This window comes from Brevundimonas sp., from assembly GCF_003248455.1.
Lineage (GTDB): Bacteria > Pseudomonadota > Alphaproteobacteria > Caulobacterales > Caulobacteraceae > Brevundimonas.
Window position 1 is genome coordinate 1 of sequence record NZ_QFNM01000041.1, and the last position, 42,538, is coordinate 42,538.

Annotated in this window: 43 protein-coding genes and 1 pseudogene; 26 read left to right on the forward strand and 18 right to left on the reverse strand. The window is 67.7% G+C overall.

All coding sequences use genetic code 11. The features are described from left to right. From DI624_RS13850 to DI624_RS13875, 6 genes are all read left to right on the forward strand, one after another. A partial coding sequence (locus tag DI624_RS13850) for a cbb3-type cytochrome c oxidase subunit I (RefSeq protein WP_291539657.1) occupies positions 1–1,366 on the forward strand: 1,366 nt, incomplete at its 5' end. A gap of 3 nt (positions 1,367–1,369) precedes the next feature. Beyond that, positions 1,370–1,996 carry a cytochrome o ubiquinol oxidase subunit III gene (gene cyoC / locus DI624_RS13855; RefSeq protein ID WP_291539659.1) on the forward strand — a complete coding sequence of 209 codons (627 nt, stop codon included), beginning with the start codon at positions 1,370–1,372 and terminating at the stop codon, positions 1,994–1,996. Continuing rightward, entirely contained in the window at positions 1,993–2,388 is a 396-nt protein-coding gene (gene cyoD / locus DI624_RS13860) for a cytochrome o ubiquinol oxidase subunit IV (protein ID WP_291539661.1), read from the forward strand. Before cyoC ends, cyoD begins: the two co-directional genes overlap by 4 nt. A 46-nt stretch (positions 2,389–2,434) precedes the next feature. After that, a complete protein-coding gene (locus DI624_RS13865; RefSeq protein WP_291539662.1) occupies positions 2,435–3,151 on the forward strand; it encodes an SURF1 family protein in 717 nt (238 codons plus the stop codon). Further along, positions 3,148–4,473, forward strand: a complete 1,326-nt coding sequence (locus DI624_RS13870) for an ATP-binding protein (RefSeq protein WP_291539664.1) — start codon at positions 3,148–3,150, stop codon at positions 4,471–4,473. Before DI624_RS13865 ends, DI624_RS13870 begins: the two co-directional genes overlap by 4 nt. After that, a complete protein-coding gene (locus DI624_RS13875) occupies positions 4,470–5,012 on the forward strand; it encodes a response regulator transcription factor (RefSeq protein ID WP_291539666.1) in 543 nt (180 codons plus the stop codon). Before DI624_RS13870 ends, DI624_RS13875 begins: the two co-directional genes overlap by 4 nt. Before the next feature lie 6 nt (positions 5,013–5,018). Here DI624_RS13875 and DI624_RS13880 read toward each other — a convergent pair whose 3' ends face one another. Then, on the reverse strand, positions 5,019–5,456 hold the full coding sequence (locus DI624_RS13880; RefSeq protein ID WP_291539669.1) for an HIT family protein: 438 nt from the start codon (positions 5,454–5,456) through the stop codon (positions 5,019–5,021). Positions 5,457–5,565: 109 nt separating this feature from the next. On the opposite strand from DI624_RS13880, the gene DI624_RS13885 reads away from it, so the two are divergent. Then, positions 5,566–5,922 (forward strand): phage holin family protein, encoded by a 357-nt coding sequence (locus DI624_RS13885; protein ID WP_291539670.1) that lies wholly within the window; start codon positions 5,566–5,568, stop codon positions 5,920–5,922. A gap of 28 nt (positions 5,923–5,950) precedes the next feature. On the opposite strand, the gene cobS is transcribed toward DI624_RS13885, so the two are convergent. Continuing rightward, positions 5,951–6,955 carry a cobaltochelatase subunit CobS gene (cobS, locus tag DI624_RS13890; RefSeq protein WP_291539673.1) on the reverse strand — a complete coding sequence of 335 codons (1,005 nt, stop codon included), beginning with the start codon at positions 6,953–6,955 and terminating at the stop codon, positions 5,951–5,953. A gap of 175 nt (positions 6,956–7,130) precedes the next feature. Further along, positions 7,131–7,559 carry an organic hydroperoxide resistance protein gene (locus tag DI624_RS13895; protein ID WP_291539676.1) on the reverse strand — a complete coding sequence of 143 codons (429 nt, stop codon included), beginning with the start codon at positions 7,557–7,559 and terminating at the stop codon, positions 7,131–7,133. A gap of 136 nt (positions 7,560–7,695) precedes the next feature. Between DI624_RS13895 and DI624_RS13900 the strand changes: the two genes are divergently transcribed. Together DI624_RS13900 and prfB are read left to right on the forward strand one after the other, a co-directional pair. Then, on the forward strand, positions 7,696–10,107 hold the full coding sequence (locus tag DI624_RS13900) for a penicillin-binding protein 1A (protein ID WP_291539678.1): 2,412 nt from the start codon (positions 7,696–7,698) through the stop codon (positions 10,105–10,107). Between the two features lie 119 nt (positions 10,108–10,226). Beyond that, positions 10,227–11,349 (forward strand): peptide chain release factor 2 gene (prfB, locus tag DI624_RS13905; protein ID WP_291539680.1). Its coding sequence is split into 2 segments (ribosomal slippage): positions 10,227–10,295 and positions 10,297–11,349, totalling 1,122 coding nucleotides; the frame shifts between segments, so codons are not numbered across the junction. A 54-nt stretch (positions 11,350–11,403) separates the two neighbouring features. On the opposite strand, the gene DI624_RS13910 is transcribed toward prfB, so the two are convergent. From DI624_RS13910 to tyrS, 4 genes are all read right to left on the reverse strand, one after another. After that, entirely contained in the window at positions 11,404–11,937 is a 534-nt protein-coding gene (locus DI624_RS13910; protein ID WP_291539682.1) for a polymer-forming cytoskeletal protein, read from the reverse strand. Positions 11,938–12,054: 117 nt separating this feature from the next. Continuing rightward, a complete protein-coding gene (locus tag DI624_RS13915) occupies positions 12,055–12,516 on the reverse strand; it encodes a peroxiredoxin (protein WP_291539685.1) in 462 nt (153 codons plus the stop codon). Further along, positions 12,509–12,871, reverse strand: coding sequence for a GIY-YIG nuclease family protein (locus DI624_RS13920; protein ID WP_291539686.1), 363 nt, complete (start codon positions 12,869–12,871; stop codon positions 12,509–12,511). The genes DI624_RS13915 and DI624_RS13920 overlap by 8 nt, the downstream gene beginning before the upstream one ends. Before the next feature lie 71 nt (positions 12,872–12,942). Continuing rightward, the gene (tyrS, locus tag DI624_RS13925; RefSeq protein WP_291539689.1) at positions 12,943–14,196 is read right to left on the reverse strand and encodes a tyrosine--tRNA ligase; all 1,254 of its coding nucleotides are present in this window, start codon (positions 14,194–14,196) and stop codon (positions 12,943–12,945) included. A gap of 335 nt (positions 14,197–14,531) precedes the next feature. Between tyrS and DI624_RS13930 the strand changes: the two genes are divergently transcribed. From DI624_RS13930 to ahpF, 4 genes are all read left to right on the forward strand, one after another. Next, positions 14,532–15,038 carry a DOMON-like domain-containing protein gene (locus DI624_RS13930; protein WP_291539691.1) on the forward strand — a complete coding sequence of 169 codons (507 nt, stop codon included), beginning with the start codon at positions 14,532–14,534 and terminating at the stop codon, positions 15,036–15,038. Continuing rightward, complete coding sequence (locus DI624_RS13935; RefSeq protein WP_291539693.1) at positions 15,035–16,237, forward strand: DUF1343 domain-containing protein; 1,203 nt, start codon at positions 15,035–15,037, stop codon at positions 16,235–16,237. The genes DI624_RS13930 and DI624_RS13935 overlap by 4 nt, the downstream gene beginning before the upstream one ends. 117 nt (positions 16,238–16,354) lie before the next feature. Beyond that, positions 16,355–16,918 carry an alkyl hydroperoxide reductase subunit C gene (gene ahpC, locus DI624_RS13940; RefSeq protein WP_291539695.1) on the forward strand — a complete coding sequence of 188 codons (564 nt, stop codon included), beginning with the start codon at positions 16,355–16,357 and terminating at the stop codon, positions 16,916–16,918. 144 nt (positions 16,919–17,062) lie between these two features. Then, positions 17,063–18,649, forward strand: coding sequence for an alkyl hydroperoxide reductase subunit F (gene ahpF / locus DI624_RS13945; RefSeq protein WP_291539697.1), 1,587 nt, complete (start codon positions 17,063–17,065; stop codon positions 18,647–18,649). A gap of 10 nt (positions 18,650–18,659) precedes the next feature. Here the strand turns inward: ahpF and DI624_RS13950 are convergent, their stop codons facing one another. The 3 genes from DI624_RS13950 to DI624_RS13960 all read right to left on the reverse strand — a co-directional run bounded on the left by DI624_RS13950 (position 18,660) and on the right by DI624_RS13960 (position 21,243). Continuing rightward, the gene (locus tag DI624_RS13950; protein ID WP_291539699.1) at positions 18,660–19,169 is read right to left on the reverse strand and encodes a GNAT family N-acetyltransferase; all 510 of its coding nucleotides are present in this window, start codon (positions 19,167–19,169) and stop codon (positions 18,660–18,662) included. A 116-nt stretch (positions 19,170–19,285) separates the two neighbouring features. After that, a complete protein-coding gene (locus DI624_RS13955) occupies positions 19,286–20,560 on the reverse strand; it encodes an FAD-dependent oxidoreductase (protein WP_291539700.1) in 1,275 nt (424 codons plus the stop codon). A 32-nt stretch (positions 20,561–20,592) separates the two neighbouring features. Then, positions 20,593–21,243, reverse strand: a complete 651-nt coding sequence (locus tag DI624_RS13960; protein WP_291539702.1) for an alpha/beta hydrolase — start codon at positions 21,241–21,243, stop codon at positions 20,593–20,595. 158 nt (positions 21,244–21,401) lie between these two features. Here DI624_RS13960 and DI624_RS13965 point away from each other — a divergent pair. From DI624_RS13965 to DI624_RS14000, 8 genes and pseudogenes are all read left to right on the forward strand, one after another. Continuing rightward, positions 21,402–21,817, forward strand: a pseudogene (locus tag DI624_RS13965) (Rrf2 family transcriptional regulator). Then, a complete protein-coding gene (locus DI624_RS13970) occupies positions 21,814–22,953 on the forward strand; it encodes a cysteine desulfurase family protein (RefSeq protein WP_291539704.1) in 1,140 nt (379 codons plus the stop codon). The pseudogene DI624_RS13965 and the gene DI624_RS13970 overlap by 4 nt, the downstream one beginning before the upstream one ends. Next, on the forward strand, positions 22,953–24,419 hold the full coding sequence (sufB, locus tag DI624_RS13975; RefSeq protein ID WP_291539705.1) for a Fe-S cluster assembly protein SufB: 1,467 nt from the start codon (positions 22,953–22,955) through the stop codon (positions 24,417–24,419). Before DI624_RS13970 ends, sufB begins: the two co-directional genes overlap by 1 nt. Positions 24,420–24,428: 9 nt before the next feature. Further along, a complete protein-coding gene (sufC, locus tag DI624_RS13980) occupies positions 24,429–25,178 on the forward strand; it encodes a Fe-S cluster assembly ATPase SufC (protein WP_291539707.1) in 750 nt (249 codons plus the stop codon). After that, positions 25,175–26,197 (forward strand): Fe-S cluster assembly protein SufD, encoded by a 1,023-nt coding sequence (gene sufD / locus DI624_RS13985; protein ID WP_291539709.1) that lies wholly within the window; start codon positions 25,175–25,177, stop codon positions 26,195–26,197. The genes sufC and sufD overlap by 4 nt, the downstream gene beginning before the upstream one ends. A 164-nt stretch (positions 26,198–26,361) precedes the next feature. Further along, the gene (locus DI624_RS13990) at positions 26,362–27,558 is read left to right on the forward strand and encodes a cysteine desulfurase (RefSeq protein WP_291539739.1); all 1,197 of its coding nucleotides are present in this window, start codon (positions 26,362–26,364) and stop codon (positions 27,556–27,558) included. A gap of 4 nt (positions 27,559–27,562) precedes the next feature. Then, the gene (locus DI624_RS13995; RefSeq protein WP_291539710.1) at positions 27,563–27,952 is read left to right on the forward strand and encodes an SUF system Fe-S cluster assembly protein; all 390 of its coding nucleotides are present in this window, start codon (positions 27,563–27,565) and stop codon (positions 27,950–27,952) included. Next, positions 27,952–28,347, forward strand: a complete 396-nt coding sequence (locus DI624_RS14000; protein WP_291539712.1) for an iron-sulfur cluster assembly accessory protein — start codon at positions 27,952–27,954, stop codon at positions 28,345–28,347. The genes DI624_RS13995 and DI624_RS14000 overlap by 1 nt, the downstream gene beginning before the upstream one ends. A 63-nt stretch (positions 28,348–28,410) precedes the next feature. Here DI624_RS14000 and DI624_RS14005 read toward each other — a convergent pair whose 3' ends face one another. The 5 genes from DI624_RS14005 to DI624_RS14025 form a co-directional block, all read right to left on the reverse strand. After that, positions 28,411–29,160 carry a 1-acyl-sn-glycerol-3-phosphate acyltransferase gene (locus DI624_RS14005; RefSeq protein ID WP_291539714.1) on the reverse strand — a complete coding sequence of 250 codons (750 nt, stop codon included), beginning with the start codon at positions 29,158–29,160 and terminating at the stop codon, positions 28,411–28,413. 30 nt (positions 29,161–29,190) lie between these two features. Next, positions 29,191–30,249 carry a GGDEF domain-containing protein gene (locus DI624_RS14010; protein ID WP_291539716.1) on the reverse strand — a complete coding sequence of 353 codons (1,059 nt, stop codon included), beginning with the start codon at positions 30,247–30,249 and terminating at the stop codon, positions 29,191–29,193. Positions 30,250–30,359: 110 nt separating this feature from the next. Further along, positions 30,360–31,907: a DEAD/DEAH box helicase gene (locus DI624_RS14015; protein ID WP_291539718.1), complete on the reverse strand. Its 1,548-nt coding sequence runs from the start codon at positions 31,905–31,907 to the stop codon at positions 30,360–30,362. A 194-nt stretch (positions 31,908–32,101) separates the two neighbouring features. Beyond that, the gene (locus tag DI624_RS14020; protein WP_291539720.1) at positions 32,102–33,271 is read right to left on the reverse strand and encodes an MFS transporter; all 1,170 of its coding nucleotides are present in this window, start codon (positions 33,269–33,271) and stop codon (positions 32,102–32,104) included. 45 nt (positions 33,272–33,316) lie between these two features. Next, entirely contained in the window at positions 33,317–34,354 is a 1,038-nt protein-coding gene (locus DI624_RS14025) for an aldo/keto reductase (protein WP_291539722.1), read from the reverse strand. An 88-nt stretch (positions 34,355–34,442) separates the two neighbouring features. Here DI624_RS14025 and DI624_RS14030 point away from each other — a divergent pair, with 88 nt between their 5' ends. After that, complete coding sequence (locus DI624_RS14030) at positions 34,443–35,351, forward strand: LysR substrate-binding domain-containing protein (RefSeq protein ID WP_291539724.1); 909 nt, start codon at positions 34,443–34,445, stop codon at positions 35,349–35,351. Between the two features lie 56 nt (positions 35,352–35,407). On the opposite strand, the gene DI624_RS14035 is transcribed toward DI624_RS14030, so the two are convergent. Further along, positions 35,408–35,869: a hypothetical protein gene (locus DI624_RS14035; RefSeq protein ID WP_291539726.1), complete on the reverse strand. Its 462-nt coding sequence runs from the start codon at positions 35,867–35,869 to the stop codon at positions 35,408–35,410. Between the two features lie 94 nt (positions 35,870–35,963). Here DI624_RS14035 and DI624_RS14040 point away from each other — a divergent pair, with 94 nt between their 5' ends. Then, positions 35,964–36,827, forward strand: coding sequence for a 50S ribosomal protein L11 methyltransferase (locus DI624_RS14040; protein ID WP_291539728.1), 864 nt, complete (start codon positions 35,964–35,966; stop codon positions 36,825–36,827). Positions 36,828–36,829: 2 nt separating this feature from the next. Here DI624_RS14040 and DI624_RS14045 read toward each other — a convergent pair whose 3' ends face one another. After that, a complete protein-coding gene (locus DI624_RS14045; protein WP_291539730.1) occupies positions 36,830–37,603 on the reverse strand; it encodes an SDR family NAD(P)-dependent oxidoreductase in 774 nt (257 codons plus the stop codon). Between the two features lie 126 nt (positions 37,604–37,729). On the opposite strand from DI624_RS14045, the gene DI624_RS14050 reads away from it, so the two are divergent. Genes DI624_RS14050 through DI624_RS14060 form a run of 3 tightly spaced genes read left to right on the forward strand, consistent with a single transcriptional unit; the run spans position 37,730 to position 40,632 of the window. Continuing rightward, complete coding sequence (locus DI624_RS14050) at positions 37,730–39,535, forward strand: aminopeptidase P family protein (RefSeq protein WP_291539732.1); 1,806 nt, start codon at positions 37,730–37,732, stop codon at positions 39,533–39,535. Between the two features lie 18 nt (positions 39,536–39,553). Then, positions 39,554–39,943 carry a CidA/LrgA family protein gene (locus DI624_RS14055; RefSeq protein WP_291539734.1) on the forward strand — a complete coding sequence of 130 codons (390 nt, stop codon included), beginning with the start codon at positions 39,554–39,556 and terminating at the stop codon, positions 39,941–39,943. Next, the gene (locus DI624_RS14060) at positions 39,940–40,632 is read left to right on the forward strand and encodes an LrgB family protein (RefSeq protein ID WP_291539735.1); all 693 of its coding nucleotides are present in this window, start codon (positions 39,940–39,942) and stop codon (positions 40,630–40,632) included. Before DI624_RS14055 ends, DI624_RS14060 begins: the two co-directional genes overlap by 4 nt. Here DI624_RS14060 and DI624_RS14065 read toward each other — a convergent pair. Next, positions 40,598–42,361, reverse strand: a complete 1,764-nt coding sequence (locus tag DI624_RS14065; protein ID WP_291539737.1) for a patatin-like phospholipase family protein — start codon at positions 42,359–42,361, stop codon at positions 40,598–40,600. The two genes, DI624_RS14060 and DI624_RS14065, sit on opposite strands and share 35 nt — an antisense overlap. Between the last annotated feature and the right edge of the window lie 177 nt (positions 42,362–42,538).

Below are 42,538 nucleotides of genomic sequence, written 5' to 3' on the forward strand. Positions count from 1 at the left end.
CGGCATCAACCTGATCGCGACCATCGTGAAGATGCGCGCGCCCGGCATGGGCATGATGAAGATGCCGGTCTTCACCTGGACCTCGCTGTGCACCAACGTCCTGATCGTGGCGTCCTTCCCGGTCCTGACCGCCGTCCTGGCCCTGCTGACGCTGGACCGCTACGTCGGCACCAACTTCTTCACGAACGACTTCGGCGGCAACCCGATGATGTACGTGAACCTGATCTGGATCTGGGGCCACCCGGAGGTCTACATCCTGATCCTGCCGCTGTTCGGCGTCTTCTCGGAGATCGCCTCGACCTTCTCGGGCAAGAAACTGTTCGGCTATACGTCGATGGTCTACGCCACGGTCGTCATCACGATCCTGTCCTACCTCGTGTGGCTGCACCACTTCTTCACCATGGGCTCGGGCGCCTCGGTGAACAGCTTCTTCGGCATCACGACGATGATCATCTCGATCCCGACGGGGGCCAAGATCTTCAACTGGCTGTTCACGATGTATCGCGGACGCATCCGGTTCGAACTGCCGATGATGTGGCTGGTCGCCTTCATGCTGACCTTCGTGATCGGCGGGATGACGGGCGTTCTGCTGGCGGTGCCGCCGGCCGACTTCGTGCTGCACAACTCGCTCTTCCTGGTCGCCCACTTCCACAACGTCATCATCGGCGGCGTGTTGTTCGGCCTGTTCGCGGCCATCAACTTCTGGTGGCCCAAGGCCTTCGGCTTCAAGCTGGACAAGAAATGGGGCCTGGTCAGCTTCTGGTGCTGGGTGCCCGGCTTCTGGCTGGCCTTCCTGCCGCTGTACGTGCTGGGCCTGATGGGCGTGACGCGCCGGATGCGGGTGTTCGACGATCCGTCGCTGCAGATCTGGTTCGTGATCGCCGCCATCGGCGCGGGCGTGATCGCCCTGGGCATCGCGGCCATGTTCATCCAGTTCGCCGTGTCGATCATCAACCGCGACAAGCTGCGCGACGTCACGGGCGATCCGTGGGGCGGGCGCACCCTGGAATGGGCCACGTCCTCGCCGCCGCCGGACTACAACTTCGCCTCGACGCCGGTCGTCCATGACGCCGACGCCTGGTGGGACATGAAGAACAAGAAGTATCAGCGTCCGCTGAGCGGCTACAAGGCGATCCACATGCCGTCGAACACGGGGGCGGGGGTCATCATCTCGGGCCTGTGCCTGGTGATGGGACTGGCGCTGGTCTGGTACATCTGGTGGCTGGCGGCCTTGTGCTTCGTCGGCGTGCTGGCGGTCGCGATCGGCCACACCTTCAACTACAAGCGCGACTACTACATCCCCGCAGATGAGGTGCGCGCGACCGAAGAGGCGCGCACGCGCGCCCTGGCCGGAACGGAGGCCTGATCCATGAGCGCGACCGCGATCAAGCTGGACGATCCCACCGTCTTCCACCTGGAAGAGGAGCCGCACCACGAGGAAGGCTCCAGCACCATGCTGGGCTTCTGGCTCTATCTGATGAGCGACTGCCTCATCTTCGCGATGCTGTTCGCCGTGTTCGGCGTGCTGGGCGGCAACTACGCCGCCGGGCCGGGGCCCAAGGAGCTGTTCGACCTGGAGCTGGTGGCGGTCAACACCGCCATGCTGCTGTTCTCGTCGATCACCTACGGCTTCGCCATGCTGGCGATGGACAGGAACAACACTCGCCAGACCCTGGTCTGGCTGGCGGTCACGGGCCTGTTCGGACTGGCCTTCCTGGGCATCGAACTCTACGAATTCGCCCATCTGATCCATGAAGGCGCCACGCCGCAACGCAGCGCCTTCCTGTCGGCCTTCTTCACCCTGGTCGGCACCCACGGCCTGCACGTCACCTTCGGCATCATCTGGCTGGTGACGCTGATGGTTCAGGTCGGGATGAAGGGGCTGATCCCCGCCAACAAGCGCCGGCTGATGTGCCTGTCGATGTTCTGGCACTTCCTGGACGTCATCTGGATCGGCGTCTTCACCTTCGTCTATCTGCTGGGGATGGTGCGATGAGCGCTGACAAGAACGACCACAGCCCGGACTCCAACGAGACCGACCACCTGGGCCACGAGGCGCACAATCACGGCTCGTTCAGGAGCTATATGATCGGTTTCGTGCTGTCGGTGATCCTGACGGCCATTCCGTTCGCCCTGGTCATGACCGGCGCCCTGCCGGCCCAGGCGACGGCCCTGATCGTCATGGCCTTCGCCGTGGTGCAGATCGTGGTCCACATGATCTACTTCCTGCACATGAACTCCAAGTCCGAGGGCGGCTGGACCATGCTGGCCCTGATCTTCACCATCATCGTGGTGGTCATCGCCCTGGCGGGATCGCTGTGGGTCATGTACCACCTGAACACCAACATGATGCCCGCGACCCACGACATGTCGCAGATCATGGGCTGACGAGGGCGCGATCAGTCGGATTTCGCCAGCCAGGATTCGCCGACCGATGCGCCTTGTCGTATCGGTCGGCGCCCTGATCCTGTTCGCCGGCTTTGTCGCCCTGGGCGTCTGGCAGGTGCAGCGACTGGCCTGGAAGACCCAGCTGATCGCCCAGGTGGACGCACGGGTCCACGCCGCGCCTGTCCCGGCGCCTGGCCCGGCGCACTGGCCCGGCGTGACGCGCGAGAAGGACCAGTATCGCCGGGTCGTCCTGCACGGGACCTATCGCCACGACAGAGAAACCCTGGTCCAGGCCGTCACCGACGCGGGCGGCGGTTTCTGGGTCATGACGCCGCTGGACGATGCGCGCGGCTTCACCGTCCTGGTCAATCGCGGCTTCGTGCCGCCGGGACGCAGCGACCCCGCCGCACGCGCCGACGGCCAGGCGTCGGGGCCGCAGACCGTGGTGGGCCTGCTCAGGATCACCGAGCCCAGGGGCGGCTTCCTGCGGGCCAACGATCCCGAGCATGACCGCTGGCGCTCGCGCGACGTGGCGGCCATCGCGGCGCGGCGCGGCCTGGATCGGCCGGCGCCCTATTTCGTCGATGCGGATGCGACGCCCAATCCCGGCGGCTGGCCGCTGGGCGGACTGACGGTCATTCGGTTCCCCAACAGCCACCTGATCTACGCTCTGACCTGGTTCGGAATGGCGTTGCTGACCCTGGTCGGCTTCGCCCTGTTCCGACGCGAGTGGCGGCGCGCGGATGGGCGGGGCGGGACGTGACCCCGACGCTTCAGCGCCTGCTGGGCCTGGGCGGGCTCAGCGGCGAGGTGGCGACACACGGCGCGGCCAACCGCCGCAACATGCTGCTGCTGATCCAGCTGCGCTGGCTGGCCGTGGCGGGCCAGATCGCCACCATACTGATGGTCGAATATGTCATGGGCATACCGCTGCCCATCGTTTGGCTGCTGGCCGCGCCGGCGGGGCTGGTCCTGGTCAATCTGGTCAGCGCGCCGCTGGCAGCGCGCCAGGCCGAGGTCGAGGATCGGTCGCTGATGATCGCCCTGCTGACCGACGTGGCAGCCCTGACCTGGCTGCTGTTCCTGACGGGCGGGGCGGCCAATCCGTTCGCGGCGCTTTATCTCTTGCAGGTCGTTCTGGGGGCGGTGCTGCTGGCCCCGATCTACGCCTGGGCGCTGATCGCCGTCACCACCCTGTGTTTCGCCGGCCTGGGGCTGCACTCCCGGCCCCTGAACCTGCCGCCGGCGCGCGAGGGATCGCTGCTCGGCCTGTATCTTCAGGGCAGTCTGATCTGTTTCGTGCTGATGGCGGTGCTGTTGGTGCTGTTCGTCACGCGGATCAGCCAGAACCTGCGCGAGCGCGACGCCGCCGTCGCCGCCATGCGCCAGCAGACGGCCGAGCACGATCATATCGTCCGCCTGGGTCTGTTGGCGTCGGGCGCCGCGCACGAACTGGGCACGCCCCTGGCGTCCCTCTCGGTGATCCTCAGCGACTGGAAGCGGATGCCGGCCCTGACCCAGGACGCCGACCTGGCCCAGGATATGGCGACGATGCAAGCCGAGGTCGAACGTTGCAAGGCCATCGTCACCGGGATTCTGTTGTCGGCGGGCGAGGCGAGGGGCCTGGCGCCCCAGCGCACCACCCTGCGGGCCTTCGTCGCCGATGTGGTCGCCAGTTGGAGCGGCGACGGGGTGGCGGTCGAAATCCATGACGAACTGAGCCAGAACCCCGCGATCATCGCCGATCCGGCCCTGCGCCAGGTGCTGGGGGTGCTGTTCGACAATGCGGTGGAGGCGGGCGCGCGCCGGATCGCGGTCACGATCGCCCAGGCCGACGAGGTGCTGAGCATCGCCGTGCGCGACGACGGTCCGGGCTTCGCCGCGAGCGTGCTGCAGGCCTGGGGCAAACCCTATAATTCGACCAAGCCGCGGGCGGGGGCGGGGCTGGGTCTGTTCCTGCTGATGAATGTGGTGCGCTCGCTGGGCGGGCGCGTCGACGCTTCCAATCCGCCCGCAGGCGGCGCAGAGGTGCGGCTGAGCCTGCCGCTGTCGGCGCTGTCGCCCAAGGATACGATCACTCCATGACCGATGACAATCAAACCAGGCTGCTGCTGATGGTGGAGGACGACGAGTCGTTCTCGGCGACGCTGCGCCGGTCGTTCGAACGTCGCGGCTACACGGTCGTCAGCGCCGCCAGCCCCGACCAGATGGCCGAGGTATTGAAGGTGCATCGTCCGGGCTATGCGGTCGTGGACCTGAAGCTGGGCGGGGCGTCTGGCCTGACGTGCGTGGAGGCGCTGCACGCCTTCGATCCAGCGATGAACATCGTGGTCCTGACCGGTTTCGCCAGCATCGCGACCGCCGTGGAGGCCATCAAGCTGGGCGCGCGACACTATCTGGCCAAGCCCGCCGGCACCGACGACATCGAGGCGGCCTTCGCTCGGGCCGACGGCGACGCCGAAACGCCGCTGGGCGCCCGGCCGACCTCGATCAAGACCCTGGAGTGGGAGCGGATCCACGAGACCCTGGTGGAGACCGACTTCAACATCTCCGAGGCTGCGCGGCGCCTCGGGATGCACCGCCGCACCTTGGCGCGAAAGCTGGAAAAGCGCCGCGTGAACTGAGGGCCTTCAGTCCAGTTCGGCCGCGATCCGTTCGGCCAGCGCCTCGAGGACGGCCGGGTCGGCCATCGGCGCATGGCCGTGGCCCTTCATCTCCCGGTCGGCCCAGCGGGGCACGATGTGGAAATGCAGGTGAAAGACCGTCTGGCCGCCGGCGTCGCCGTTGAACTGCATGATGGCCAGCCCCTCGGGCCGCAGCGCCTTTTCGACCGCCTTGGCCGTGCGTTGCAGGGCGGCGGTCAGGCGCGCCAGCACCTCTGGCTCGACCTCCAGCAGGTTGCGGGCCTGGGACTGTTTGGCGATGATCAGGACGTGGCCTTCGGACTGGGGAAAGACGTCCATGAAGGCCAGGACGTGGTCGTCCTCCCACACCCGCACCGAGGGGATTTCGCCGCGCAGAATCCTGGCGAAGATGTTGTTCGGGTCATAGGCGCCGTGCAGGCTCATGGGCGGTCTCCGTTCGGTCTGAACTTTCGATTAGCAGCGCGCGCGTGAAAGCGGGAGCCTTCGCCCGCCTCATGCATTATGGTGACGCTTGAACCCTTGGAGGTCCCCTATGATCCGTTTCATCATCCAGGCCGTGGTCACGATGGCCGGCCTTTGGCTGTCGGCGCGGATCGTGCCGGGCGTCGATTTCACCAACAACGGATCGCTGGTCGCGGCGGCCGTCATCCTGGGGCTGGTCAACGCCGTGGTCAGGCCGATCATGGTGGTGCTGACCTTCCCGATCACGGTCGTCACCCTGGGCCTTTTCCTCTTGGTCGTGAACGCGGCCATGATCGGCCTGACCGCCATGTTCCTGGGCGGCTTCGTGGTCGACGGCCTGTGGGCCGGAATCGGCGCGGCCATCGTGACCGGCGTGGTCAGCTGGATCGCCGGGGCCTTCATCGGCGGGGACGAGGTTCGCCGCTAGGGCGAGCGCCGCCGGAGCGGGGGGTGGGTCAGCCGACCTTCACCCGCGTCGCCGCCTCGGGCAAATCCTCGCCGAAGGCGCGCTGATAAAATTCGGCGATGGTCGGGCGTTCCAGCTCGTCGCACTTGTTCAGGAAGGTCAGGCGGAAGCTGAGGGCCAGATCGCCGCCGAAGATGATGGCGTTCTGGGCCCAGGTGATGACCGTGCGGGGCGACATGACGGTGGAGATGTCGCCGTTCATGAAGGCGTTGCGGGTCATGTCGGCGACGCGGACCATGGCGGCGATTCGGCGGCGGCCCTCGGCGTCCTTCCATTCCGGCACCTTGGCGGCGACGATCTCGGCCTCCACGTCGTGGTCGAGGTAGTTCAGCGTGGTGACGATGTTCCAGCGGTCCAGCTGGGCCTGATTGATCTGCTGCGCGCCGTGATACAGGCCCGTGGTGTCGCCCAGGCCGATGGTGTTGGTGGTGGCGAACAGTCGGAAGAAGCGGTTGGGCCGGATGACGCGGTTCTGATCCAGCAGGGTCAGGCGGCCTTGCGCCTCCAGCACGCGCTGGATCACGAACATCACGTCCGGGCGGCCGGCGTCGTATTCGTCGAACACCAGGGCGATGGGGCGTTGCAGCGACCAGGGCAGGATGCCTTCGCGGAACTCGGTGATCTGCTTGCCGTCCTTCAGGACGATGGCGTCCTTGCCGATCAGGTCGATGCGGCTGACGTGGCTGTCCAGATTGACGCGAACCAGGGGCCAGTTCAGGCGGGCGGCGACCTGTTCGATGTGGGTCGACTTGCCGGTGCCGTGATAGCCCTGGACCATGACGCGGCGGTCGAAGGCGAAGCCCGCGCAGATGGCGAGGGTCGTCTGCGGGTCGAAGCGATAGGCCTCGTCGATCTCGGGCACATGGCTGTCGCGCTCGGCGAAGGCGGGCACGGTCATGTCGCTGTCCACGCCGAAGGCCTCGCGCAGGGTCACGCGGCGGGCGGGTTCGAGCGTCAGCAGGGGATCGGGAGAGGCGTCGAGCGGGGAGGTCATGGAAAAGCGATTAGCGCAGGTTCGGGATCACTAAAACCCCGCTCATCCCCGCGAAAGCGGGGACCCAGTTCTTTCGCTCGGCACGGCGTGGGATCGAGAGCAGAGACAGCCTCGAACGATCATCGCCCAAAGCACTGGGTCCCCGCTTTCGCGGGGATGAGCGGAGAGGAAGAAGTCAGGCGGCGGAGAGCTTCACGTCCACATTGCCGCGCGTGGCGTTGGAGTAGGGACAAACGTGGTGGGCTTTGTGGATCAGATCCTCGATCATGGCCTGATCCAGGCCATGATCCGCGACCGTCAGGTCCACGTCGAGGTTGAAGCCGTCGCCCACCGGATTCTTGCCGAAGCCGACGCCGGCGGTGATCTTGGTGTCCGGGCCGACCGGGGTTCCGGCCTTGCCGCTGACCAGGCGAAGGGCGCCCAGGAAGCAGGCGGCGTAGCCGGTGGCGAACAACTGCTCGGGATTGGTCCCGTCGCCCCCCTTGCCGCCCATTTCCGTAGGGGTGGACAGCTTGACGTCGATCTTGCCGTCGTCGGTGGTCGACCGGCCGTCTTCGCGGCCGCCGCCGGACGCCGTGGCCTGGGCGCGATACAGAACTTCCATGGTGGGCTCCTGGGGATTGGAAAGCTGGAGATGGGGGCTTAACGGGAGACGGGAAGGGGACGTTGCATCGGCGCTCTAGCAATCGACCGGCGACGCGGGCTAAAGCTCGCCTTCGGGGCGCGTCGTGGAGTACGCAGTGAAGATTGCCGAACGCTGGTTCGTGTGGGCGGGCATGGTTCTGCTGGGCGCCATCGCCCTGGCGGGGTTGGTGGTCGCCGTCTATGCGGCGTGGCTGTTCCACGACCTGCCGGATGCGTCCGAGCTGGCCGATTATCGTCCGCCCACGGCGACGCGCGTCTATGCCGGCGACGGCACCCTGATCGGCGAGTTCTCGGACGAGCGTCGCATCTATGTGTCCTACGACCAGATCCCGACGACGGTCGTCCACGCCTTCCTGGCGGCCGAGGATCGCAACTTCTTCCAGCACGGCGGCATCGACGTGGGCGGCATCGGCCGGGCCTCGATCAAGAACGTCTTCAACCTGGCGCAGGGCCGCCGGCTGGAGGGCGGTTCGACCATCACCCAGCAGGTGGCCAAGAACGTCCTGCTCACCAACGAATCCAGCCTGAACCGCAAGGTGAAGGAAGCCATCCTGGCCAATCGGCTGGAGGCGACCCTGTCCAAGCAGCAGATTCTGGAACTGTATCTGAACGAGATATTCCTGGGGTATCGCTCGTTCGGCATCGCCTCGGCGGCCTACAACTATTTCGGCAAGTCGCTGGCGCAGCTGACGCCGGACGAGGCGGCCTTCCTGGCGTCCCTGCCCAAGGGGCCGAACAACTATCACCCCAAGCGCCACCCCGGCGCGGCTAAGGGCCGGCGCGACTGGGTGCTGGGCGAAATGGAGCAAAGCGGCTGGCTGACGCCGGCCGAGCTGGTCGCCGCCCGCGCCAAGCCGCTGGTGACGCGCGATGCGCCCCAGCGCTCGGACTACAAGGACGCGGACTTCTTCGTGGAGGAGGCGCGGCGCCAGGCGGCGGCCAACCCCCAGTTCGGCGAACAGCTTCGCGCCGGCGGCTTCTATATGCGCACCACGCTGGATCCCACCTTGCAGACGGCGGCGCGGCGCGCCCTGATGCAGGGGCTGGAGAACTATGACCGGCGTCATGGCTGGCGCGGCGGCTGGGGCGCGACGGAGTTCGAACCGGGCTGGCAGGCCGAGGCCCTGCGCGGCCGGATTCCGCCAGAGCGGCGCAGTTGGGAGGCCGCCGCCATCGAGAGCGTCAGCGGCGACACGGTGCGCATCCGCACCGCCAAGACCGACAAGACCGGCACCCTGCTGGCCGCAGACGCCGCCTGGGCCAACGCCAACCGCCAGCTGCGGCGCGGCGAACTGATCTTCGTGGAGCCGCGGGGCGGGCAGTACGCCCTGAAACAGGTGCCGCGTGTCAACGGCGCCCTGGTGGCGATCGAGCCGCAGTCGGGCCGGGTGCTGGCCATGGTCGGCGGCTATTCCTATGCGCTGTCGAGCTTCAACCGGGCGACCCAGGCCAAGCGCCAGCCCGGATCGGCCTTCAAGCCGTTCGTCTATGCGACCGCGCTGGAGGGGGACTTCACCCCGGCCTCCATCGTGCTGGATGCGCCGATCAGCTTCGCCGGCGGGCCGAATGGCCAACGCTGGACGCCCGAGAACTACAGCCGCCAATACTATGGTCCGCAGACGCTGCGGCGCGGGCTGGAACTGTCGCGCAACGTCATGACGGTGCGCCTGGCCCAGGCCGTCGGCATGAAGAGGATCGTGGATCAATCGGCCAGGATGGGGCTGCCGGGTTTGACGCCGAACCTGTCGGTGTCTCTGGGCGCCGGCGAAGTCACGCCGCTGGACATCACGGCCGCCTATTCCGCCTTCGCCAACGGCGGACGGCGGGTGACGCCCTATCTGATCGACTATGTCCAGGACCGTGACGGCGAGACCATCTTCCGCGCCGACAACCGCACCTGCCGCGAATGCGGACGAGGCTTCTCAGGTCAGGAATCGCCGCGTCTTCAGCCACGCGGAACCCAGGTGATCGATCAGATCACCGCCTATCAGATGAGCTCCATGCTGGAAGGCGTGGTCCAGCGCGGCACCGCCGCCAGCGCGCGCGGCCTGGGGCCGTGGGTCGCCGGCAAGACCGGCACGACCAACGAATACCGCTCGGCCTGGTTCGTGGGCTTCACCACCGACATCGTGGTCGGCGTCTTCATCGGCTTCGACGACAACCGTTCGCTGGGGTCGGGCGAGGCAGGCGCCTCGGCGGCCGTGCCGGTCTTCACCGACTTCATGCAGACGGCGCTGAAGGAGCGGCCGGCGCGTCCGTTCGTGCGGCCCAAGAACGCCGTCTTCCGCAACGTGAACGGCATCGAGGAAGCCTTCCGTCCCGGCACCGAGCGTCAGGCCCCGCCGCCCGTCCGGGCCCCCGCCGCGCCGGTCGGGCCCCAGAACTACTATGACGTGATCCGCCGCGAACAGGAGGCCGCCTCGGGCGCCCCGGCCGCCGTTCCGGCCCCGACCGCGCCGCCGCCGCCGAAGAAGGCGCCGGCCGAGGACTTGAGCGGATTGTACTGAGGCTCTAGGTAGGCCGTTCGAACGGCGTGTCCTCGTGGCGCGCCGTTTTCATTAATCTTGCCCTATCGCACGGCCCGCGGGCCGTGCTGCCTGAGGGCCTTGTGTCGCTGGAGATTGCGATGAGACCGGATGTCGAGGCCATGAAGGCCGACATCGAGCAGAGCGTCGCTCTGCTCAGGAGGCGTCTTTGACTGGGATGCCGCTCTAAGGAAGCTCGACGAGCTGAACGCGCGGGTCGAGGACCCGACCCTCTGGGACAAGCCCGACGATGCCCAGGCCGTCAGCCGCGAACGTTCGCAGCTGGAAGCCAAGATCAACACCGTCAAGGCGATGGAGCAGGACCTGGAAGACGGGGTGATGCTGGCCGAGATGGCGGACGAGGAGGGCGACGAGGGCGCGCTGGAAGAGGCGCGTGCGTCGCTGCGCGGCATCAAGGACCGCGCCGCCCGCGCCGAACTGGAGGCCTTGCTGTCGGGCGAGGCCGACGGCAACGACGCCTATCTGGAAGTGAATTCGGGCGCCGGGGGCACAGAATCGAACGACTGGGCCGGGATGCTGCTGCGGATGTATTCCCGCTGGGCCAAGGCGCACGGCTATGAGGTCACGGTCGAGGCGTATGAAGATGGCGAACAGGCGGGGGTCAAGTCGGCCACCATCCTGGTCGAAGGCCCGAACGCCTATGGCTGGCTGAAGTCGGAATCGGGCGTGCACCGCCTGGTGCGCATCAGCCCCTATGACGCGGCGGCCAAGCGGCACACCAGCTTCGCCTCGGTCGGCGTGTCGCCGGTCGTGGACGATGCGATCGAGATCGACATCAACCCCTCGGACGTGCGCACCGACACCTATCGCGCCTCGGGCGCCGGCGGCCAGCACATCAACAAGACCGATTCGGCCGTGCGCCTGACCCACATCCCGACCAATACGGTCGTCGCCTGCCAGGCCGGCCGGTCCCAGCACCAGAACCGGGAAATGGCCTGGAAGATGCTGCGCGCGCGCCTGTACGAGCTTGAGCTTCAGAAGCGCGAGGCCGCAGCCCAGGCGCTGGCCGACGCCAAGACCGACATCGGCTGGGGACACCAGATCCGATCCTATGTGCTGCAGCCGTACCAGATGGTGAAGGACCTGCGGACCGAGGTCGAAACCTCGGACACCCAAGGGGTTCTGGACGGCGACCTGGACGCCTTCATGGGCGCGGCCCTGGCGGCGCGGGTCGGCGAAACGCGCGGATCCAGCGTGGACTAATGGAAAAGGGGCGGCCTGCTAGGCTGCCCCTTCTTCTATTCAAAGATGCGCGATTCAGGCCGGCGACTTGGCTTCGGCCTTGTCCGCCTTCTCGGGTTTCGGCGCGGGGGCTTCCAGCATGGCGGCGCCGGGGGTGTCGCGCTTGGCCTGGTTGCAGCGGCCTTGGAACCAGGCGCCCTGGTCGATGGCCAGCTGCTCCTGGGTGATGTCGCCCTCGACACGGGCGGTGGCGTAGAGCTTGACCTGTTTGGCCACGATGGCGCCCGAGACGCGGCCGCGCACGTCCAGAACGTCGGCATGGACCGTGCCCTCGACCGAGCCGCCCTCGCCGATGACGACGCGGGAGACGCGCACGTCGCCCTTCAGAGAGCCGTCGATCTGAAGCTCGCCGGCGCCGGAGATGTTGCCTTCGTATTTCACGCCCGCCGACAGGGTGGACAGGTTGCTGGACCGCGCGGGGCGGCTCGGCTCGGGCGCGCGGGGGGCGGGCGCCGCCGTGGGAAGGGCCGGCGTCGGGGCCGGTTCCGGCGCCGGGGGGATGCCCAGCCCCTGTGATCCGTTGTCGTAGGATTTGCTCTTGGTGAACATGGTGCGCTCCGCATCCGCCAGCCAAGGCCGGCCAAAGCCCCTATTAGCCCTCGAACCCCACTAGGCCGTGGGCGGGCGGGCCAGGTCAAGCGCCAGCTTGCGAACCGCGCTCGTCGATCACAGGGTTCTGGCGGCCTGGAGGACGGCAGCGGCGTGGCCGGCCACCTTGACGTTGCGCCAGGCCTGGGCGATCCGGCCGTCGGAGGCGATCAGGAAGGTGGCGCGCTCGATCCCCATATAGTCGCGGCCATAGAGTTTTTTCTGAACCCAGACGCCCCATGCCTCGCAGGCCGCGCCGTCCTCGTCCGAGGCCAGGACGACGGCCAGGCCGTGTTTGGCCTTGAAGCGGTCGTGCTTCCTCACCGTATCCTTGGACACGCCAATCACTGTGACGCCCAGAGCGGCGAAGTCGGGCGCCAGCGCGGTGAAGTCCTGAGCCTCGCGGGTGCAGCCGGTCGTGTCGTCCTTGGGGTAGAAATAGACGATGACGGGCCGGCCCTTGAGGGCGGCGAGGGAGATGCGGCCGCCGCCGTCCGTGGGCAGGTCGAGGGCGGGGGCGGGATCGTTGACTTCATGCATCAGGCATCTCCTCGTTTCCGCTCATCCCCGCGAAGGCGGGGACCCAGTCCTTTGCGTCCTTCAGATCGCCAAGGCGAACAGAGTCGAAGAGATCGCGCCATTCCGGGTTCTGTTTCTCGATCAGTTGGAGTTTCCAACTGCGGTTCCATTTCTTGATCTGCCGTTCCCGGCGGAATGCGGCCTCCCGCGTCTCGTGAACCTCGAACCAGACCAACATATGAACGTCGTACTTGGCCGTGAATCCTGCGAAGGTCTTGTCTCTGTGCTGGGCCACGCGCTTGAGCAGATCGTCGGTAGAACCTGTGTAGAGGGTTCCGTTTCGACGGCTGGCCACGATGTAGGTGAAGAAGGCCATGGTTTGACACAGATCTGGGTCCCCGCTTTCGCGGGGATGAGCGGAATGAAATTCTTTTCGGATCAAGTGGGTCAGACGGGCCTCACCAGAACGATTTTCTTCTTGCCGGCCGCCAGCTTGATGACGCCGTCCTTCACGTCGGCTTCGGTCAGCGCCTGGGCGCCGTCGGACACGGCGATGTCGTTCAGGCGCAGGCCGCCGCCCTGAGCCAGGCGGCGGGCCTCGCCGTTGGAAGCGGTCAGGCCGGTCTTGGTGACGACGGCGGCGATCATGGCGCCGTAAACCTCGGCGGTCGGCAGTTCGACGGTCGGCAGATCGGCCGAGACCTGGCCCTTTTCGAAGGCGGTTTCGGCGGCGGCGCGGGCGGTCGCGGCCGCCTCGGCGCCGTGCAGCATGGTGGTGGCGGCGTCGGCCAGGGCCTTTTTGGCGTCGTTTATGGCGGCGCCTTCCAGCGCCTCGAAGCCGGCGATCTCTTCGTCCGACAGGTCGGTGAACAGGCGCATGAAGCGGCCCACGTCGCCGTCCTCGGTGTTGCGCCAGTATTGCCAGTAGTCATAGGGCGATAGGGCGTCGGCGTTCAGCCACACGGCGCCGCCCACGGTCTTGCCCATCTTCTGGCCCGAGGCGGTCGACAGCAGCGGCGTGGTCAGGCCGAAGGCGGCCTTGTGGTCCACCTTGCGGGTCAGTTCGACGCCGTTGATGATATTGCCCCACTGGTCCGACCCCCCCATCTGGAGCGTGCAGCCATATCGGCGGTTCAACTCCAGGAAGTCGGTCGCCTGCATCAACATATAGTTGAATTCCAGGAAGGTCAGAGGCTGCTCGCGCTCCAGGCGCAGCTTGACGGAATCGAAGCTGAGCATCCGGTTGATGGTGAAATGGGTTCCGTATTCGCGCAGGAACTCCAGATAGCCGAGTTTCGACAGCCACTCGTCGTTGTCGAGCATGATGGCGTCGGACGGGCCGTCGCCGAAGGTCAGGAACTTTTCGAACACGCCCTTGATGCCGGCGATGTTCTCGGCGATCCGCTCTTCGGTCAGCAGGGGGCGCTGGGTGTCCTTGAAGGAGGGGTCGCCGACCTTGGTCGTGCCGCCGCCCATCAGGACGATGGGCTTGTGCCCGGCCTGCTGAAGACGGCGAAGCAGCATGATCTGGATCAAGTGGCCGACATGCAGCGACGGCGCCGTGGCGTCGAAGCCGATATAGCCCGTGACCACGCCCTCGGCGGCGGCGGCGTCCAGTTCGGCCGGATGGGTGATCTGATGGATATAGCCCCGCGCCTGCATGGTGCGGAGGAAGTCGGATTTGAAAGCGTGTTCGGTCATGGCGGGCTGGGTTAGCAGGGATGACGAGGGGCGTCTTCCCTTTGCTGGCGGGACGGTCCGGCGAAAACACCGTCTGAATAGTGTGAATAGTGTGAAATCGAAGCCGCGCGATATTGCCCTGGGCCCCGAAAAACAATGCAATGTGCAAGAAAGTGCAATTTGCGCGGCCCCCGCCCGAGATTGGAGGGAACATAATAAGACAGCCCGAGGGCATGGGCGCCAAATCGCGCTGGGCGGATCGCAAAGCCTTGTCGCGCAAGGGTTTGTCGCCCGGCGATAGGAAGGGCGGGCGCCGATCGCGTTGACCGCAGGGCGACATGGGCTACGAAGACGAAATGCGTCTGCCCCTGATCCCCCATCCGACTTCGCGCGCCGACGGGCTGGCGCTGGAGGTGGAGACGCGACGCGCCGGCGACGTGCTGAGCCTGGAGTACACGCTGACGGGGCCGGTCGAGACGGTGCTGTGGCCGCAAGGGGCGGCGAGGACGCGGTCCGACGACCTGTGGCGGGCGACCTGTTTCGAGGCGTTCGCGGCCACGGCGGACGGCTATGTCGAATACAATCTGTCGCCGTCGGGGGCGTGGGCGGCCTATCGGTTCAACGGTTATCGGCAGGGGATGCGGCCCTTCGACATGGCGGCGCCCTTCATCGTGACGCGCCGCGCGCCGGGCCTGTTCGTGCTGACGGCAGACGTCGCCTTGCCCGCAGGCGCGACGGGGGCGACGGGGCTGACGGCTGTGATCCAGCGGATGGACGGATCGGTCGGATACTGGGCCTCTAGCCATTCGTCCGATAAGCCGGACTTCCACCACCCCGACACGTTCGCCTTGGAGCTAAAATGAACTTCGGTCTCGACCGCCTGTTGTCCGACGCCGCGCTGCGGGCGCCATTGAAGGGGCGGCGCGTGGCCTTGCTGGCGCATCCGGCGTCGGTGACGAAGGACCTGGCCCATGCGGTGGACGCCCTGGCCGCCTGTCCCGAGATCGCGCTGAGCGCCGCCTTCGGCCCGCAGCACGGGATGAAGGGCGACCTGCAGGACAATATGATGGAGAGCCCGGACTATCGCGATCCGGTGCACGGCATTCCGGTGTTCAGCCTGTACGGCGAGGTGCGCCGACCCAGGGACGAATGGATGGAGACGTTCGACGTCGTCCTGATCGACCTTCAGGACCTGGGATGCCGCATCTACACCTATGTCACCACGCTGCTCTATGTGCTGGAGGCGGCGGCGAAACACGGCAAGGCGGTGTGGGTGCTGGACCGGCCCAATCCGGCGGGCCGGCCGGTGGAGGGCGCGACGCTGAGGCCCGGATACGAGAGCTTCGTCGGCGCGGGGCCGATGCCGATGCGGCATGGGATGACGCTGGGCGAACTGGGCCTGTGGTTCATCGAACACTTCCATCTGGACGTCGAATACCGAGTGATCGAGATGCAGGGCTGGGCGCCGGAACAGGGGCCGGGCTTCGGCTGGCCGCTGGGCGAACGGTCGTGGGTCAACCCCAGCCCCAATGCGCCGAATCTGAGCATGGCCCGCGCCTATGCCGGCACGGTGATGCTGGAGGGGGCGACCCTGTCGGAGGGGCGCGGCACGACCCGGCCGCTGGAATTGTTCGGCGCGCCCGACATCGACGCGCGGGCGGTGATCGTGGAAATGCACGCCCTGTCGCCCGATTGGCTGAAGGGATGCGTGCTGCGGCCCATGTGGTTCGAGCCGACCTTTCACAAACACGTCGGAACACTGTGCAGCGGGGTTCAGATTCACGTCGACGATCCCGCCTACGATCACGCCGCCTTCAGGCCCTGGCGGGTGCAAGCGGCGGGGTTCAAGGCCATCCGGCGGCTCTATCCCGATTACGATCTGTGGCGGGATTTTCCGTACGAGTATGCGTTCGGAAAACGGCCCATCGACGTGATCAACGGCGGACCGGCGCTCCGCGAATGGGTGGACGATCCCGACGCGACGCCCGCAGACCTGGACGCCCTGGCCACGTCCGACGAGGCCGCATGGGAAGCGACGCGCCAGCCGTATCTGTTGTACTGACGCCTGACGCGGTCCATAATTTAAATCTATCCAATATCAGAAAATAAGTGATTGGGCTTATTGGGCGCGGTGCGGTAGGAAAGGGCCTCCCAACCACCCTTGCATTGGATTTTCCGCATGGCTCTCATCAACACGACCCTCAAGCCGTTCACCGCCGAAGCCTATAAGGACGGCAAGTTCGTGACGGTCACGGAAGCCGACGTGGCGGGCAAGTGGGCGGTCTTCTTCTTCTATCCTGCCGACTTCACCTTCGTCTGCCCGACCGAGCTGGAAGACCTGGCCGACAACTACGCCGAGTTCCAGAAGCTGGGCGTCGAAATCTATTCGGTGTCGACCGACACCCATTTCTCACACAAGGCCTGGCATGATTCCTCGCCGGCCATCGGCAAGATCACCTACACCATGCTGGGCGACCCTTCGGGCGTCGTGACCAACAACTTCGACGCCATGCGCCCGGGCGTGGGCCTGGCCGACCGCGCGACCTTCCTGGTCGACCCGGACGGCGTGATCCAGTTCACCGAGACCACCTCGGAAGGCATCGGCCGCAACGCCGCCGAACTGCTGCGCAAGGTCAAGGCCGCGCAATATGTGCGCTCGCACCCCGGCGAAGTCTGCCCGGCCAAGTGGGAAGAAGGCGAAGCCACCCTGGCGCCGTCGCTCGACCTCGTCGGCAAGATCTAAGACCCGTTCCGCCTATCGGATCCGGCCGGGAGCGAGGCTCCTGGCCGGGCCCAACCGGCCCGCGCGCCGGACCTGCCCGCGATCGCCTCGCCGCCACGGCTGGAAGGCGACGCCCCCGATCCACATCATTCCGAGGAGCCCGCCATGCTGGACGCCAATCTGAAATCTCAGCTCGAGGGCTATCTCAAGAACATCGTCCATCCGGTGGAGCTGGTCGCCTCGCTGGGCGCCGGTCCCAAGTCGCAGGAGTTGAAGAGCCTGCTGGACGACATCGTCTCGGTGTCGCACGGCAAAGTGGAGATGGGCCGCGACTTCGACGATGCGCGCCAGCCCAGCTTCCTGATTCGCCGCAAAGGCACGGACATCGGCGTACGCTTCGCCGGCATTCCGCTGGGCCACGAGTTCACCTCGCTGGTCCTGGCCCTGTTGCACGTCGGCGGCCATCCATCCAAGGCGGCGCAGGAGGTGATCCAGCAGGTCAAGGACCTGGACGGCGACTATCTGTTCGAAACCTATTTCTCGCTGTCGTGCCAGAACTGCCCCGACGTGGTGCAGGCGCTGAACCTGATGAGCGTGATCAATCCGCGCATCAAGCACGTCGCCATCGAGGGCGGCCTGTTCAAGGACGAGGTGGACGCGCGCAAGATCATGGCCGTGCCGACCGTCTTCCTGAACGGCGAACTGTTCGGCCAGGGCCGGATGGAGCTGGAGCAGATCGTCGCCAAGATCGACAAGGGCGCCGAGACGCGCGCGGCCGAGAAGATCCGGTCCAAGGACCCGTTCGACGTCCTGGTGATCGGCGGCGGCCCGGCCGGCGCGGCGGCGGCCATCTACACGGCCCGCAAGGGCATCCGCACCGGGATCGCGGCCGAACGGTTCGGCGGGCAGGTGCTGGACACCATGGCGATCGAGAACTTCATCTCGGTGCCCCATACCGAAGGGCCGAAACTGGCCGCCCATCTGGAGCAGCATGTCCGCGAGTACGAGGTGGACGTCATGAACCTGCAGAAGGCGGCCAAACTGGTTCCGTCCGACGTGCCGGGCGGGCTGCACGAGGTGGTGCTGGAGAACGGCGCCAGCCTGAAGTCGCGCACGGTGATCCTGTCGACCGGCGCGCGCTGGCGCCAGATGAACGTGCCGGGCGAGGACCAGTACAAGAACAAGGGCGTGGCCTATTGCCCGCACTGCGACGGGCCGCTGTTCAAGGGCAAGCGGGTGGCGGTGATCGGCGGCGGCAACTCGGGCGTCGAGGCGGCCATCGATCTGGCGGGCATCGTCGCCCATGTGACCCTGATCGAATACGACAGCGAACTGCGGGCCGACGCCGTCCTGCAAAGGAAGCTGGCGACCCTGCCGAACGTGCGGATCGTCACCTCGGCCCTGACGACCGAGGTCCACGGCGACGGCGAGAAGGTGACGGGCCTGTCCTACAAGGACCGCAACTCCGACGACCGTCACGACGTCGATCTGGAAGGCGTCTTCGTGCAGATCGGCTTGGTGCCGAACACCGAATGGCTGCATGGGGCGGTGGCCCTGACCCCGCGCGGCGAGATCGAGGTCGATCATCGCGGAGAGACCTCGCAGCCTGGCGTCTTCGCCGCCGGCGACGCGACGACCGTGCCCTACAAGCAGATCGTCATCGCCATGGGCGAGGGCTCCAAGGCGGCGCTGTCGGCCTTCGACTACCTGATCCGCACCGTGCCGGCGGAAGAGGCGGCTGAGGCGGCGTAAGACGCAGCCATCAAGCCGTCGGCTTGAGCAGGGCGTAGATGTCGCTGGCGCCGGCGACTTCGCCAAGCTGGGGGCGCGCCTCCCAGTTCGCGACGGTGGATTCATAGCGAAGCCCGGCCTTGCGCAGGACAGCGGCGGACCCGGCGTTTCCCGGATGGCAGGTCGCCCAGACCCGATGGATCGCGGGTTGAGCGATCGCCCACGCGACCACGGCCGATGCGGCTTCGCTCGCGAAACCCCGGCCCCAGAAGGCGTCGCCGAGGATGTAGCCGATGCTGGCCTTTGGCGGCGTCAGCTTCAACTCCAGCGATCCTAGAAACCGGCCTGACGCCGTCTCCATGACCGCCCATGGGAATGCGGCGCCTGACGCCCAGCAGTCTTCGCACCGCATCGAAAAGGCCAGACTGTCGGCGGTATCGCGGTGCGTCGGGAAGGGCATGAAGCGGGTCGGCAGAGCCTTGCCCGCATAGGTGTGGAAAATCGCGTCGGCATCCGACCGTTCAATGGGCCGAAGACGCAAACGCGTCGTCTGGAATTCCTCTGGCGGTCGCATTCGATGATGATGCGCTTTAGGGGCGCCTGCCCGCAATGGCTCAGACTCGTTGTGCGGCCCGACTTCGAAACACGCGGACCGCGTCAGTGCAGCTTCAATCGGCCGGAGACGCGGCGGTGGAGGAGGCGCGACAAGGCCAGCAGGGCGGTGCGGCGCACGCCCAGTATGGCGCGGTGATGGTCCAGGTGCAGGGCCATATAGGCCCATTTGGCGATCAGCCCCTCGATCAGGAAGTTCGGTCCGCCCAGGCCGCCCATCAGCGAGCCGACGCCCTTGTCGCCGCCCAGCGACACCAGCGATCCCTGATCGCGATAGACGTAGGGGCCATGATCGCGGGAAGGGTCGGCCAGGGCTCGGGCCAGATAAGCCGCCTGCTGGGCCGCCGCCTGGGCGCGGGCGGGAACGGGGCGGCCGTCCGGTCCGGGCGCCTCGGCGCAGTCGCCCATGGCGTAGATTCCGGGCGCCGAGGTGCGCAGATGGTCGTCGACGACGAACTGGTTCAGCCGGCCGGTCGCCAGCCCCAGGTCGCGGTTCGTCTCGGCCGCCTTGACCCCGGCGGCCCAGACGATCAGGTCGGCGGGCACGGGACCCTTCGACGTGTCCAGCCGGTCGGGATGGACGGCGGCGACCTTGGCGTCGGTCAGCAGGCGCACGCCTTTGGCTTCCAACGCATGGGCGGCCTTGGCGGACACGCGCTCGGGCAGGCCGCCCAGGATGCGCGGCGCGGCCTCGACGATGGTGACGGCCAGGTCGAACTTCTGGTCCGGGGTCAGGCCGGCGGACAGCTCGTCGTGGCCCTCGATCAGTTCGGTGGACAGTTCGACCCCGGTCGCCCCTGCGCCGACGATGGCGATGTTCAACAGGCGCTCGTCGGAATAGGCGGCCGCAAGGAAGGCCGAGGTCAGCCGCCGGTTGAAGGCCTCGGCGTCCGCGACATCCTCCAGCAGATGGGCGTGTTCGGCCGCGCCCTGCGTGCCGAACAGGTTCGAGCCGCTGCCGACGGCCAGGACCAGGGTGTTGAAGGACAGGGTGCGCGGCGCGACCAGGGGGGCGCCGTCGTCGTCGCGAATCTCGGCCAGGGTCAGGGTCCTGGCGGCCGGGTCCAAGCCGGTCAGGTCGCCGAAGGCGAAGCTGAAATGATTGCGCCGCGCCAGGACCGGATAGGACAGGCCCTCCTGGTGCGAATCCAGCGACCCGGCCGCGACCTCGTGCAGGCTGGGCTTCCACAGGTGGAAGATGGAGCGGTCGATCAGCAGGACGCGACGGCGGCCCTCGCGCGCGCCGAACCTGCGGCCGAGGCGGGCGGCCAACTCCAGACCGCCGGCCCCGCCGCCGATGATGACGATGTCGTGCTGCATTCAGGTCTCCTGGGGACGACCTGAATCTAGGATTACGCCGGCTTTTCTTCCAGCCGTTTGTCCAGATAGGCGCCGACGCGGCGTTCGACGGCGCCGATGTGGTCCTGCCAGAAGTGGCTGGCGCCGTCTTCCAGTTCGTAGTCGATGACGATGCCCTTCTGGGTGCGCAGCTTGTTGACCACGCGTTCGACCTCGACCGGCGGAACGATGGTGTCGGCGGCGCCGTGCAGGAACAGGCCGGACGCCGGGCACGGGGCCAGGAAGCTGAAGTCGTACATGTTCGACGGCGGCGAGACCGAGATGAAGCCGTCCGTCTCGGGCCGGCGCATCAGAAGCTGCATGCCGATGTAGGCGCCGAACTGATAGCCGGCGACCCAGGTCTGGCTGGCGCCGGGATTGCCGGCCTGGAGCCAGTCCAGGGCCGTGGCGGCGTCCGCCAGCTCGCCGATGCCGCTGTCGAACTCGCCCTGGGACTTGCCCACGCCGCGCGAATTGTAGCGCAGGGTGGCGAAGCCGCGTTGCTGGAACAGCTGGTGCAGGGTGACGGCGACCGGGTTGTTCATGTGCCCACCCGCCTTGGGGTGGGGATGCAGGATCAGCGCGATCGGGGCGTTCGGGCGCTTGCCCGGGGAATAGCGGCCCTCGATGCGACCGGAGGCGCCGGGCAGGATGACTTCAGGCATAGGGGCTCTGGAATCCGTTCAACTGTCGTTTCGCGAGTGCGTAATACTTGACCGCGGAGGTGGGACTTTATAAGTCCCTCCGCAAGCGCGCCGCCTTTGCGAAGGCGCGGGTTCTAGCACAGGAGCCCCGAAAAGCGCGCAATTTTTGAAGGTGCGAGATGCGTCTGTCGACCAAGGGACGATACGCCGTGATGGCGATGGCCGATCTGGCCAAGAACGGACGCGGCGAGGGCGGCGACAGCTGTTCGCCCGCCTGAGGAAGAGCGAACTGGTCAAGAGCGTGCGCGGACCGGGCGGCGGATACCGTCTGGCCAAGGCGGCGCACGAGACGGTGGTGGCCGAGATCGTGCTGGCGGTGGACGAGCCGATCCGGGCGACGCGGTGCGTAGCGCATGGATCGCCCAAGGGCTGCATGCTGGCCGGCGAGCGCTGCATCACGCACAATCTGTGGGAAGACCTGGGCGACGAGATCCATCGCTATCTGGCGGGCGTGTCGCTGGAGGATGTGGTGATGAACCGCACGGGTCAGCGGCGGCGCAACGTCGATAGCGCGGCCGTGGGGGTGGCGGCATGAGCGCGGCGTATCTGGACTACAACGCCTCCGGCCTGGTGCGGCCCGAGGTGCTGGAGATCATGGCCAGGGCCCTGGCTGACAACGGCAATCCGTCGGCGGTCCATGCGGCCGGACGGCGCGCGCGGGCGCGGGTCGAGACGGCGCGCGCCCAGGTCGCGGAACTGGTCGGGGCCGATCCGACGGCGGTGGTTTTCAACTCGGGCGGCACCGAGGCCAACGCGCAAGGGATCGCCAGCGCCCTGGCGGCCGGATGCGAACGGCTGATCGTCTCGGCGACCGAACATCCGTGCGTGGCCGAGGCGGCGGCGAATGCTGGCGCGCCTGTCGAGGTGCTGCCGGTCGATGCGAACGGCGTGGTCGACCTGGACTGGCTGGCTGAGGCGCTGACGCGGCCTGGCCGGGCGGTGGTCGCGATCCACCATGCGAACAACGAAAGCGGCGTGATCCAGCCGATCGCCGAGGCGGCGAAGCTGGTGCGGGCGGCGGGCGGCTGGCTGCACGTCGATGCGATCCAGTCGGCGGGCAAGATCGCGGTCGACATGCGGACGCTGGACGCGGATACGCTGACCCTGTCGGCGCACAAGCTGGGCGGGGCGCAGGGCGTCGGCGCGCTGGTGCTGAAGGAAGGCGTGTCGGGCGTCCGCATCCTGCACGGCGCCGGACAGGAACGAGGCCTGCGCGCAGGCACCGAGAACGTGCCGGGCATCGCCGGTTTCGGCGTGGCGGCCGATTGCGCGGCCCGCGATCTGGAGACGATGCAGTCGCATGTCGCCTGGCGCGACGCGGCCGAGGCCAAGGTTCAGGCCGCCGGGGCGACCATCATCGGCGCCGCTGCGCCGCGCCTGCCCAACACCCTGTTCATGGCGGTGGAGGGCTGGAACAGTCCTCAACAGTTGATCACGCTTGATCTGGCGGGGGTCATGGTGTCGGCGGGGTCGGCCTGTTCGTCGGGCAAGGTCAAGCCGTCCAAGACCCTCAGCGCCATGGGGCTGGAGCATCTGGCGACCGGGGGCGTGCGCGTTTCCGGCGGCTGGGGCACGGTCGAGAGCGACTGGGTGCGGTTCGCCGACGCCTGGGTCGCCGCCTACAACAAGCACAAGACGCGCGCCGCCGAGCGCGTGAGAGAGGTCGCCTGATGGCCGCCGTCAAGGAAACCATCGACGCCGTCGCCGCGCTGGAGAAGTACGAGCACGGTTTCACGTCCGACATCGAGACGGAATATGCGCCCAAGGGGCTGAGCGCCGAGATCGTGCGCTTCATTTCCGAAAAGAAGGGCGAGCCGGAATGGATGCTGGAATGGCGTCTGGCCGCCTATGAGCGCTGGCTGGCGATGGAGGAGCCGACCTGGGCGGCGGTCCGTTACGAGCCGGTCGATTATCAGGATCTGTTCTACTATGCGGCGCCCAAGAAGAAGGATGGGCCCAAGTCTCTTGACGAGGTCGATCCCGAAATCCTGGAAATCTACAAGAAGCTGGGCATCCCGCTGAAGGAGCAGGAGGTGCTGGCCGGGGTACAGGGCGCGCCCAAGGTTGCCGTGGACGCCGTGTTCGACAGCGTGTCGGTGGTCACGACCTTCAAGGAAGAACTGGCCAAGGTGGGCGTGATTTTCATGCCGATTTCCGAGGCCTTGCGCGAATATCCTGATCTGGTGCGGCAATACTTGGGGTCGGTGGTGCCGGTCTCGGACAACTATTTCGCGGCGCTGAACAGCGCGGTCTTTTCGGACGGGTCGTTCGTCTACATTCCGCCCGGCGTGAAATGTCCAATGGAGTTGTCGACCTATTTCCGCATCAATGCGAGCCAGACGGGCCAGTTCGAGCGGACGCTGATCATCGCTGACAAGGGCGCTTACGTCTCCTATCTGGAGGGCTGCACCGCGCCGATGCGCGACGAGAACCAGCTGCATGCGGCCGTGGTCGAGATCGTGGCGCTGGACGACGCCGAGGTGAATTACTCCACCGTCCAGAACTGGTATCCCGGCGACGCCGAGGGCAAGGGCGGCATCTACAACTTCGTGACCAAGCGCGCCGACTGCCGGGGTGATCGGTCCAAGGTGTCATGGACCCAGGTCGAGACCGGCTCGGCCGTCACATGGAAATATCCGTCCTGCATCCTGAAGGGCGAGGAGTCGTCAGGCGAGTTCTATTCCATCGCCATCACCAACGGACATCAGCAGGCCGACACCGGCACCAAGATGATCCACCTGGGCAAGAATTCGAAGTCGCGGATCATCGCCAAGGCGGTGTCGGCGGGTCGATCGGACTCGACCTATCGCGGTCTGGTCTCGGTGCATCCAAAGGCGACGGGGGTGCGCAACTTCACCCAGTGCGACAGCCTGCTGATCGGCAAGGAGTGCGGCTCGCACACCATCCCCTATATCGAGGCCCGCAACGGCTCGGCCCAGCTGGAGCACGAGGCGACGACGACGCGCCTCTCGGACGACCAGCTATTCTACGCGCAACAGCGCGGCCTGTCGCAGGAAGAGGCGGTGGCCCTGCTGGTCAACGGCTTCGTCCGCGACGTGATGCAGAAGTTGCCGATGGAATTCGCCGTCGAGGCGCAGAAACTGGTGGCGATCAGCCTTGAAGGTTCGGTCGGGTAAAGAAAAACAATGCTGAAGATCAACAACCTCCACATCTCCGTCGGCGACAAGCCGATCCTCAAGGGCCTGACGCTCGATGTGCCCACGGGCGAGGTGCACGCCATCATGGGGCCGAACGGGGCGGGCAAGTCGACGCTGGGTTACGCCCTGTCGGGACGGCCGGGCTATGAGGCGACCGAAGGCGCGGTCGAATGGGCGGGCGAGGACCTGCTGGCGCTGGATCCGGCTGAGCGGGCGGCCAAGGGCGTGTTTCTGTCGTTCCAGTATCCGATCGAGATTCCCGGCGTGCCGGCCCTGACCTTCGTGCGGACGGCGCTGAACGCGCAGCGGCGCGCGCGGGGCGAGGAGGAGGTGGCGGCGCCGGCCTTCCTGAAGCTGGTTCGCGAGGCGTCCAAGGCGCTGAAGATGGACTTCGACATGCTGAAGCGGCCGCTGAACGTCGGCTTCTCCGGCGGTGAGAAGAAGCGGATGGAGATCCTGCAGATGGCTCTGCTGGAGCCGTCGCTGCTGATCCTGGACGAGACCGATTCCGGCCTTGACATCGACGCCCTGCGCATCGTGTCGGAAGGGGTGAATGCGCTGCGTCGTCCTGACCGCGCCATGCTGGTCATCACCCACTATCAGCGCCTACTCGACTACATCAAACCGGACCGGGTGCATGTGCTGGCCGGCGGTCGGATTGTGGCCTCGGGCGGACCGGAGTTGGCGCTGGAGCTGGAGGCGGAAGGGTATGACAAATATCTTCTGGAACCGGCATGAGCGCGGCCTTCGCCATTGATCTGACCGACGCCGATACCTTTCCGTCGCGGCGGAACGAGGCATGGAAATACAGCGATCTGAAGCGGTATCTTCGCGAGGCGCCGCAGCCGTCCCCCTCGGCGGCGGTGGGGCGGCCGGGACCGTTCTACGACCTGGGCGGAGAGGCCATCGTCTTCGTCAACGGACGGGCCGTGGGGGTGACGGATTTCATCGCCTCCGGCCAACAGACGTTGCGCCTGCGTTATGTCTCGGATGCGACAAGGACGGGCCATACGGCCGGGGCGCGGGTGTCGGCGCGGGCCGGGGCGCGACTGCTGCTGCTGGAAAGCCACGAGGGCGCCGGCTCGGCCTATGCAGCCCACAACACGCTGGAGCTGGACGTGGCGGCCGGGGCCGAGGTGACGCGGGTGGTTCTGGTCGAAGAGCCGGAGGACGCCATCTCCATCGCCGAGGCCCACGTGAAGGTCGAGGCTGGCGGCGTCTATCGCCAGACCGTGATCGCCACCGGCGCGAAACTGCAACGGATCGAGACCCGCATCACTCATTTCGCCCAGGGCGCTCAGGTCCAGGCCGACGGCCTGTATCTGCTGAACGGATCGCGCCATGCGGACCTGACCAGCGTGGTGCGCCACGTCGAGCGTGACGGCGCAACGTCGCAACTGATCAAGGGCGTGGCGCGCGACGCCGCGCGCGGCGTCTTCCAGGGCAAGATCGTGGTCGAGCGCGGGGCCGACGGGACCGATGCGCGCATGGGCCATCACGCCCTGATCGCCTCCGAACGGGCCGAGATCGACGCCAAGCCGGAACTGATCATCTACGCCGACGACGTGCAGTGCGCGCACGGCAATACGGTGGGGGCGCTTGACGAGAGCGCCCTGTTCTACATGCAGCAGCGCGGCGTTCCGGCCGACGAGGCCCGCGCCCTGCTGACCCAGGCCTTCCTGATCGAGGTCATCGACCGGATCGAGCACGAGGGCGCGAGAGAGGTGGCGCGGGAATGGCTGACGGCTCGGTTGTGACTAATCCTCCCCTGCACAGCGAAGCGGAGCGGGGGAGGGGGACCGCCGGAACGGCGGTGGAGGGGGCGACCCCAGACACCGGCCTTGCGTGCGCCCCCTCCACCCCTTCGGGGTCCCCCTCCCCCGTGAACGGGGGAGGATCGGTCGTGTTCGATCCTTATGCCGTGCGGGCGCAGTTCCCGATCCTGTCGCGGGAGGTGAACGGCAAGCCCCTGGTCTATCTGGACAACGCCGCCTCGGCCCAGAAGCCGCGCGCGGTGATCGACGCCCTGGTCGCGACGATGGAGAGCGGCTACGCCAACGTCCACCGCGGCTTGCACACCCTGTCGAACGAGGCGACCGAAGCCTTCGAAAAGGCGCGCGAGATCGTCGCCCGCTTCCTGAACGCCGAGAGCGCCGAACAGGTGGTCTGGACCAAGGGCGGGACCGAGGCGATCAATCTGGTGGCCAACGGCTTGGGCCTGTCGATCCAGCCGGGCGACGAGATCGTCGTGTCGGAGATGGAGCATCACTCCAACATCGTGCCGTGGCATCTGCTGCGCGAACGGCGCGGGGCGGTGATCAGATGGATCCCGGTGCAGGACGACGGGTCGCTGGACATGGCGGCGTACGTCGACCTGCTGGGACCAAAGACGCGGATGGTCGCCGTCACCCATATGTCGAACGTGCTGGGGACCATCAATCCGGTGGCGGAGATCACCCGTCTCGCTCATGCGGCGGGCGCTCAGGTTCTGATCGACGGATGCCAGGGCGCGGTTCATGCGACGCCGGACGTCCGGGCCATCGGCTGCGACTTCTATGTGCTGACGGGCCACAAGCTGTTCGCCCCGACCGGCATCGGCGCCCTGTATGGCAAGGCCGAGGCGCTGGAGGCCCTGCCGCCTTATCAGGGCGGCGGCGAGATGATCGAGACGGTCGAGCGGGACCGCGTGACCTACGCCAAGCCGCCGCACAGGTTCGAGGCGGGCACGCCGCCGATCCTGGAGGCCATCGGCCTGGGCGTGGCGCTGGAATGGCTGGCGCAGTACGACCGGACGGCGGTGCAGGCGCACGAGCACGCCCTGTATCGACGGGCGGCAGATCGGCTAGGCGACGAACCCTGGCTGCGCATTCTTGGACAGGCGGAGGGCAAGGGCGCCATCCTGACCTTCGCCGTCGAGGGCGCCCACGCCCATGACGTGGCCCAGATCATGGACCGTTACGGAGTCGCCGTGAGGGCGGGCCTGCATTGCGCCGAACCGCTGGCGAAAAGAATGGGGGTGACGTCGAGCACCCGCGCCTCCTTCGCCCTATATAACACCGTGGAGGATACGGACGCCTTCGTGGATGCGCTGATCAAGGCGCGGAACTTCTTCGTGTAAGCCGATGACAGACGAAACGATTCAGGACAGCGACGCCTTCAAGGAGGCCTGGGACGAACCCCAGAAGAGCGCCCTGTCGCAGGCCGAGCTGGACACCCTGACCGAAAACCTGATCGAGGCGCTTAAGACCGTCTACGACCCGGAAATCCCGGTCGACATCTATGAACTGGGCCTGATCTATCGCGTCGACGTCAACGACGACCGCGATGTCGTGGTGGACATGACCCTGACCGCCCCGGGCTGCCCGGTGGCGGGCGAGATGCCGGGCTGGGTCGAGACAGCGGTCGAGAAGGTCGACGGCGTGCGCAGCGCCAAGGCCAATCTGGTGTTCGATCCGCCGTGGGACGCCTCCAAGATGAGCGACGAGGCCAAGCTGGCCCTGAATATGTTCTGATGACCGAGCTTCAGACCACATCCCGCCCGCGTCGCCCGCGCCCCAAGGCCGTCACCTTGACGGACGCCGCCGCCGCGCGCGTGCGCGAAATCCTGGACAACGCCGACAACGCTCACATCGGCCTGCGCATCGGCGTCAAGAACGGCGGCTGCGCGGGGCAGGAATACACCTTCGCCTATGCCGATGCGATCGAGCCGCTGGACGAGGTGGTCGAGGACAAGGGGGTGACGATCCTGATCGAGCCGAAGGCGGTGCTGTTCCTGATCGGCACCGAGATCGACTACGAGACGACGCGGCTGGCGTCCAAATTCGTATTCAACAATCCGAACCAGACCGACGCCTGCGGCTGCGGCGAGAGCGTGACCATCGTCCCGGCCGCCGCCGTCTCGCTTTAACCTGGAGCCTGATTCACGGCATCAGCGGAATCGCGAAGCGATTCCTCCTCAGCCGATCAGGCTTTAGGCCGGCGTATCCACCAGCACGGCCGGCGTGCCCGGCTGTCCGGTCGCCTCGGCGACCAGTTCGGCGGTGCGGGCCTCGATGACGGTTTCGAGGCGGGCCAGGAACTCGTCCTTGGGCAGGCCGACTGGGATGGGGTCGAGGAATTCCAGCGTCGCCGTTCCGGGGCGTTTCTCGTATTTCTCCTCGGGCCAGAACAGGCCGAGGTTGGTGGCCAGCGGGACGACCGGCATGTCGAAGTCGCGGTACATGTGCCAGACGCCCGAGCGATAGCGGTATTTCCGCCCGACCGGCGCCAGATGGCCTTCGGGATAGATCAGTATCTTGCGGTTCTCGCCCTTGGCCTCGGCGGCGCGCGTGGCCAGAGCCTTGCGGGCATCGTGGCCGCCGCAGGAGTTGACGACGATGGCGCCCAGCTTCTTCAGCACCCCGCCCAGCAGCGGAAACTTCTCCAGATGGTCGCCGGTGACGAAGGCCAGGTCGTCGAACTGGTCGTAGGTCGCGAACCCGTCGCCCCAGCTCTGGTGCTTGGAGGCGATGATGAAGGCGCCGACGGGCAGGCGCTCCTTGCCCAGCACCCTCAGGCGGATGCCGGCGAAGATCGCCATTGCCTGGACCATCCGCTTCACATAGCGGCGGATGACCCAGCTGGCCGGTCCGCGTCCGGGCGCCAGGGCGGCGAAGGCGGCGGTCAGCCCATAGCCGATCGACAGAATCCAATAGGCGACATTGAAGGCGAAGCTGCGCATCGGGCGATTATGCCGGAAAGCTTGACCTTGTCAGGCGACTTCTCGCGCCGCCTGGTCCATTGAGGCGGCGGTGACGCAGTTGCGGCCCTTGCGCTTGGATTCATAGAGGGCGGCGTCGGCGCGTTCCAGCAGGCAGGCGGCCGTTTCGCCCCTGCGGCGCTGAGCGAAGCCCGCCGATATCGTGACCGAGCCCAGGTTGTCGTTGGTCGAGCGTCGGCGCAGGGCGCGCGAGGCGACCTCGCTGCGGATGCTCTCAAGCGCCGCCATCACCGCGCCGGCGTTCTCGCCCGGGAAGATGACGGCGAACTCTTCGCCGCCGAACCGGGCCGCGAACCGATGCTTGCCGCATATGTTGGACAGGACGGTCGAGACGTAGCGCAAGACCTGATCGCCGGTCTGATGGCCCCAGGTGTCGTTGAACCGCTTGAAATGGTCGATGTCGAGGATGGCCAGGCCCAGGGGCGCGCCGTCGTCGGGCGCGCAGGCCGCCTCCAGCCGTTCGTCGAACGCCTTGCGGTTGGCCAGGCTGGTCAGGGCGTCGGTCATGGCGTCGCGACGGACCTGCTCCAGGTTCTCGCGCAGGCGCAGGACCTCCTTGTTTGATTTCTCCAGCCGCTTTTCCAGCACGGCCGTCTCGCGCCGCACGCGGCGGGTGGCGGTGGACAGACCCCCGACCAGCGACCTGAGCGCGGAGGCGTCGTCGGCGTTTTCCATGGTTTGCGAGGCGTCGGCCAGGGTCTCGCCGTAGTCGGCCTGGGTCTTGTGGGCCATGGCGATGGCGTTGGCGACGCTGGCCAGCTCCCGGTCCAGAACGGCGCCGACATCGCGAATCTGATCCGGCAGACGGCCGCGCGGCAGGAACTCGGCCGCCAGCATCTCCGAGGTCTTGTCGGAAATGACGCCCGACTGTTTCAGAAGCAGGCGAATCTCGCGGGCCAGGGCGCCGTCCGGGTCGCTGACGTAGTGCAGCCAGAGCTCGAAGTTCAGCGGCGTCGGCCAGACGCCCGCCTTTTCCATCTCGGCGATGACGTCACGCGCCAGGGCGTAGGCCTGTGGACCCCTGAGCGCCGTCTCGACCTGCTTGGACATTCTTCTTCCCCCGGTCCCCTTCTGGGAACGTCTCTGGGGCGGGACACTAAGGCCCGATCCGTAATGCAGGGTAAACGGCGCAGAGAAAGTCCGCGCCGCTCAGCGTTCGATCAGGCGCGAACGACCACCGGGCGGCGCAAAAAGGCTGGGATGTCGTCGCCGAAACCACGCACGCCTTGGCGCTGGCTGTCCTCGCGGGCGGGCTTGCGGTCGCCGCGGCGATCCGACTGAAGCAGTTGCGGTTCGCGGTCCGCGCGGGCGGCGCGGGGCGCCTCGACCGGCTCCGCCGGCTCGACGGCGGCGGCGACCGGAGCCGGAGCCTCGATCTCGGGTCTGGCTTCAGGACGGGCCTTGCGACGGCTGCGACTGCGCGGAGCCTCGGTCTGCTGGGCCGCCGCTGCGACGGCGGTTTCCGCCGGTTCGGGGGCGGGGGCGGCGCGCGATCGGCCGCGGGCGCGCTCGCCCGAACGCTCGCGTCCGCCGCGCTTGTCGTCGCGGCGCGGGCCGTCCTGGATGGCGGCGAAATCGACGCCGTCCAGAACCAGCTCCTCGGGGTCCTTCTTGATCAGCTTCAGCACCTTATCCAGCGACTTGTCGTCGGCCGGGGTGACGATCATGAAGGCCTGGCCCAGACGGCCCGCGCGGCCGGTGCGGCCGATGCGGTGCACATAGTCGTCGGCGTGGTGGGAGACGTCGTAGTTGAAGACGTGGCTGACGTCGGGAATGTCCAGACCGCGCGCGGCGACGTCCGAGGCGACCAGGATCTTCAGATTGCCGGCGCGGAAGTCGGCCAGGGTCTTCATCCGGTGCGACTGGTCCAGGTCGCCGTGAATGGCGGCGGCGTCGAAGCCATGCTTCTGCAGCGACTTGGCGACGATATCGACTTCCGACTTGCGGTTGCAGAAGACGATGCCGTTCTTGACGTCCGAACGTTCGATCAGGGTCCGCAGGGCGGTGCGTTTGGCCTTGGGATCGCTGGTCGGAATGCGGACCAGATACTGGGTGATGGTGTCGGCGGTCATCGCCGGCCGCGAGGCCTCGATCCGGGTCGGATCCTTCAGGAAGGCCGTGGTCAGGCGCGTGATCTCGGGCGGCATGGTGGCCGAGAAGAACAGGGTCTGGCGGCGCGGGGGCGTCAATTTGAAGATGCGCTCGATGTCGGGGATGAAGCCCATGTCCAGCATCCGGTCGGCCTCGTCGACGACCATGATCTCGACGCCCGTCAGCAGCATCTTGCCGCGTTCGAAAAGGTCCAGCAGGCGGCCCGGCGTGGCGATCAGCACGTCCACGCCCTTGTTCAGCGCCGCCACCTGGTCGCCCATGGAGACGCCGCCGATCAGCAGAACCCAGGTCAGCTTGGTCCCCTTGGCGTATTTGGCGAAGCTTTCGGCGACCTGGTCGGCCAGTTCGCGCGTGGGGGCCAGGACGATGGCGCGCGGCATCCGGGCGCGGGCGCGGCCGGTCGCCAGCCGCTCGACCAGCGGCAGGGTGAAGGCGGCGGTCTTGCCGGTGCCGGTCTGGGCGATGCCCAGGACGTCGCGTCCGGCCAGGGCGACCGGAATGGCCTGTTCCTGAATGGGGGTGGCGGTGGTGTAGCCCGTCTCCGCGACGGCCTGAAGGGTCGTGGGCGAAAGGCCCAGCTGGGAAAATTCGGTCATGAATCCTAGGGAAGAAAAAGCGTCTGCGTGCATGGCAGCGACGGAACCGCCCCTCTGTGGGCGAGCGGGCGGCGCGTATCGCAGACCTGTCCCGAGGCTGGGGGCGATATAGAAGTCCCTGCGTAAAAGTCAACTATTGCCGATATGCCGCACGGGACGCCTCGATCCGCGCCCCGGCCGTTTCCCGGACGGGTTCAACCCGAAACGGCGCTTCCCGCAGCAGCCGGCCTGCGGGTCAGCACCAGCACCAGCACCAGGCCCAGGGCCGCCGCGACGGCGCCGGCGACGGAGACGGCCGGATAGCCCAGGCCGCCGGCGATGACCGCCCCGCCCAGCGCCGCGCCGACGGCGTTGCCCAGGTTGAAGGCGCCGATGTTCATGGACGAGGCCAGGTTGGGCGCATCTGCGGCGGCGGCCATGACCCGCACCTGAAGCGGCGGCACCAGGGCGAAACTGGCCACGCCCCACAGGAAGATCAGGATCGAGGTCGGAACCGCGAACGGCATGGCGAAGGCGAAGACGGCCAGAATGGCCGACAGCCCGGCCAGGGTGACGATCAGCGTACGGTCGACGGATTTGTCCGCGAACCGGCCGCCCAGCCAGTTGCCCAGCGTCAGGCCCAGGCCATAGGTCACAAGCATGGCGGTGACGAAGGCCAGCGAGGCGTGGGTCTGTTCGCGCAGGATCGGCGCGATATAGGTGAAGACGGTGAACATGGCGCTGGAGCCGATCACCGTCAGGGCCAGGGCGGCCAGCACCGGACCGCGGCCAAGGACGCGCAACTCCGCGGCCATCTTCCCGCCGGCCGGGGCGGGCAGGTCGGGCAGGGTCAGACGAAGCGCGGCCATGACGATCACGCCGATGCCTGCGATGCCCCAGAAACTGGCGCGCCAGCCCAGGGCGTCTCCGGCCCAGGTCGCCAGCGGCACGCCCACGACATTGGCGACGGTCAGGCCCATGAACATGGCCGCGACCGCGCCCGCCTGGCGATTGGGTGGAACGAGGCTGGCGGCGACGATCGAGCCGACGCCGAAGAAGGCGCCATGGTTCAGCGAGGTGATCACCCGCGCGATCAACAGCATCGTATAGTCGGTCGAGATCGCCGACAGCAGATTGCCGGCGGTGAAGATCGCCGCGAGGCCGATCAGCAGGGTCCGGCGCGGCGCGCGGCCGGTGGTCAGGGTCATCAGAGGCGCGCCCAGCATGACGCCCAGGGCGTAGGCGCTGATCAGGAGGCCGGCCGTGGGAATGGAGACGCCCAGGTCCGTTGCGATGACGGGCAACAGGCCCATGGGCGCGAACTCGGTCACGCCGATGCCGAAGGCGCCGGCCGAGAGCGCCAGCAGGGGAGGATTCAGTTTCATTGGGAGAGAACCTTCAGAGACTTTGGTCGGCCGGGTCAGCCGGGGTCAGACGAGGGGCGGGTTCAGGCGGGCGAACCCTTCCTGCTGACGATAGGGCGTGTGGGGATAGGGCGGCAGGACATCGCTGGCGGCGTCGAGCAAAGCGATCTGGTCGGGCGTCAGGCTCCAGCCGACGGCGCCCAGGTTCTGGCGCAACTGATGTTCGTTGCGGGCGCCGACGATGACCGAGGCGACGGTCGGCCGTTGAAGCAGCCAGTTGATGGCGATCTGGGGCGCCGTCTTGCCGGTTTCGGCGGCGATGGCGTCCAGGGCGTCGACGACGCGGTACAGGTGCTCGTCCTCGACCGGCGGGGCGAAGGCGGCGGTCTGGTGCAGACGGCTGCCTTCGGGGATCGGGGCGCCGCGTCGGATCTTGCCGGTCAGCCGGCCCCAGCCCAGCGGGCTCCACACCAGGGCGCCGAGGCCCTGGTCGGCGGCGAGCGGCATAAGATCGGCCTCATAGGCGCGGCCGATCAGCGAATAATAGACCTGGTGGGCGACGAAGCGGGGGCGGCCATGCCGGTCGGCGATCCCCTGCGCCTTCATCAGCGCCCAGCCGGGATAGTTGGAGACGCCGGTGTAGCGGACCTTGCCTGCGGTCACGAGCGTCTCAAGCGTCGCCCCCACGAGCTCCTCGGCCGGGGTGGAGGCGTCGTAGGCGTGAAGTTGCAGCAGGTCGATATGGTCGGTTTCCAGGCGGCGCAGCGCGTGCTCGACCGCGCGGATCAGCCGACTGCGCGAGACGCCCCAGTCGGCGGGGCCGTCGCCGGTCGGCAGGCCGGTCTTGGTGGAGATCAGCACCTGGTCGCGGAGGCCCTTGATCGCCTGGCCCAGCACCCGTTCCGAGGCGCCGTCGGAATAGACGTCGGCGGTGTCGAAGAGATTGACCCCCGCCTCCAGGCAGATGTCGACCAGTCGGCGCGCCTCGTCCCCCTTACTGTCGCCCCAGGCCCCGAACAGCGGGCCCGACCCGCCGAAGGTCCCCGCGCCGAAGCTGAGAACGGGCACGCGCAGGCCCGAGGTTCCGAGTTGGCGATAGTCCATGGCGATGTTCCGCAGTTCGTGTTCGGACGCACAGATGGACGACAGGCCTTCGCGGGGGTAGGCAGGGTTCAGGCCAAGGATTTTTGAAATGAACGCAAAGACGCCGCCCTACGGCATGGATCGCGCGCGCGAGATGTCCGTGTTCGCGGCGGTGGCGGCGGGGGGCAGTTTCTCGGCGGCAGGGCGGGCGATGGGGCTGACGCCATCGGCGGTCAGCCGCACCCTGGATCGGATCGAGGCGCGGCTGGGCGTGCGGCTGATGCTGCGGACCACGCGGGCGCTGACGCTGACGCCCGAGGGGCAGGCCTATCTGAGCGCGGCGCGCCGCATTCTGGCCGAGATGGACGACGCCGAACAGGCCATCGCCGATCAGGGCGCGCCACGCGGGCGGCTGAGGGTCAGCGCGGCCCTGGCTCACGGCCGCCAGCAGGTCGTGCCGCTGCTGGGGGAGTTCGTGCGGCTGTATCCGCACATCCTGGTCGACATCAATCTGACCGACGTGGTGGTCGACGTGGCGGCGGGGCAGGCGGATGTGGCGATCCGGTTCGGACCGCTGGCCGACAGTCCGTTGACGGCGCGTCGGCTGGGGGACACGGGCCGGACCATCGTTGCGTCTCCCGACTATCTGGCGCGGCGGGGCGTCCCCCGCGCGCCCGAGGACCTGCACGACCACGATTGCCTGAACTTCAACTTTCGCCGCGCCGAGCCGGTGTGGCCCTTCCGCAGGGACGGGCGGGACTACGCCTTGACGGTGCGGGGCCCGATCGAGGCCAACAATGGCGAGACCCTGACCCAGCTGGCGCTGGCCGGGGCAGGGGTGACGCGCGTCGGCCATTTCAGCGTCGGCGACGCCATCTCGGCCGGGCGGCTGGTCCCGCTGCTGGAGGCGTTCAATCCGGGCGACCGGGAGCCGATACACGCCGTCTTCGTCGGCGGCGTCAATATGCCGGCCCGCGTGCGGGTGTTCGTCGACTTCCTGGCCGAACGGCTGCGTTGACGGACGAGATCGCCGGACGGGCCCGTCCGACGACCTGGGATCAGGAGGCGCCTAAATCAGCGCTTGCCGAAGATGATGTCGCCCAGCTTGGCGAAGAAGCCCTTGTTCTCGTCGACGTTGGAAACCGGGGCAGGCTTCGGCGCCTCGACGGGCTTGGGCGTGGCGGCGGGCGCCGGAGCGGCTTCGGGCGCCGGCGTAGGGGCGGCGGGCGCCCGGGCTTCCGTCTCCGGCGCGGCGGATTTTGCAGCCGGCTTTGCGGCGGCCTTCGATGCGGCCTTCGGCGTGGGGGCCTTGGGCGCAGCCGCCTTAGCAGCGGCTGGCTTAGCAGCGGCGGTTTTCGGCGCGGCGGCCTTGGCGGTCGCAGACTTGGGGGCGGCCTTCGCCGCAGGCTTGGCCGTTGCGGTCTTGGTGGCTGCGGCGGGTTTCACGGCCTTGGGCGCGGCGGTTTTCGGCGCGGCTTTCTTGGCGGTCGCCGGCTTTTCAGCGGCGGGTTTGGACGTTGACGGTGCTTTGGCCATGTATTTCCCCGACCCCTCGGTTTAGACGAACGCGAAACACGGGCCGGCAAAGCGCCGGACCGCAATGATTCGCCATGATACCGGTGTTTGAGAAATGTCCGAGTCCGCACTTCAGATAATCGCCCGGGGCGCGCGCGCCGCCGCCGAGGCCGCCGCCGCCGCCATCGACGTCGATCCGCGGCTGGAGGGCGCGACCTATTCCATCCTGGAAGAGGACGAGGATCGCGGGATGTGGCGCATCGACGCCTTCCCCACGACAGACGAAGAGGTGGAGGGCTTGAAGGCGGTCCTGGCCGACCACGAGGTGACGGTGGAGGTCGAAAAGCTGGCCGACGCCGACTGGCTGGCCATGTCGCTGTCGGGCCTGCCGCCGGTCGAGGCCGGACGGTTCTTCGTCTATGGCGCGCACGATCAGGGCAAGGCGCCCGAAGACCGTGTTCTTATAAAGATCGACGCCGGCGCCGCCTTCGGCACGGGCCACCACGGCACGACCGTCGGCTGTCTGGAGGCGTTCGACACGCTGTTGGAAACCGAGACGTTCGAGAAGGTTCTGGATGTCGGCTGCGGCACTGGCGTTCTGGCCATCGCGGCCGCCAAGACCGGATCCCCCGTCGCGGTCGGCACCGACATCGACGAACCGTCTGCCCGGATCGCCAACGAGAACGCCGAGATCAATGACGCGAAATGCGACTTCTATTTCGCGGACGGGCTGAGCGATCCGAGGATCGCCCGACACGCGCCCTATGACCTAGTGTTCGCCAACATCCTGGCCGCGCCGCTGGTGCATCTGGCGCCCGAGATCGGCGCGGCGTTGACGTCGGGCGGCGTCGCCATTCTGTCGGGCCTGTTGCGCACGCAGGAGGAGCGGGTGCTGGACGCCTATCTGCCGCTTGGCTTTACGGTCGAACAGACCATCCATCACGACGCCTGGAGCGCCCTGCAACTACGCAAGGCCTGACGTCAGTCGAAGCGGCCGAAGTCCGGCTGGCCGGTGGAGGCGGCGAGGCCGCCATCGACCGACAGGACGTGGCCGTGTACGAAGCTGGCGTCGTCGCTGGCCAAAAAGGCGACGACGGCGGCGATCTCCTCGGGCCGGGCGCCGCGGCCCATCGGGATCAGCTTGGCGAACTCGTCCATCAGGGGTTTGTTGTCTTCCATCTCCTCGGTCATGCCGGTGTGGACCAGGGTCGGCGCCACCGCATTGACGCGCACCCCGTCCTTGCCGCTGTCGCGGGCCAGCGCGCGCGTCAGGTTGGCCACGGCGCCCTTCGATATGTTGTAGCCCAGCATTTCGGCGTCGCCGCCCAGGCCCGAGATCGAAGCGGTGTTGACGATGCAGCCCTTGGTCTTCTTCAACTCGGGATAGGCGGCGCGGCAGCCGAACAGCACGCCGTCGACATTGACCGCCATCACCTTTCGATAGTCGTCCAGCGTCATGGTCTCGACGGAGCCGTCGCAGCCGACGCCGGCGTTGTTGTGAATGACGTGAAGCGCGCCGAACCGTTGGACGGCGGCCTGCACCATGGCCTCGACCTGCGTCTGGTCCGCGACGTCGACGACGCGAGTGACGACGCGCGCCGTGTCCAGGCCCGACAGGGTCTGGGCCAATCCGTCTGCATCCTGGTCTGCGGCGAGGACGCTGGCGCCTTCGGACGCGAAGCGGCGCGCCGTCGCCTGGCCGATGCCCGAGTCGGCGCCGGTGACGATTACGGTTTTTCCTGCGAAGCGAGCCATCGCATTATCCTTTCTGCATAGGGGAGGTATGCAGACAACCGGATCGGCCACGCGCCGTTCCATCAGCAGATTTTGATCGCGACGGACGGGGTTGAGCGGAACGCCGGCTGGGCCTAGGTCAGGACCATGCGCCAAACGTTCGACGAAACCACCGACCCGTCCTTCGGGGCCAGACACCTGCCCCTGCTGCGCGCAGAGATGGCGAAACAGGGACTGGACGGCTTTCTGATTTCGCACGAGGACGAGCATCAGAACGAGTATCTGCCCGCCGCCAACGAGCGTCTGGCCTGGGCCACGGGCTTCACCGGCTCGGCCGGGGCGGCGGTGGTGTTTCAGGACAAGGCCAGTCTGTTCACCGATGGCCGCTATACGGTGCAGGTCAAGGCGCAGACCGATCCGGCCCTGTTCGAGCGGCGCGACCTGAACGATTTCGCCGCCTATCTGGAGACGGCGGCCGAGGGCGCGGTCATTGGCTACGATCCCAAGCTGCACAGCCCCGACGCCCTGCTCGCCTTGAAGGCGGCGGCGCAAAAGGCGGGGGCCGAACTGAAGGCGGTGGACGCCAATCCGCTGGACCTGGCCTGGGGGGCGGATCGTCCGGCCCAGCCGACGGCGCCGGTCGTCCCGCACGAGGACGTCTATTCCGGCGAAAGCCATGCGTCGAAGCGGGCGCGCATCGGCAAGGCCGTGGCCGACGCCGGCGCGGACGCCGTGGTTCTGACCGCGCCCATGTCCATCGCCTGGCTGTTCAATGTGCGCGGCGGCGACGTGATCCGTTCGCCCCTGCCGATCGGCCAGGCCGTGGTTCGCGCGGACGGCCGCGCCAGTCTGTTTCTGGACCCGGCCAAGGTGACGAATGCGCTGCCGGCCTGGCTGGGCGATGAGATTCAGCTCGAGGCGCCCGAGCGGCTGGGCGGCGCCCTGGACGCCCTGGCGGGGCGGAAGGTGATGATCGATCCGTCGCTGTCCTCGGCCTGGTATTTCGACCGGCTGGAGCGGGCCGGGGCGACGGTGGTGCGGGCGCAGGACCCCTGCGCCATCCCCCGGGCGGCGAAGAATGCTGTCGAGATCGAAGGCAGCCGCCGGGCCCATATCCGCGACGGGGCGGCGCTGAGCCGGTTCTTGCACTGGGTGGATACGGTCGCGCAGGAGACCTTGCCGGACGAGCGCGAGGTGGTCGAGGCGCTGGAGCGGTTCCGCGAGAAGACCGGCGCGCTGAAGGACCTCAGCTTCGACACCATCGCCGGGGCGGGGCCGAACGGCGCCCTGCCGCATTACAAGCCCGTGGGCGCCACGATCCGCAAGGTGGAGAAAGGCTCGCTGCTGCTGGTGGACGGCGGGGGCCAGTATCTGGACGGCACGACGGACGTGACCCGCACCATGGCCATCGGCGAGCCGACCGAGGACCAGCGGCGCAAGTTCACCCTGGTGCTGAAATCGCACATCGCCCTGGCGACCATCCGGTTCCCGGCGGGGACCAGCGGCATGGCCCTGGACGCCGTCGCGCGGGCGCCGATGTGGGCGGCTGGGCTGGATTACGATCATGGCACGGGCCACGGCGTCGGCAGCTATCTGGGCGTCCACGAAGGGCCGCAGCGGATCGCCAAATGGGGCACGTCCCAGCCGCTGCTGGAAGGGATGATCCTGTCCAACGAGCCGGGCTATTACCGCGAAGGCCATTGGGGCATCCGCATCGAGACGCTTCAGGTCGTGACGCCGGCCGTTGTTCCCGAAGGCGGCGAACGCCCGATGCATGGTTTCGAGCAGCTGACCTTCGCACCGCTGGACCGCAAGCTGATCGCGGTCGAGTTGCTGACGCCGGACGAACGGGCCTATGTCGACGCCTATCACGCCGAGACCCTGGCCAAGGTCGGGCCGTTGCTGGACGGCGCGGCGCTGGATTGGCTGAAGGCGGCGTGCGCGCCGCTGTGACGTGAGGCCACGACCGACATGACCATGATCGGCGCCATCGCCCTGCTGCTGTTCTGTCAACTGGCGGGGGAGATCCTCCATCGGCTGACGGGGCTGCCGCTGCCGGGATCGGTGATCGGGCTGCTGCTGCTGCTGGCCTGGCTGGCGCTGGTCCCGAAGGAGCGGCCGACGCTGAAGGCGGTGACGGCCTGGCTGACGGCGCATCTGTCGATCATGTTCGTCCCGGCGGCCGTGGGGCTGATCGACGAGGGCGGCCCGTTGTCGCGATACGGGGTCGGCATCCTGGCGGCCACGGCGGTCTCCACCCTGTTGACGATGGCGGCGACGGCCCTGGTGTTCCGCTGGGCGGTCAGGCGGTTCGGGCCGCCCGACGCCGAGGCGGAGCCGCAAGAGCCGGTCGCGCCATGAGGGACCTTCTGACCACGCCCCTGTTCTGGCTGGCCGTGACGCTGGCGGTGTTCGAGGGCGCCGACCAGTTGTCGCGACGCAGCGGCCGCCATCCGCTGTGCCATCCGGTGCTGCTGGCGACGCCGGTGCTGATCGGCCTGCTGCTGGCCACGCGCACATCCTATCAGACCTATTGGGCGGGGACGCAGGCGCTGAGCTTCCTGCTGGGGCCGGCGGTGGTGGGGCTGGCGGTTCCGGTGTGGGCGCAGCGGGCGCTGATCCGGCGGCTGGCCGTTCCCATCGGCCTGGCCCTGGTCGCGGGGGCGGCGACGGCGGTGGTCAGCGCGGTGGGGATATTGGCCCTGTTCGGCGCGCCGCACGACATCCTGGCCTCCATCGCGCCGAGGGCGACCACGACGCCGGTGGCCATGGCGGTGGCCCAGCAGCTGGGCGGGGTTCCGGCCCTGGCGGCGGTGATCGTGCTGATCGCCGGAGTGATCGGCGCCATGACGGCGACGCCCCTGTTCAACGCCATGAAGATCACCGATTTCCGGGCGCGGGGCCTGGCCGTCGGCGTATCGGCCCACGGCTTCGGCGCGGCGCGGGCGTTCCAGGTCGACCAGACGGCCGGCGCCTTCGCCAGCCTGGGCATGGCGCTGAATGCGGTGGCGACGGCTACGCTTCTGTCGGTTCTGGCCCTGTTTCTCTAGGACCGGCCGTCGGGCGATGGCGGAGGCGCTGGACCGGGCAGGGCAGGGCCTCCAGCGCCGCAGTCATGGCCGCATGGCCGGCGGCGACGGGACCGTCGTAGGTCTTCCAGTCGCGGATGTCGCTGCCGCTGATCTGGGGCAGCACCAGGACATCGGCGTCGGCGCGGGCCTGCTCCATCTCGGTGTCTGTGGTGATGGTCGCCGAGCGCATCAGGATCGAGACGATGGGCGGGCCGCTCTTCCAGGCGCCGGACAGGACCCATTTCCACCAGGACGGCGGATTTTCCAGCGCCTGGGGGTCGACGCCGCGCGTCTGGGACATGTCGACGCCGACGATGGGGCCGCTGTTCAGTTGGCGCATGACGCTGGTGGGGAAGTTCTTCAGCACCGCGCCGTCCACCAGCACCTGGCCGTCGATGACGACGGGCGGCAGGACGCCGGGAATGGCGATGGAGGCGCGCATGGCCCGGCGCATCAGCCCGGTCCGGTGCACCTCGATCCGGCCCGAGGTCAGGTTGGACGACACCGCGAAGAAGGGCAGGGACAGATCGGCCAGGTCGATGTCGCCATAGGCGCGCTGCAACAGGCCCGCGACCTTGCGGGCGCGCGACATGGCGATGATGGGCACGGCCAGGTCCGACAGGGGGTCGGAATCGACAAAGGCGCGGCGGATCTCGAAATCCAGCCGTTCGTGATCCCAGCCCAGGGCCGGACCCGCCGCGACCACGGCGCCCATCGAGGCGCCGCCGGTGAAGTCGATGGGAATCCCGGCGTCCTGCAGGGCCTTGACCGCGCCGATGTGGCAATAGGCCCGCGCGCCGCCGCCGGACAGGACCAGGCCGACGGCCGTGCCGGTGACGACGCGGGCGATGCGTTCGGCGTCCGCGGCCACGCCCTCGACGCAGTGGAACCATCGGTCGGGCTGGAGCGCGTCCAGCCAGACCCGGGTGTTGGCCGGATGGTGCATCCGGGGATCGCGCAGCAGGATCAGGTCGGTCAGCCGGCGCCCGTCGCCGAAGCCGTGGCGGCGCGGCACGTTGGACGGCGGCGCCAGAAGCCCGCTGCCGACGACGAACATCCGGTCCACCTGGCGCGCGCACAGGCTGGCCCAGGCGGGCTGATCCTGTTCGGCGACATAGAGGACATAGTCGTGCGCGCCCTCCACCCGGCTGAACCATTCCGAGGCCGAGGCCAGGGCCGACTGGTCGATGACCTGACAGGTGAATCCCATCGCCTGGATGGCGGCGCCGATCCGCTCGACGAAGGCGCGGATGGGGCGGGGGCGGGCCGAGACGAAGCCGAAGACGCTGGGCTCCGACGCGCCCGCCGTGCGCTCGCGCGCCCGATGGATCATCAGTCGCGACAGTTCGACCATCAGGTCGGGTTCGGTGCGGGCGGCCTCGAAGAAGGCCTCGCGCGGCAGGGCCAGGATCTCGCTGTCACGCAGGGCGACGACGGTGGCGGTGTGGGGCGTGCCGGCCAGCATGGCCATTTCCCCCACCGGCTCGCCCGCCTTGACCACGCCCAGCAGATGGGCGGGCTGGTCCGGCTCCAGCCGGAACACGCCCAGACGCCCCGAACGCACCAGATACAGGGTGTCGGCCGGATCGCCTTCGGTGAACAGCGGCTCGCCGCCGGTCAGGGCGAACCAACTGGCCCGGTCGATCATGCGGCCCTCGAAAATGCGCGCGAGAGACGCCGCCAGCGTGTCGGGAGGAAGCGTGGCCATGATGGTGGGTTGTAGGCGAGATTCCCGCGCGGGTGAATTGGGTCCTTGCGGACGCGGCTGGTCGCCCTCGCGCTTTCGCTGCGAAGTTGGATGGAGGGCTGGGCGGAGCGCCGGGCCTTCGCCCGGAGTGTGAGTTTGTAAGTACCGTTTCGACGAAGGGTATGACGCTCCGCGCGG

Excerpts from the sequence above, each read along its gene's own strand:
- cyoC (WP_291539659.1), top strand. The coding sequence starts at position 1,370 with ATGAGCGCGACCGCGATCAAGCTGGACGATCCCACCGTCTTCCACCTG.
- cyoD (WP_291539661.1), top strand. The coding sequence starts at position 1,993 with ATGAGCGCTGACAAGAACGACCACAGCCCGGACTCCAACGAGACCGAC.
- DI624_RS13865 (WP_291539662.1), top strand. The coding sequence starts at position 2,435 with ATGCGCCTTGTCGTATCGGTCGGCGCCCTGATCCTGTTCGCCGGCTTT.
- DI624_RS13875 (WP_291539666.1), top strand. The coding sequence starts at position 4,470 with ATGACCGATGACAATCAAACCAGGCTGCTGCTGATGGTGGAGGACGAC.
- DI624_RS13880 (WP_291539669.1), bottom strand. The coding sequence starts at position 5,456 with ATGAGCCTGCACGGCGCCTATGACCCGAACAACATCTTCGCCAGGATT.
- DI624_RS13885 (WP_291539670.1), top strand. The coding sequence starts at position 5,566 with ATGATCCGTTTCATCATCCAGGCCGTGGTCACGATGGCCGGCCTTTGG.
- cobS (WP_291539673.1), bottom strand. The coding sequence starts at position 6,955 with ATGACCTCCCCGCTCGACGCCTCTCCCGATCCCCTGCTGACGCTCGAA.
- DI624_RS13895 (WP_291539676.1), bottom strand. The coding sequence starts at position 7,559 with ATGGAAGTTCTGTATCGCGCCCAGGCCACGGCGTCCGGCGGCGGCCGC.
- DI624_RS13910 (WP_291539682.1), bottom strand. The coding sequence starts at position 11,937 with ATGTTCACCAAGAGCAAATCCTACGACAACGGATCACAGGGGCTGGGC.
- DI624_RS13915 (WP_291539685.1), bottom strand. The coding sequence starts at position 12,516 with ATGCATGAAGTCAACGATCCCGCCCCCGCCCTCGACCTGCCCACGGAC.
- DI624_RS13920 (WP_291539686.1), bottom strand. The coding sequence starts at position 12,871 with ATGGCCTTCTTCACCTACATCGTGGCCAGCCGTCGAAACGGAACCCTC.
- tyrS (WP_291539689.1), bottom strand. The coding sequence starts at position 14,196 with ATGACCGAACACGCTTTCAAATCCGACTTCCTCCGCACCATGCAGGCG.
- DI624_RS13930 (WP_291539691.1), top strand. The coding sequence starts at position 14,532 with ATGCGTCTGCCCCTGATCCCCCATCCGACTTCGCGCGCCGACGGGCTG.
- DI624_RS13935 (WP_291539693.1), top strand. The coding sequence starts at position 15,035 with ATGAACTTCGGTCTCGACCGCCTGTTGTCCGACGCCGCGCTGCGGGCG.
- ahpC (WP_291539695.1), top strand. The coding sequence starts at position 16,355 with ATGGCTCTCATCAACACGACCCTCAAGCCGTTCACCGCCGAAGCCTAT.
- ahpF (WP_291539697.1), top strand. The coding sequence starts at position 17,063 with ATGCTGGACGCCAATCTGAAATCTCAGCTCGAGGGCTATCTCAAGAAC.
- DI624_RS13955 (WP_291539700.1), bottom strand. The coding sequence starts at position 20,560 with ATGCAGCACGACATCGTCATCATCGGCGGCGGGGCCGGCGGTCTGGAG.
- DI624_RS13960 (WP_291539702.1), bottom strand. The coding sequence starts at position 21,243 with ATGCCTGAAGTCATCCTGCCCGGCGCCTCCGGTCGCATCGAGGGCCGC.
- DI624_RS13970 (WP_291539704.1), top strand. The coding sequence starts at position 21,814 with ATGAGCGCGGCGTATCTGGACTACAACGCCTCCGGCCTGGTGCGGCCC.
- sufB (WP_291539705.1), top strand. The coding sequence starts at position 22,953 with ATGGCCGCCGTCAAGGAAACCATCGACGCCGTCGCCGCGCTGGAGAAG.
- sufC (WP_291539707.1), top strand. The coding sequence starts at position 24,429 with ATGCTGAAGATCAACAACCTCCACATCTCCGTCGGCGACAAGCCGATC.
- sufD (WP_291539709.1), top strand. The coding sequence starts at position 25,175 with ATGAGCGCGGCCTTCGCCATTGATCTGACCGACGCCGATACCTTTCCG.
- DI624_RS13995 (WP_291539710.1), top strand. The coding sequence starts at position 27,563 with ATGACAGACGAAACGATTCAGGACAGCGACGCCTTCAAGGAGGCCTGG.
- DI624_RS14000 (WP_291539712.1), top strand. The coding sequence starts at position 27,952 with ATGACCGAGCTTCAGACCACATCCCGCCCGCGTCGCCCGCGCCCCAAG.
- DI624_RS14005 (WP_291539714.1), bottom strand. The coding sequence starts at position 29,160 with ATGCGCAGCTTCGCCTTCAATGTCGCCTATTGGATTCTGTCGATCGGC.
- DI624_RS14010 (WP_291539716.1), bottom strand. The coding sequence starts at position 30,249 with ATGTCCAAGCAGGTCGAGACGGCGCTCAGGGGTCCACAGGCCTACGCC.
- DI624_RS14015 (WP_291539718.1), bottom strand. The coding sequence starts at position 31,907 with ATGACCGAATTTTCCCAGCTGGGCCTTTCGCCCACGACCCTTCAGGCC.
- DI624_RS14020 (WP_291539720.1), bottom strand. The coding sequence starts at position 33,271 with ATGAAACTGAATCCTCCCCTGCTGGCGCTCTCGGCCGGCGCCTTCGGC.
- DI624_RS14025 (WP_291539722.1), bottom strand. The coding sequence starts at position 34,354 with ATGGACTATCGCCAACTCGGAACCTCGGGCCTGCGCGTGCCCGTTCTC.
- DI624_RS14030 (WP_291539724.1), top strand. The coding sequence starts at position 34,443 with ATGAACGCAAAGACGCCGCCCTACGGCATGGATCGCGCGCGCGAGATG.
- DI624_RS14035 (WP_291539726.1), bottom strand. The coding sequence starts at position 35,869 with ATGGCCAAAGCACCGTCAACGTCCAAACCCGCCGCTGAAAAGCCGGCG.
- DI624_RS14040 (WP_291539728.1), top strand. The coding sequence starts at position 35,964 with ATGTCCGAGTCCGCACTTCAGATAATCGCCCGGGGCGCGCGCGCCGCC.
- DI624_RS14045 (WP_291539730.1), bottom strand. The coding sequence starts at position 37,603 with ATGGCTCGCTTCGCAGGAAAAACCGTAATCGTCACCGGCGCCGACTCG.
- DI624_RS14050 (WP_291539732.1), top strand. The coding sequence starts at position 37,730 with ATGCGCCAAACGTTCGACGAAACCACCGACCCGTCCTTCGGGGCCAGA.
- DI624_RS14055 (WP_291539734.1), top strand. The coding sequence starts at position 39,554 with ATGACCATGATCGGCGCCATCGCCCTGCTGCTGTTCTGTCAACTGGCG.
- DI624_RS14060 (WP_291539735.1), top strand. The coding sequence starts at position 39,940 with ATGAGGGACCTTCTGACCACGCCCCTGTTCTGGCTGGCCGTGACGCTG.
- DI624_RS14065 (WP_291539737.1), bottom strand. The coding sequence starts at position 42,361 with ATGGCCACGCTTCCTCCCGACACGCTGGCGGCGTCTCTCGCGCGCATT.